Raw genomic sequence first — 55,670 nt, 5'->3', positions numbered from 1 at the left:
GGCAAGCCGCCGGGGTTGGAGATTTCGATCAGGGCGTCGTATCGGCCGGATTCACCCGCGGCGCCGACCGTGAAGGGCGCGGCAACGGTCACGCCAAAGCGCGTGGCCGGGTCCACATAGCGGCGCGGCGCCGGCGCGGGCGCGTCGTCTTCTTCCTGCTGGAAGCGCACGGGCACCACCAGCGACGTTTTGCCTTCCTGCATGTCGGTGGAGAAGGCCGGCAGCGGCCCGGCGCGCTGGACCATGGCGATGGTGGCGTTGTCGACGGCGTTATCGCCTGACGATTTTGCCACCGTGATGTTGTCGACGGTGCCGTCGCGCAGCACCGTGATCTTGAGCGATACCGCCACCGCGCCGCTGAGGTGGCGGGCCTCACGCGGGAAGCTCAGGCGGTTGGCGATGCGCCGATGCACGGCCTGCGTCCACTCCGCTTGCGTGGCGAGCGCGGCCGCCTGGGCAGGGGCGAGGTTGGCGAACGTCACGGCGATCACCGTGGCAAGGCTGGATGCGAGGAACCGCCAGCGCATGGCGCAATCTCCTGGTGGGGCCCCACTGCATGCAGGGCGTCGCTGCGAGCATACCTGAGCGGGCCGCGCGCAGCGTGCCGTTCGCCGGGCGGGCGTGTTGGCGACGCCGGTGAGGCGCCGCAGCAGGGCGCCGACGGGACGGCGGCACACCGCGCATCCAGGCCGCTAAGCGAACGCCGCTTGCACCGCCGCGAAGGCCGCGGCGACCAGCGGATCTTCCCGCCGCGACGCCAGCGTGATGAAGGCCAGTTCCGCCTGGATCGCCAGGCCCGGCGCCAGCACCAACCCGTGCGCCTGCGATTCGCGCAGCGCGATGGAATCGCGCGCCAGCGTCAGGCCGACGCCCGAGCGCACCAGGTCCAGCATCGAGGCTTCCTGGTCCACTTCAGCGACCGTGTTGGGCGTGATGCCCAGTTGGCCGAATTTGTCGGCCAGCAGACGATGGTGCACGGAATCCGGCGGGGTCCAGATCCAGGGCAGCGCCGCGATCTCCTGCCAGCCTCGCCCGGCCACTTGCGGCCCCCAGCCCTTGGGCGCGACGACGTAGTACGAGAAGGCCGCCAACGGCAGGGCGTGCAGCGCCGGCTGACCGCGCGTGTCGTCCTGCGGCCCCAGGAAGAAACCCACGTCCAGCTCGCCCGCGCGCACCTGGCGGCCGACCGATCCGGACATGCCGTGGCGCAGCATCGGGCGGATCTTGGGGTAGTGCTCGACCAGATACTGCAACGTGGCGCCCAGGCGCAGGAATTCGGGGTCCAGGATGGTGCCCAGGCGCAGTTCGCCCTGCACGGTGGTGCGCAGCGCGCCGATGGCGCGTTCGAAGTCGTCCAATGCGTCCAGCACCCGCTGCGCGGACGGCAGCAGCGCACGGCCGTCGGCGTTGGGTGCCAGCCCCTGGGCGGTGCGGGTGAACAGCGGCAGATCCAGCGCTTCCTGGAAGCTCTTGAGCTGCAGGCTGAGCGCCGGCTGCGTCAGGTGCAGGTGTTCCGCCGCGCGGGTCAGGTTGCCTTCGCGTGCCACGGCGGCGAAGGTGCGAATGTGCTTGAAATCCATGGGGCGGGTCCGGCGGCGATGCCCGGGGCGGGCGATACCATTATTAAAGAGGCTTATAAAGCGCTTTTCAACAATTCATTGGACAGCCGCCGCGGGCTGCGCGACAGTGGCGCAGCCACTTGACACCTAAAAGAAGAAGCGCAAATGGAGACATACGACTACATCATCGTGGGTGCGGGGTCGGCCGGCTGCGTGCTGGCCAACCGGCTGAGCCGCGACCCGGCCACGCGCGTGCTGCTGCTGGAGGCAGGCGGACGCGACAACTACCACTGGATCCACATTCCGGTGGGCTACCTGTATTGCATCGGCAACCCGCGCACGGACTGGATGTACCGCACCGGCGCCGAACCGGGCCTGGGCGGGCGTTCGCTGATCTATCCGCGCGGCCGCGTGCTGGGCGGCTGCTCGTCGATCAACGGCATGATCTACATGCGCGGCCAGCGGCAGGACTACGACGACTGGGCCGAGATCGCAGGCGATCCGGCCTGGCGCTGGGACGAGGTGCTGCCGGTGTTCAAGCGCAGCGAAGACCACTACCGCGGCGCGGACGATAGCCATGGCGCGGGCGGCGAATGGCGGGTCGAGGCGCAGCGCTTGCGCTGGGACATCCTGGATGCCTTTGCCGACGCCGCCGAACAAGAGGGCATTCCGCGGGTGCAGGACTTCAACCGCGGCGACAATTTCGGCGTGGGCTATTTCGACGTGAACCAGCGCCGCGGCTGGCGCTGGAATACCGCCAAGGCTTTTTTGCGGCCCGTGCGCCAGCGCGCCAATCTGCACGTGATGACGGGCGCGCACGCCGAGCAGTTGCTGTTCGAGGGCACGCGCTGCGCGGGCGTGAAGTTGCGGCGCGAGGGCCAGTCCGTCAGCGTGCGCGCCGCGCGCGAAGTGGTGTTGGCAGCGGGCGCCGTGAATACGCCGCAACTGCTGGAGCTGTCCGGGGTGGGCGAACCTGCGCGTCTGCGCGAAAGTGGCATCATGCTGCGCCACGCGCTGCCTGGCGTGGGCGAGAATCTGCAGGACCACCTGCAATTGCGCGTGATCCTGAAAGTGCGGGGCGTGAAGACGCTGAACCGCATCGCCTCGACCTGGTGGGGCAAGGCGGGCATCGGGCTGGAATACCTGCTGAACCGCAGCGGCCCGATGAGCATGGCGCCGTCGCAGCTTGGGGCGTTTGCGAAGTCGGACCCCGGCCAGGCGCGCGCGAATCTGGAATTCCACGTGCAGCCGCTGTCGCTGGGCGCGTTTGGCGAGCCCTTGCATGGCTTTGATGCCTTCACCGCCAGCGTGTGCAACTTGCGTCCGGTGTCGCGCGGCAGCGTGCATGCGCAGGGGCCGGACGGCGCCTTGCCGCCGGCGATCTCGCCGAACTATCTGCGCGAGGAGCAGGACCTGAAAGTGGCGGCGGATGCGATCCGTCTGGTGCGTCGGATCAGCGCGGCGCCCGCGTTGCAGCGCTATCAACCCGAGGAATGGCTGCCGGGACCGGCGTTTCAGACCGAGGCCGAGCTGCGCGAGGCGGCCGGCAAGATCGGCACGACCATCTTTCATCCGGTGGGTACTTGCGCCATGGGCCGCAAGGCGGACGAGGGTGCAGTGGTGGACGCGCGCTTGCGCGTGCATGGCCTGCAGGGGTTGCGCGTGGCGGATGCGTCCATCATGCCGACCATCACGTCGGGCAACACCAATACGCCGACGATCATGATTGCCGAGCGGGCGGCGCAGATGATCCTGGAAGACGCCGCCGCATAGCCGTCGGGCGACGTAACCGGCGGCGCTTGCGCGGTTCAGTCCGCGCAAGCGCCGCCGGGGCTACAGGCTCAACGCAGCGACCGGTACATGTCCTGGCGCTGCGGATGCGTCAGGATCACCTGCCACAGCTGACCCTCGCGCGACCGGAAAAAGCCCGCGCAACACATCAGGTAGTACTGCCACATGCGGTAGAACCGCGTGCCGTAGCGTTCCTGCAACTGTGGCCAGGCGCGCTGGAAGCGGTCCCACCAGGCCATCAGCGTGCGGTCGTAGTCGGCGCCGAAGTTGTGCCAGTCTTCGACGATGAAGCGGCCTTCGACCGCGGTGGTGATCTCGCGGGCGGATGGCAGCTTGCCGTTGGGGAAGACGTAGCGGTCGATCCAGGGGTCGGTGCTCTGGCTGGTCGAGGCGATGCCGATGGTGTGCAACAGGAAGATGCCGCCGGGCGCCATCAGGCGTTGCACATGGGTGAAGTAGGTGTCGTAGTTCTTGGGGCCGACGTGTTCGAACATACCCACCGACACGACCTTGTCGAAGCTGCCTTGCAGGTCGCGGTAGTCTTGCAGCAGCAGTTCCACCGGCAGGCCGCGCACGCGTTCCTGCGCCAGCGCCAGCTGTTCCTTGGATACCGTCACGCCCGTGACCTTGACGCCGTAGCGCTCGGCCGCGAACTTGGCCAGGCCGCCCCAGCCGCAACCGATGTCCAGCAAGGTTTCGCCCGGCTTGAGCTGCAGCTTGCGGCAGATCATGTCCAGCTTGGCTTCCTGCGCGTCTTCCAGCGTTTCGGCGTGTTCCCAGAAGGCGCAGGAATAGATCATGCGGCTGTCCAGCATGGCTTCGAATACGTCGTTGCCGGCGTCGTAGTGCTGTTCGCCGACCTCGAAGGCGCGGCTTTTCGATTGCAGGTTGAACAGCTTGTGGCGCAGGTGCTCGGCGATGAGCTTGACGCGGGCCAGGCCCAGGGCGGCCGATCCCATGTCGGCGCGCAGCAGGCGGGTGAAGAGCTCGTCGAGCTGTTCGCAGTCCCATTCGCCATCCATGTACGACTCGCCCAGGCCCAGCGACCAGCTGGCGAAGACGCGTTCGTACATGTGCTTGTCGTGAACCTGGATGTCCCAGGGACGCGACCCGTTGATCTGGACGTCCGCTCGCCCGAGCAGATCCTGCAGCACTTTGGGCGGCTCAGGCGGGGCGGTTTCGGTGTGTTGAGTGCTTAGCTGAGTAGACGGACTGCTTTGTTGCATAGTGACTCCAAATCAATTCGGGAATGACTGATGTGGCAATGCTCGAAGCGCATAACTCTCGCCCGGACCGGCGGAGGGAATCCAATTTAATGATTGAATCGTGCCGATAGGCAATTTAATTTCAGCGGGCTGTCAGCGCCGCGGATTCGCGGTCGCCGCACCGGGACCCGCCAATCTTAACCAACGTATGCTGCTGCGCAAGGCCCAGACGCATCCTGCCAGCAACAGTACGGCGGCAGCGATAAAAACCATGGAGGCGATGGTGTCGTTCAGCGATACGGCGGTGTCGTAGCGGTGGCGCGACAGATAGTCCAGCAGGCCGAACAGCGCCAGCGCCAGAAACACCAGCAGCCAGGGTTTGCGCGGCAGCGGCGCCAGCGCCGGCCGCTGATCCTTGAACGCGTGGATGCTGCGGCGCAACCACCACAGCGCGCCCAGCGCCGGGATGGCCAGGGCGTAGCGGGCGATCAACACGACGCCGAAGATGTCGCCGTCGGCGGTCAGCGCCAGGATCCAGGGCGGCAGCAGGATCAGCGCCAGCAGCCAGGCCAGCAGCAACTGCAGGCGGGTGCCGCGGCGAGCCAGTTTGCCGATGGCGATGCCCAGCGCCAGCACCCCGAACAGGACGGCGATGAAGATCAGGGCCGGAGCGACGTAGTCGCCATTGAGCATGTATCCGCCGGGCATGGCGCGATGGGTTCCTGGGGCAGGGATGGGGGCAACGGCGTCATTCTAGGGCACGGCGGCAAACCTGGCGCGGGCCGCTGCAAGGGCGAAGCCGCGTGGGCGGCCCCCGCTTGGGCGGCCCCTCGCTTCCGATAAGATACCGGGCATGCGCGGCGCGGCCCATCTGGGCAGGCGCCGGTCTTTTGGAGCGATTCGATGCTGGATGCAAGTCTGGAACCCCGTTTGGAATTCGTCACCTGCGCCAGCCCGGCCGGCCTGCATCGCATGGCGTACTGGGAGTGGGGCGATCCTGCCAATGACCAGGTGCTGGTCTGCGTGCATGGCCTGACGCGCAGCGGCCGCGATTTCGACACGCTGGCGCGCCGGCTGGCGGATCGCTATCGCGTGGTCTGCCCGGATGTGGTGGGGCGCGGCCGGTCCGACTGGCTGGTCAACCCCGCGTTCTACACCGTGCCGCAGTACGTATCCGACATGGTGACGCTGTTGGCGCGCCTGCGGCCCGCCAAGTTGTCGTGGGTGGGGACGTCGATGGGCGGGCTGATCGGCTTGGGTCTGGCCGGCGCCGCCGCGTTCGCCCGGGCAATGCTGCCGCTGCGTCCGCATGCGGGCATGCTGCCGCCGCAGCAAGGCATCCGCCTGGACAAGCTGGTGCTCAACGACGTCGGTCCGCGCCTGGAAACCGGCGCCCTGGCGCGCATCGGCCAGTACGTGGGGGAACCGGGCGCGTTTGGTTCGTTCGCCGAGGCCGTGGCCGCCATGCGGGCCAATTCCGATACCTTCGGCCCGCACACGGATGCGCAGTGGGAACACTTGGCGCGCTTCGTCTATCCCGAGCAGGGCGGGCAGTGGGTCAAGCACTACGATCTGGCGCTGGCCCAGCCGATGGCGATGACGCCCGAGGAACTGGCCGCCGGCGAGGAAGTGTTGTGGCGTTCGTATGACGCGGTGGATTGCCCGATCCTGATCGTGCGGGGCGAACAGTCCGACCTGCTGACGCGCGTGACCGCCGATGAGATGCGCCAGCGCAATCCGCGTGCGCAGGTGTTTGAGGTGCGCGGCGTGGGTCACGCGCCGACGTTGATGGCGCACGACCAGGTGACGCCGGTGGCGGATTTTCTGCTGCGCTAAGTTCCACCGCGCTTCGCCGACTACACCTGGCCGGCCGCAGCTCGCCGCCCGCACCTGACCGGCCGCACCTGAATCCGACCCCGGCTGCGGCGGGGTCTCCATATTGGGGACACCGCTTTGCGGCCGCGCTATCCAGGGGGACGGGGCTTCTCTACAATAGGCCTCATGAAACCCACTGTCCTGAACATCGATCTGCATTGCCATTCCACGGTCTCGGACGGCGCGCTGGCGCCGCGCGACGTGGCGCAGCGTGCGCACGCCAACGGCGTCGATGTCTGGGCCTTGACCGACCATGACGAAGTCGGCGGCCTGGCCGAAGCGGCGGCGATGGCGCAGGAATTGGGCATGCGTTACGCCACCGGGGTCGAGATCTCCGTGACCTGGGCCGGCCTGACGGTGCATATCGTCGGCCTGCGTTTCGATCCTGCCAATACTGCGCTGGTCGAAGGCCTGCGCAAGACCCGTTCCGGCCGCGCCGAACGCGCCAAGCGCATTGGTGACCGCCTGGCTGAAATGGGCATGCCGGGCGCCTACGAAGGTGCGCTGCCGTTCGCCGGCAACCCGGAACTGATCAGCCGCACGCACTTCGCGCGCTACCTGGTCGAGGCGGGTTACTGCCCCGATGTGCAAACCGTCTTCACCAAGCACCTGGGCGACGACCGCCCCGGCCACGTGCCCATGCAATGGGCTACCCTGGCCGAAGCCGTGGGCTGGATTCGCGGCGCGGGCGGCACTGCCGTCATCGCACACCCTGGCCGCTATAAGTACACGCCCTTGCAATTCGCCGCGCTGTTCGACGAATTCCTGCAACTGGGTGGCCTGGGCATCGAAGTCACCACGGGCAGCCACACGGTGGAAGAAGCCCGCCAGTACGCGGAAGTCGCGCGTCGCTATGGTTTCCTGGCCTCGCGCGGGTCGGATTTCCATAGTCCGAAAGAAAGCCGGATGGACCTGGGCCGCCTGCCGCCTTTGCCGTCCGATCTGAAACCGGTCTGGCACGACTGGTTCTAGGGGCTACTGGCCCTACTTGGGCGGCGCGATGCCGCCCGGCTCCTGGCACGGTGCGTCCGTGCCGCCCTTGAACTCAATGCACTGAATGCGCGCCGAGGCGCAGCCGCCATGAACAAAGCATTTGTCAAAGAATCGGACAACGAGGACGACGACGACCTGCCGCAGGCCCAGGCTTTGCCCGCGGGCACCAAGAACTACATGACGCCCGAAGGCTACGAGCGCCTGCGGGCCGAATTGACGCAGTTGATGAACGTCGAGCGTCCGTCGGTGGTGCAGGTGGTGTCGTGGGCGGCTTCCAACGGCGATCGTTCCGAAAACGGCGACTACCTTTATGGCAAGAAGCGGCTGCGCGAGATCGACCGGCGCATGCGCTTTCTGACCAAGCGGCTGGATATCGCCGAGGTCGTGGACCCGGCCATCCAGCCCAACCGCGACCAGGTCTTCTTCGGCGCGACGGTGCTGTATTCGGACAAGGCGGGCGAAGACCACACCGTCACCATCGTGGGCGTGGACGAGGCCGAGCCCCTGGCCGGCAAGATCAGCTGGATCTCGCCGGTGGCGCGGGCGCTGATCAAGGCCCGCGAAGGCGACACGGTGGTGCTGCGCACTCCGGGCGGGATCGAAGAGCTGGACATCCTGGAAGTGCGCTATCCCGGATAGCATGGCCGGAAGCGGCGTGGACGAGGTGAAGGCGGCCCAGCGGCGGCGACCCGAATCAGGCAGCGCCAATAAATCAACCCCAAAAAGGCGACGGGCGCCGGCTTGTGGCCGGCGCCCGTCTTTTGGTGGGCGGGATCTGGCGTCCCTGCCTCGGTTGGCGGCTTGCGCCGCCGTTCCCCTGGGGCTTGCTGCTTATTTCTTGCGGTTGGCGATCGACTTCTCGGCCAGGTTGACCAGGTCTTCGCCGATCTGCTTTTTCCACTTGTCGTAGACCGGCTGGGTGACCTTGGCGAACGCGTCGTGGTCGGCCTGGCTCAGCGTCGTGACGGTCACGCCGTGGCCTTCGATTTCCTTGAGCAGGGACGGGTCTTCCGGCGTTACGCCCTTGCGCGCGATCACGATCTGCTGCTTGCCGGCGTCCAGCGCGGCCTGGCGCACGATGTCGCGGTCCTTTTCGGACCAAGAGTTCCAGACCTCGCGGTTGACCACGAAGATCAGCGGGTCGGCCACGTAGTTCCACAGCGTCAAGTACTTCTGGCCCACGGTGTAGAGCTTGGAGCCGGTGTAGATGGACAGGGGATTCTCCTGGCCGTCGACCGCGCCGCTGGCCAGCGCGGGCTGGGCGTCGGCCCAGCTCATCTGCGTGGGATTGGCGCCCAGCGCGGTGAACGTATCGATGTACAGCGGCGAGCCCACCACGCGCAGCTTCATCCCCTTCATGTCTTCGGGACGCTTGATTTCGCGCTTGGAATTGCTGACCTGGCGGTAGCCGTTCTCGCCCCAGGCCAGCGGCACCACGCCGGCTTTTTCGATCAGCTTGAACATCTCCTTGCCCACGTCGCCTTGCACCAGCGCGTCGATGGCGGCGTAGTCCGGCATCAGGAAGGGCAGCGAGAACAAATTGAGCTGCTTGATCTGCGGCGACCAGTTGATGGTCGAGCCGACCGCCATGTCGATCACGCCCTGGCGGATGGCGGTGAATTCGCGGGTCTGGTCGCCCTGCACCAGCGAGGTGCCGGGATAGACCTTGATGTTGATGCGGCCCTGGGTGCGCTCGCGCACCAGGTTGGACCAGATTTCGGCGCCCTGGCCCCACGGGAAGGTGGTGCCGACGACGATGGAGAGCTTGTATTCAGGCTTGTAGTTCTGCGCGTGCGCGGCCGGCGCGCCGACCACGGCGGCGGCGCACAGGGCGGCGCCGATCAGGTTGCGGAAATTCATGTTGCGTCTCCTCTCTTTGCTGTGTTGTCTGTTGTTGTCATGAATGCCATGCCGATCCGGGCGTACCCGGGCTTGCGTGTTCAATATCCCAGCTTGTGCGGCAACCACAGCGCCAGTTGCGGAAACACCAGCACCGCCACCAGCACCAGGAACATCGCGCCCAGCAACCACACGACCCAACGCACCGTGGACTCCATCGGCACGCGGGCGATGCGGCACGACACCATCAGGTTCACGGCCAGCGGCGGGGTGAATTGGCCCAGCGCCACCTTCAGCGTCAGGATCACCCCGAACCACACCGGATCCCACCCATACACCTTGGCGATCGGCATCAGCAGCGGCACGAAAATCAGGAAGATCGAAATGCCGTCCAGGAACATGCCCACCGTCATCAGCAGCAGGATCAGCAGCGCCAGCACGCCCCATTCGCCCAGCCCGGAATTGACGATGGCGTGGGTGATCGGGTCGATCACGCTCAGGGTGGACAGGGCCCAGGCGAAGATGCCGGCCAGCGTCACCACCAGCATGATCACGGCGGACAGCTCGGCGGCTTCGCGCAGGATGGTGTACAGGTCGCGCAGCTTGATCGTACGGTGGATGCACATGCCCACGAACAGGCCGTAGAACACGGCCACGACCGCGGCCTCGGTGGGCGTGAACCAGCCCATGCGCATACCGCCCAGGATCAGCACCGGCGCGGCCAGGCCCCACGAGGCGTCGCGCAGGCTCTTCCAGAACGGCGGGCGGGGCAGGTGCGCTTCCAGCATGCCCATCTTGTGTTTGCGGGACAGCCAGACGGCCGGCACGATCAGCGCCAGGCCGGCCAGGATGCCGGGCACCATGCCGGCGGCGAACAGCGCCGGTACCGAGGCCTCGGGCACCAGCACCGAGTAGATGATGAAGGCGACCGACGGGGGGATCAGGATGTCGGTGGCGGCGCCGGCGGCCACCACGGAGGCCGAGAACGAGCCCGGGTAGCCGGCGCGCGACATGGCGGTGATCATCACCGCGCCCACGGCGGCGGCGCAGGCCGGGCCCGAGCCGGAAATGCCGCCCAGGAACATGGCCACGGCGATGGACACCAGCGGCAGCATGCCCGGGCCGCGCCCGACGATGGCGATGGCAAAGTCCACCAGCCGTTTGGCCACGCCGGAGCGGTCGAAAATGGAGCCGACCAGCACGAACATGGGAATGGCCAGCAGCGGGTACTTGGCCAGGCCGGCGTAGAAGTTCTGCGGCACGGTCAGCAGGCCATACCAGGGCGTGTCCAGGTTGGACAGCACGATGGCGACGGTGCCGCCGATGCCCAGCGCCACGCCCACCGGCACGCCGATCAGCATCAGCGCGATGAAGACCGCGAACAGGATGCCGGCGATCATGCCTGGCCTCCTTGGCCCGCGCTGTCCGTGCGCTTGAGCAGGCGGCGGATCGTGCCGAGCGTGCGCAGCGAGATCGCGGCGGCCATCACCGGCAGCCAGATCGAATACCACCAGGTCGGCACGCCGATGGCGGGGGAGGTCTCTTCGTAGAGGTATTCGTCGGCCACCAGCTTGACCGACAGCACGGTCAGCAGCACGAAGAACGCCAGCACGCAGCCGCTGGAGATCAGCGCCATGATGCGCTGGCGCCGGGGCGAGCCGTTGTCGGCCAGGATTTCGATGCGGATGTGGTGGTTGCGCACGAAGGCCACGCTGCCGCCGGCCATGGTCAGCACGATCAGCAGGAACACCGAGATTTCCTCGGTCCAGGCGAACGACTGATCGGTGAAGTACCGCACCAGCACGTTCAGGAAGGTGATGATCGCCAGGGTCGCCAGCAAGATCGCGGCCAGCCAGTCTTCGATGGCCAGCGGCACTTTCACGGCGGGATCTGCTTCGGCGGGGATGATCGGTTCGACGGGCTCGGCGGGGGCTTCGGAGCGTGACATGTGAGGCAACGGCCAGCGCGGCGGCGCGCTTTCTAGTTATAGGGTCGGTGCATCCTACCGTCGGGGCGCGGGGGCCGGAGTTCGTGTTTTCCCGCGCTGCGGTATGGCTGCAACATGCTGCGTTGCAATAGCGGGATCGCGAGGGCGGGGCCATATGGGCCGATAAACCCCATGGGTAGCAGGGGATTGTCCGGTTTATTGCTTTGCAGCAGACCGGACCGTTCCGTCGCGGAATTCTTTTGTAACACCGGCGCGGGCGGGCCTATTGCGGGCGGGATCCGGCCTGCGGTAATCCCGGCTCCGGGAAAACCCCTTAAACGGGTAAAATCGTTTTTCTTTGCTTCCCTCCTTATACGGCGCCCGCATCGTGTCCCTAGTTCAGCATCTGCCTGGTTCCTCTGTCCTGTCCTCCTTTCGTCGTGATCGCCTGCTGGCGCAATTGAAGGAAGCCGGCCTGCCCGTGGCCGACATTTCCGCCCGCTACGAGCACTTCGTCAGCACCGACGCCGCCCTGACGGCCGAACAGCAGCAGCACCTGACCCAATTGCTGGACTACGGCACCCCCGCCACGGGCGAGGCGCCGGCCAAGAGCCTGGCCCTGCTGGTCATTCCGCGCCTGGGCACGATTTCGCCGTGGGCCAGCAAGGCCACCGACATCGCCCACAACTGTGGCCTCTCGGCCGTGCACCGCATCGAACGCGGCGTGCGCTACACCATCACCCCCGAACGCGGCCTGCTGGGCACCAAGTCGTTCGACGACGCCATGCTGGCCCGCGCCGCCGACTGCCTGCACGACCGCATGACCGAAACCGTGGTTGACGCCAGCTTCGACGGCCAGGCGCTGTTCCAGGCGCTGGCCGGCAAGCCGATGCGCCAGGTCGGCGTGCTGGCGCGCGGCGTCCAGGCCCTGGAAGAGGCCAACGTCACCCTGGGCCTGGCCCTGTCCGAAGACGAAATCGAATACCTGGCCAAGTCATTTACCGACCTGGGGCGCGATCCCACCGACGTCGAACTGATGATGTTCGCGCAGGCCAACAGCGAACACTGCCGCCACAAGATCTTCAACGCCCAGTGGGTCATCGACGGCCAGGAACAGCCCAACACGCTGTTCGGCATGATCCGCGCCACCCACAAGGCGCAGCCCGAAGGCACCGTGGTGGCCTATTCCGACAACGCCGCCATCATGGCCGGCGGCCCCGCGCAGCGTTTCCAGGCCGGCGTGCCCGGCGTCACGGGCGAGGGCGTCGACGGCGCCAAGTACATCCGCCGCGACACCACCGTGCACACCCTCATGAAGGTCGAGACGCACAACCACCCCACCGCGATCGCGCCGTTCCCTGGCGCCTCGACCGGCGCGGGCGGTGAAATCCGCGACGAAGGCGCCACCGGCCGCGGCTCCAAGCCCAAGGCCGGCCTGACCGGCTTCACCGTGTCGCACCTGCGTTTCGACGACGCCGTGCAACCCTGGGAAGCCGACCACCACGGCCTGCCGGACCGCATCGCCTCGCCCCTGTCCATCATGATCGACGGCCCCATCGGCGGCGCGGCGTTCAACAACGAATTCGGCCGTCCCAACCTGCTGGGCTACTTCCGCTCGTTCGAGCAAAGCGCCGGCGGCACGCGCTGGGGCTACCACAAGCCCATCATGATCGCGGGCGGCCTGGGCAGCATCGACGCCGGCCTGACCCACAAAGACGTCATTCCGCCCGGCGCGCTGCTGATCCAGCTGGGCGGCCCGGGTTTCCGCATCGGCATGGGCGGCGGCGCCGCCTCCAGCATCAGCATGGGCAGCAACTCGGCTGAACTCGACTTCGACTCCGTCCAGCGCGGCAATCCCGAACTCGAACGCCGCGCCCAGGAAGTCATCGACCGCTGCTGGCAGCAGGCCGAAAACAACCCCATCATCGCGATCCACGACGTGGGCGCGGGCGGCCTGTCCAACGCGTTCCCCGAACTGGTGAACGACGCCGGCCGCGGCGCCATCTTTGATCTCAAGCGCGTGCCGCTGGAAGAATCGGGCCTGTCGCCTGCCGAAATCTGGAGCAACGAATCCCAGGAACGCTACGTCCTGTCAATCCTGCCGCGCGACCTGGAGCGTTTCGACGCCATTGCCCGCCGCGAACGCTGCCCGTACGCGGTGGTGGGCGTGGCCACCGAAGAGCGCCAGCTGCGCGTGGTCGATGGCGAGGGCCTGCCGGGCCTGGACGCCATTCGCCCGCAAGGCGACGCCGAAGTGCGTCCGGTCGACGTGCCGATCGACGTCATCCTGGGCAAGCCGCCCCGCATGACGCGCGACGTGCGCCGCCTGCCCGGCGTGTCCGAACCCCTGGACCTGGCCGGCATCGACCTGACCGAAGCCGCCTACCGCGTGCTGCGCCATCCCACCGTGGCCAATAAGTCGTTCCTGATCACCATTGGCGACCGCACCGTGGGCGGGCTGTCCAGCCGCGACCAGATGGTCGGCCCGTGGCAAGTGCCGGTGGCTGATTGCGCCGTCACCCTGGCCGACTACGAAGGTTTCCGCGGCGAAGCCATGGCCATGGGCGAACGCACCCCCATCGCCATGCTGAACGCGCCGGCCTCGGGCCGCATGGCCGTGGCCGAAGCCCTGACCAACCTGGCTGCCGCCGACGTGGCGCGCCTCGAAGACATCAAGCTGTCCGCCAACTGGATGGCCGCTTGCGGCGTCGACGGCCAGGACGCCGCGCTGTACGACACCGTGTCCGCCGTCAGCGAGCTCTGCCAAGCCGCTGGCCTGTCGATTCCGGTCGGCAAGGACTCCCTGTCCATGAAGACCTCCTGGGAACAGGACGGCGAACAGCGCCAGGTGGTGGCGCCGGTGTCGCTGATCGTCACGGCCTTCGCGCCGGTGGGCGACGTGCGCGCCAGCCTCACGCCGCAGCTGCGCACCGACGCCGGCGACAGCGTGCTGATCCTGATCGACCTGGGCCGCGGCCTGCACCGCATGGGCGGCTCGATCCTGGCCCAGACCTACAACCAGGTCGGCGAAACCGTGCCGGACATCGATTCGCCCGAGGCCCTGCGCGCATTCTTCGTCACCATCCGCACGCTGGCTGAAGCCGGTACGCTGCTGGCCTACCACGACCGTTCCGACGGCGGCCTGTTCGCCACGCTGGCCGAAATGGCCTTTGCCGGCCGCACCGGCATCTCGGTCAACCTGGACATGCTGACCTTCGACCCGCAATCTGCCGATTGGGGCGACTACAAGATCCGCCCCGAACAAGTGGCGGTGCAGCGCGAAGAACTGACGCTCAAGGCGCTGTTCTCGGAAGAGGCCGGCGCGGTCATCCAGGTGCCGGCCGCCCAGCGCGACGCCGTCATGCAAGTGCTGCGCGGCGCGGGCCTGTCGGCGCACTCGCACGTCATCGGCGGCCTGAACGGCGGCGACGAAATCGAGTTCTACCGCGACGGCAAGAAAGTCTGGGGCCAGCCGCGCGCCGACCTCGGCCGTGCCTGGAGCGAAGTGTCCTACCGCATCATGTCGCGCCGCGACAACCCCGCTTGCGCGCAAGCCGAACTGGACGTCTGGAACGACACCAAGGATCCGGGCATGAGCCCCAACGTGGCGTTCGACCCGCAAGAAGACGTGGCCGCGCCGTTCATCAATACCGGCAAGCGTCCGCGCGTGGCGATCCTGCGCGAGCAGGGCTGCAACAGCCAGGTGGAAATGGGCTGGGCCTTCGATACCTCGGGTTTCGAGGCCATCGACGTCCACATGACCGACCTGCTGTCGGGGCGTGTCGACCTGGCCCAGGTGCAAGGCCTGGTGGCGGTGGGCGGCTTTAGCTACGGCGACGTGCTGGGCGCCGGCGAAGGCTGGGCCCGCACCATCCGCTTCAACAGCAAGCTGTCGGACCAGTTCGCCGCGTACTTTGCGCGTCCCGACACCTTTGCGCTGGGCGTGTGCAACGGCTGCCAGATGATGGCCGCGCTGGCTCCGATGATTCCCGGCGCCGAGCACTGGCCGCGCTTCACGCGCAACCAGTCCGAAAAGTACGAAGCCCGCCTGTCGATGGTCGAACTGGCCAAGTCGCCGTCGATCTTCTTCGCCGGCATGGAAGGCGCGCGCATTCCGGTCGCGGTGGCGCACGGCGAAGGCTACGCCGACTTCTCGCAGCAGGGCGACGCCAGCCGTGTGCTGGCCGCCGCGCGCTACATCGACAACTACGGCAACGCCACCGAAGCCTACCCGTTCAACCCGAACGGCAGCCCGGCGGGCCTGACGTCCGTCACCACCGCCGATGGCCGTTTCACGGTCATGATGCCGCACCCGGAACGCGTGACCCGCAACGTCATGATGTCGTGGGCGCCTGAAAAATGGGGCAATGCGGACACCGGTGGCGCGTACAGCCCGTGGATGCGCATTTTCCGCAACGCCCGCGCCTGGTTGAAATAAGGGGTGAGCCCCCACGTCGCACGCGCTGTGCGCGCTTGCAGCCCCCCAGGGGGGCTGCCCGGCCTTCGGGCGGCAATTCTAGCCACTAGCGCCATGCACGATCGCCTTAGTGGGTACTGAGCGCAAGACCCCGCCGAATTCGTTCGGCGGGGTTTTTTTTTGGCCGTGATGTAACCCAATGAGATATTTAACTTTTCATTGCATTGGGCCGTAAAGAAGGGGGACAGCCCGTGGCGGCTGTGTCATGCAAACCCGGAAAGGCCCCCCATGTTCAAGAATCTGAGTATCCGAGCGGTCCTGACGACCGCGCTCGGTGTTTTTTTCGCGCTTTTTCTGGTGACCGGCATCGCGGTCTACCAGCAACTGACTTCCAACCGCAGCTCTATCGAAGTGCTGCTGGACACCAATCTGGTGCGTTCCAACGCCATGGATGACGCCGGCGCCGAGCTGCTGCGCGCCCGCCTGGTGTTGCTGGCTGCACAGAGCGCCCTGCTGGAAGGCAAGCGCATCGACAGCCTGGCCAGCATGCAGCGACTGGATGGCTATACCAAGCGCGCGGGCGATCTGGTGCAAAGCGCCCGCCAGACGCCCGAGACGTCCGCCGTGGGCAAACCCTTGTTCGAGGCCGCGCTGGCCGCTTACGACGTATATGTGCGCGACGCGATTCTGCCGATGATTGCCGCCATCCGCGCGGGCAATGCGCAGGACGCCAGCCGGATGAACCTGGAAAAGGTGACGCCACTGGGCATCGCCTTCACGCAGGCCAACCAGAAGTATTCGGATTTCGCGGATGAGGTCGGCCGGCGCGTGGCCAATGAGTCGTCCGCCCGCATCAATGGCGCCATCGCCTTCCTGATCGGCCTGCTGGTCGTGGTGGTTGTGCTGGTGGTGGGCCTGTATGCCGTGTTTGCCCGTTCGGTATTCCGCCCGCTGCATGATGCCGGCCGGCTGTTTGACCGGATCGCCGGCGGCGATCTGACCAACCGCATCGAACAGCGTGGCAACAACGAAATCGGCGTGCTGTACGCCGCCGTCAAGCGCATGCAGGACAGCCTGGCCCGCACCGTGGCCGCCGTGCGCCTGGGGGTCGAGGAAATCCACACCGGGTCGCGCGAGATCGCGGCCGGCAACATCGATCTGTCGTCGCGTACCGAGCAGCAGGCCGCATCGCTGGAAGAAACCGCCGCCAGCATGGACGAACTGTCGTCCACGGTGAAGAACAACGCCGACAGCTCGCGTAGCGCGTCCCAACTCGCCGTTGCCGCGTCCGAGGTCGCCACACGCGGCGGTCAGGCCGTGGGCGACGTGGTCGGCACCATGCGCGCCATCGCCGACAGTTCCAATCGCATTGCCGACATCGTCGGCGTGATTGACGGCATCGCCTTCCAGACCAATATCCTGGCGCTGAACGCGGCGGTGGAAGCAGCCCGCGCGGGTGAGCAAGGCAAGGGTTTTGCGGTGGTGGCCAGCGAAGTGCGCGCCCTGGCACAGCGCAGCGGCCAGGCCGCCAAGGAAATCAAGGGCTTGATCGACGATTCGGTGCAGAAGGTGTCCATCGGGTCCGACCAGGTGGAAGCCGCCGGCGCCACCATGCAGGAAATCGTGACCTCGGTGCGCCGCGTGACCGACATCATCAACGAGATATCCAGCGCATCCGAAGAACAGTCGCAAGGCATCCAGCAGGTCAACCAGGCGGTGTCGCAGATGGACAGCGTGACGCAGCAGAATGCGGCGCTGGTCGAGCAGGCGGCCGCTTCCGCGGCGTCGCTGGAAACCCAGGCGCAACGCTTGCGCGAGGCGGTGGCGGTGTTCAAGTTGCAAACGGGCCGGGTCATCGACGTGGACGCGTCCGCGCTGGGCCGGGAGGGTGAACCGGCATTGCTGGGCGCCTGAGCCGGAACGCGTTCGCGTCTGCTCCGGGGGCATTCAGGCTGGCGCCCGCGCCTGCCGGTCGAACTGGGCGCTCAGGCCAGCGCCCGTGCCAACCAGTCGATCAGGGCGCGGGCGCGCGCCGGCAGGCCCCGCGGGCCGCTCAGCGCATATAGCGTGACCGGTTCCATTTCCCATCCCGGCAGCACCGGCACCAGCCCGGCGTTCTGCGGGACCGCCGCGCCCACGGCGTGCAACGCGGCGATGCCGACGCCGCGTGCGGCCAGTTGCATCGCCATGGCCGGCGTATCGACGCCATAGCGTTCTCGGACCATGACTACCACGCGTTCCGATCCGCACCATAGCCGCCAGCCCGCGGGCCGACTGTCGTGCCCGTGCTGCGGGCCGACATGCAGGCCGACGCAGTCGTGCATTGCCAGTTCGATGGGGTGTTCGGGGGCCGGCCGCCGCGCCAGGTAAGAGGGCGCGGCATACAGACGGGCGCGCAGGGCGCCCAGGCGATGCGCCACGCGGGCGGAGTCTGCCGGCGGCTCCAGTCCGATTGAAAGATCGCAGCGCTTACGCGCCGCGCCAGCCTCGACGCCCCCCTGGCCCAGTTGTACTCGCACGCCGGGATGCTGCTCGGCGAAGGCCGCAAGCGCTGGCGCCAGCGCATCGTGCACGCGGGCGTCGGGTAGGTTCAGGCGCAGCGCGCCAGCTTGGGGCAAATCCATCGTTGCGCTTTTCGGTAGACGGCTCAGAAGGTGTAGACCACGCCGACGTTGCCGAACATATTGGTGCGGCGTTCAGTCAGCGGGCTGTCGCGCGCGTCGCCGAGCAGCGTGCTCACGCCCACCGTGGTGAGGGTGCTCCAGCTGGGGTTGATGCGATAGGCCCAGGTCACGTACAGGTTGGTGGACTGCAGGCCGGACGACGGTGAATAGGTCGACAGCCCCTCGCGGCTGCGGGCGGCCTGGCTGGCGGTGACGCCGTACCAGGTTTGCATGGCGTCGCGATTGGCCCATTGGGTGCTGGCGCCCACGTTCACCCGGTGCGAACCTTGCTGCCAGGCGGCATAGGCGGCGCGCAATTCGAGCGTGCCGCCGTAGCCGCTGTGGGCGGCCTGACGGTAGGCGGCTGCCAGCGACCAGCGGCCGGGTGTCCATTCGACGAAGGCGCCGTAGGCGCCGTGGAAGTCGATGTCGTCCAGTCCCTTGGTGCGGTCGGCGTCGTTGGCGTCGCGGCCCAGCGACATGCCGACGAAGACGCCGGCTTTCAAGTCTTGCGCCAGATTGGTCTGCAGGCCCATGGCGGGCAGGCCCGCGCGCGGCGTAATGAAGAAACTGCCGGAACGGTAGTTGATCAGCGGCACGGGCAGGGCGCGGTACTCGTTGGATCCTTCGTAGACCGGAATGTAACCGACCCCCAGGCCGATGAAATTGGTGCCAGGTTGATCGGCGTGCGCCGGAGAGGCGGCGCACGCCAGGGCAATGGCGGCGGCGCCTCTTGCTAACATTGTCAGCTTCATTACAGGGGTCTTCCTTGCTCTGATGGACTTGCGCGCGGCATCGGCCGCGGCGCGGTGAGGCGCCCATTGTGGAAACGCGCTTTTAAAAATTCTTTAAATCCAGGACGGCACAATGCCGTTCATGAAAAATCAGGGAGCGTTCGTGCAAGTCTTGCTGGTGGAAGACGACGCCATGCTGGGAGATGCCTTGCGCACTCGTCTGACGGGGGCGGGCATGCGGGTCGATTGGGTCCGCGACGTACCGGCCGCGCGCCTGGCACTGGTCGAGCATGGCTACGGCGCGGTGCTGCTGGACCTGGGCTTGCCCGGGGGCAGCGGCCTGGCGGTGCTGAAACATCTGCGGTCGCGCTACGACGCCACGCCGGTGCTGATCATCACCGCGCGCGACCGCCTCAGTGAACGGGTGCAGGGGCTGGATGCCGGCGCCGACGACTACATCGTCAAGCCATTCCAACTGGACGAACTGCTGGCACGGCTGCGCGCGGTGGTCCGGCGCAGCCGCAATTCCGTCGTGTCGGTGCTGCGTTGCCGGGACGTGCAATTGGATCCGGCCAGGCGCGTGGTCACCAGGGCCGGTGCCGAGGTCGTGCTGAGCGCCAGTGAATATCGCACGCTGTTGGCGTTGATGGAGCGAGCCGGCCAGACCGTCAGTCGCGAACAGCTTGAAGCCGCCGTGTATGGCGGCAGCGGCACGATCGAAAGCAATACCGTGGCGGTCTACATTCATCAGTTGCGGCGCAAGCTGGGCGACGACTTGGTGGCGACCGTGCACGGCCTGGGCTATCGCATCGCCGCAGCGGACGCCCGATGAAAACGCTGCGCAGGCGCCTGACCGTCATGCTGTTGCTGCCGCTGCTCTTGACGTGGGCCGGGGTGTTCGTGTTTCAGTACCTCGCCATTACCGAGGCGCGCACGGGCATCCGCGACCAGTCGCTGATGGACGCCGCCAACCAGACCATTCTGTCGTTGCGGCGCAATTTGCTGGCCGGCGTATCGGACGAGCACTTCGAATTGCCGCCGTCCAGCCAGTATCGCGGCGATCGCAGTTCCATCCAGATCTGGTCATTGCAGGATCGCCGCCTGGTGCTGTGGTCTCCGGATGCGCCGGCGCAACCCCTGAATCCCGCTTTCGAGGATGGTTTCAGCGATGGCAACGTGGGCGGCGAGGCCTGGCGTGTGTATACGCTCAGCGACGCCTTCGGCCAGGTGCAGGTGCAACTGGCTCGAGCCGAGAGCGACCTGCGGGCCGAGACGGTGGCCGCTTTCAAGCGCGGTCTGGTGATCGTGTCGATGCTGTTCCTGTCGCTGGCCGCGGCGGTCTGGATCGTGGTGCGGCAGTCGTTCCGGCCGTTGAACCTGGCTGGCAACGCCATCCAGCGCCGCGCGCCGTTCGACCTGGCTCCTTTGCCGCTGGGCGGTTTGCCGGGTGAATTGCGCCCTTATGTGCAGTCCATCAACGCGCTGCTGCTGCGGCTGCAGGCCGCCATGGACCACGAACGGCGTTTCCTGGCCGATGCCGCGCATGAACTGCGCACGCCGCTGGCGGCGCTCAGCGCGCAGACCGAACTGCTGCTGCAGGGGATCGCCGGCACACCTGCGGCCGAGGCAGGCACCAAGCTGCGCGCGGTGGCGCAACGCACGGCGCGCCTGGCCGAGCAACTGCTGGACCAGGCCCGCATGGACGCCGTCAGTGAAAAAGGATCCGACCTGGAAACCGTGGCGCTGGATCAATTGGTAGTGCTGCTGGTGCGCGATGGCGAGGCGGCTGCTGCGCGCAAGCGCCAGCGCATCCAGCTGGACGTGCAGGCCTGCGAGGTGCGCGGGCGCATGGACACCCTGGGCGTGCTGGTGCGCAACCTGGTGGATAACGCCTTGCGCTATACGCCGCAAGACGGGCAGATCGCGGTGGCTTGCGGCCCGGCGCAAGGGGGTGGGGCCTGGTTGCGCGTCGCCGACGACGGCCCTGGCATCGCGCCGCGGGAGCAGGCGCGGGTGTTCGATCGCTTCTATCGCGGCCCGGGTGTGGGTGCTGGAGACGGCGGCAGCGGCATCGGCTTGTCGCTGGTGGCGCAGATCGCGGCGCGCCATGGCGCCACCGTGACGTTTACGCCGGGCTTGAACGGCCGCGGCGTAGGGCTGGTGGTGAGCTTTCCCGGCAATGCGGCGGCAGCCGGCGCATGAAAAACACCCCAAGAAAGGACCGGCATGCCGCTCTTGAGGCGCGCCATTACTGATCCAGCTGGATCTTGGCGTCGGCCGCCACGTTCTTCCACTTCTTCACGTCGTTGGCGATCACGTCGATGCCCTGCACGCGATGGCCCGCCAGGGCTTCGGCCTGGCCTGGCTGCCGCACACACTGGTCGAGGCCGACCTGCGCGCAGGCAGTCTGGTGCGTGCCGACAGCGCGCGCAACGACATCCATATGGAAATCCGGCTGTACCAGTCGGTGGACAACACCAAGCCGCTGGCGCGGCAGGTATGGAGCCGCATCGAGGCTTACGCGGCGCGATAGGGGCGGCGGCTCCGCATCGGACGGCCCTGTTTTCCGGTGTCTTCGCGAGAAACAGGGACAAAAGATGCCGGCCCCGGATGCCAGCCGTGCCCGGCAGGCATAAAATGTCGGATTCTTCCCGCCATTCCAACCTCAGGATCCCGCGCCATGAACGCACGCATCCCCGACGACGCCCTTCCTCCGACCCTCGATCCGAAGGCGCTGCAGGCTTTTGTCGACGACAAGTGGGACAACGAAATCATCCCCGCGCTGACCGACTACATCGCCATCCCGGCCAAGAGCCCGGCGTTCGACGCCGACTGGGAAAAGAACGCGTTCATCGAACGCGTGGTGCGCGACGCGGCGCAGTGGGTGCAAGCGCAGAAGGTCTCGGGCCTGACGCTGGAAGTGGTGCGTCTGCCGGGCCGCACGCCGGTCATCTTCTTTGACGCGCCGGCCACCCGCAGCGACAACGGCGACACGGTGCTGCTCTACGGCCACCTGGACAAGCAGCCGGAGTTCTCGGGCTGGCGCGCCGGCCTGGGTCCCTGGACCCCCAAATACGAAGACGGCAAGCTCTATGGCCGTGGCGGCGCCGACGACGGCTACGCCGTGTACGCCTCGCTGACCGCCATCATGGCGCTGGACAAGCAGGGCATCCCGCGCCCGCGCTGCGTCGGCATCGTTGAAACCTGTGAGGAATCCGGCAGCTACGACCTGCTGCCCTATGTGGACGCGCTGCGCGACCGCCTGGGCAATGTGGCGCTGGTGGTGTGCCTGGACTCGGGCGCCGGCAACTACGACCAATTGTGGATGACCACGTCGCTGCGCGGCATGGTGTCCGGCACCCTGGAAGTGCAGGTGCTGGACGAAGGCGTGCACTCGGGCGACTCCAGCGGCGTGGTGCCCTCGTCGTTCCGCATCCTGCGCCACCTGCTGGACCGCCTGGAAGACAGCGGCACCGGCCGCCTGCTGCCGCAAAGCCTGCACTGCGAAATCCCGGCCGAACGCATCGAGCAGGTCGCCGCCACCGCCCGCATCCTGGGCGACGAAGTCTGGCGCCGTTTCCCCTGGAGCTGCGGCGCTGAAGGCGGCTTCGTGCTGCCCATGACCACCGAGCCCGAACAGGCCCTGCTGAACCGTACCTGGCGCCCGACGCTGTCGGTGACCGGCGCCGAAGGCCTGCCGCCGCTGTCCAGCGCCGGCAACGTGCTGCGTCCGCGCACCGCCTTCAAACTGTCGCTGCGCCTGCCGCCGTTGGTGGACGCCGTGGCGGCTTCGCAGGAAATCAAGGAACTGCTCGAAGCCGACGCGCCGTACAACGCCAAGGTCATCTTCAAGGCCAACGAAGGCGCGGCCACCGGCTGGAACGCGCCCGCCTCCGTGCCGTGGCTGACCAGCGCGCTGGACGCCGCTTCGCAGCAGTACTACGGCTCGCCTTGCGGCTACATCGGGCAGGGCGGCACGATTCCGCTGATGAGCATCCTGCAAAAGGGCTTCCCGAAGGCGCAGTTCATGGTGTGCGGGGTGCTGGGCCCGAAGTCCAACGCTCACGGCCCGAACGAATTCCTGCACGTGCCCTACGGCAAGAAGCTCACGGCCGCGGTCGCCCAGACCATGGCCGCTATGCCGGCCGCCTGACGGGCAAGGCGGCAACATCGACGCGGACCCGCTGGGCGGGGCCGCGTTTTGTTTTTGTGAATGGGCGTTGTGAATGCGCGCTGTAATGACGCTGCCGTAGGCCCTAAGCCGCGGGCTGCCGTGTCGACGGGGAAAACGCCACGGTGATCGAGGTATTCGAGGTGGCGCGCAGGGTGACATCGCCGCGTGGCTGGACAAGCCGGGAGGCGCCGCACACCATGGCCCAAAGCCAGCCGATGATAGGCACCATGGGGAACCCGATGTCGGCGAACGTGGCCGGTCCGTTCAGCGGAGTGATCTCTACCCGGCTGGAAAGACCCGCTTGCGCCAGCAGCGACTGGATGCGTTGAGTCACGTCGTTCAGGTTGTCGACGTTTTCCAGGAAGAAATCCTCGCGCTTGCCGAGCAGCGCGGCCAGTTCACCGTCGCGCATGTCGTTGAAATAGTAGGTGCGCGCTATGGGCATCGAGACCTCTGCGGATGTGGCTCCGCTACTCTATCTCAATGGCACGGAACCTGTCGACGGGTCGCCTATACTCCCTTTTTTCTAGGACTTACCGCCATGATTTCCACCTCCGACGCCTACGCCAACGTGGTCGCAGAAACCCGCCACTGGCTGACCCAGGCCGTGATCGGCCTGAACCTCTGTCCGTTCGCCAAGGCGGTTCAGGTCAAGGACCAGATCCGTTTTGCCGTCAGCGACGCCACCGACGCCGAAGGCGTGTTGACCGATCTGCAGGATGAACTGGCCCTGCTGGCCGAAGCCGATCCGGAAAAGATCGACACGACCCTGCTGATCATTCCGGACGCGCTGGATGACTTCCTGGATTTCAACGATTTCGAGGAACTGTCCGACCGCCTGCTCAAGCGCATGCGCCTGGTGGGCGAGTTGCAGGTCGCGACCTTTCATCCGCAGTTCCAGTTCGCCGACACGAAGCCGGACGATATCGAGAACTACACCAACCGTTCGCCGTATCCGATCCTGCATTTGTTGCGCGAAGACAGCATCGACCGCGCGGTCGAGTCCTTTCCCGACGCCGCCGAAATCTATGAAAAGAACATCGATACGATGCAGCGGCTGGGCCTGGAAGGCTGGAAGCGCCTGATGACCCGGGCGTGACGCCGTTCTGCCTGGCGTTCCCCCAACCAGGCGGGTTGGGCGTGGTCCGTGGGCCCGGCAATCGGGTCCGCACCGGGATATCCCTAGATAGCCCCGGTGCCATATTGCATACAAGATACCGTCATTGAGACCCCCCGCCGTTCGGCGGGCGGCCTGTGCCTCCTTCCCCCTTGTCGTTGATCGCATGGCGCCCGCGGCCCACCGGCAGGCGTGCGCCGTGCACGCCTGCCCGGAGAGCCTTATGCCGTTCACCCGCCGTCACGTCCTGGGCGCGCTTGCCGCGCTGCCGCTGCTGCCCCGTCCCGCCTGGGCGCAGGCCAACTATCCCAACCGCCCTGTGCGTCTTCTGGTGGGCTTTGCGCCCGGCGGCCTGACCGACATCGCCGCGCGGGCGCTGGCCGAGCGCATGGCCAAAATCCTGAAAGGCAATGTGGTGGTCGAGAACCGGCCGGGCGGCCAGGCCATCATCGCCACCGTGGCGGTGGCGCGCGCCGAGCCCGACGGCTACACGCTGGGATTCGCCGGCACCAACGGCATGATCCTGAACCCCTTGCTCTACAACAACCTGCCGTACCAGATATCGGACTTCAAGCAACTGGGGTCGATGGGCAAGTCGCCCATGCTGCTGATCGTGCATCCGTCGCTGGGCGTGAAGAACGTGCAGGAATTCATCGCGCTGGCCAAGAAAAAGCCCGGTGATCTGACCTGCGCGCATGCCGGGCGCGGCGTCATCAACCACCTGGCGCTGCTGCACTTCCAGTCCAAGACGGGCACCCAGTTCCAGGACGTGCCCTACAAGGGCAGCGGCCCCGCGCTGTTGGACCTGATGGCCGGCACGGTGCAGAGCACCTTCGATTTTCCGACGTCGGCGCTGGCCAATATCAAGTCCGGCAAACTGCAAGTGCTGGCGGTGACGGCGGACCAGCGGTTGTCCAGCCTGCCCGACGTGCCCACCATGAAAGAGGCGGGCGTGGACGGCATGGAGCTGTACACCCGCATGATGATCTCGGGGCCGGCGGCGATGCCGGCCAGCGTGGTCAAGACGCTGGAGAACGCCGTGCGCGAAGGCACGCGCGACCCCAGCCTGGTGCAGCAGTTCGCCGAGCAGGGCGTGACGGTCGAGTTTACCTCGTCGGCCGACCTGGACCGTGTCATCGCCGAGGAATCCGCACTGTGGGCCGGGGTGATCCGCGCCAACAACGTCCCCAAGACCGACCTGAAAGGCTAAGGACCCGCCATGACCGAGCAGCCCCGCATCACCGTCAGCCCGGAATTCGCGCTGATCGACGTCGCCCGCGAGATCCGCATCGACGGTTTCGCGCCCTATGCCTTCATTACCGTCACCGCCCGCATGCGCATGTGCGGCGCGCCGTGGCAATCGCAGGCCGTGTTCATGGCGGGCCACGACGGCGGGCTGGACCTGGGCCGCGACTGCCCCGTGTCCGGCAGCTACGCCGAGCCATCCGCCATGGGCATCGTCTGGTCGATGGTGTGCACCGAGATGGAAAGGGTGGTGTTTCCGCCCGATCGCACCGAGCCGCTGGTGATTGAATTGCAGGCCACCGACGGCCAGCGCAGCGCCAGCGCGCGGCTGGTGCAGGACTTCCTGGCCGACGACGTCACGCATCGCGCCGTGCGCGAAACCGTGGACGGCATGACGCTATCGGGCGAGCTCTACACGCCCGCCGGCCCTGGCCCGCATCCGCTGGTGATCTACATGAACGGCTCGTCCGGCGGGGTCAACGCGCCGCGCGCCGCGCTGTTCGCCGCCCGCGGCTACCAATGCCTGGCGCTGGCCATTTTCAATTACGACGGCCGGCCCAAGTATTTGAACGACATGCCGCTGGAATACTTCGAGCGGGCGTTGCGCTGGGCCCGCGCGGAACTGCAACCGCGCGACGGGTTTGTGGCGTTGTCGGGCATCAGCCGTGGCGGCGAGACCTCGCTGCTGGTGGCCTCGCATTATCCCGAACTGGTGAGCGCGGTGGTGGCCTATGTGCCATCGCCGGTGACGCACGGCGTGGTCAGCGCCGGCGAACCCGGCACCGGACGCAACGCGCAGGTCTGGCACAAGGACGGCGCGCCGTTGCCGCACTTGTGGCAGGACAATGCCAGCGCCGATTGGGAAGCGGCCTATGCGTCCGATCCGCCGTACCGTCAGACCCATGCGTTTCTCAGCGCCAGCCGCGATGCCGTCGCGTTCGAGCGGGCGCGCATTCCGGTGGAAAACTATCCCGGGCCGGTCATGCTGGTCAGCGCGTCCGACGACGGATTCTGGCCCAGCACCGCGTATTCCGAGATCGTGATGCGCCAGCGCCAGGCGCACGGCTTGCCTACGTTCCACCACGTTTGCATGGGGGCGGGGCACCACGTGCACTATCCCTATCTGCCCGCCACGCTGATCAGCAAGCCGCACGCCATGTCCGGCCTGCTACTGGACGCGGGCGGCACGCCGGCTGCCAATGCGGCGGGCAATGAAGGGTCTTATCTGGCCGTGCTGGACTTTCTGGGGCGCACGTCGGGCGGGTAGCGCTGCGCGCGAGCGTCTTTGAATGTCGACATGCGCCAAGGGCGTTTGCGGGCGCAAGGGCGGTGGCGCGGTATAAAAGGCTTTGGTCGGAAGAAGCTGCCGACCGCCACCGCCAAGGAGCCTTCCGCCATGAATACATCATCGCCCGCAGGCGCGATCCTGCTGCGCAACACCATGGCTTACGACCGTGTCCACACGGACGCATTCAAGCAGGCAATCGACGCGGCCGTGCAATTCGCGCAGCGCCATGCGCCGCAATTGATGGTGCAGGTGTTCCTGGATGCCGACGCCGGACTTTGCTACAGCTTCCAGCTATACGAGGATTCCGAGGCCATCTTGCGCCATTGGAAAGTGTCCGACCCGCATATCGCGGCGGTCATGCAGCACTGCGTGGTCCAGCGCATGGAGGTCTACGGCAGTCCCAATGATGCCGTGCGCAATGGCATCCTGGAGGCGGTCGGCAGCGACAAGGTCACTTTCACGCCTGGGCTGGTGGGGTATCACCATCTGCGTGCGCCGCAGGTTTAAGCGCGGGAGGTGCCGGCCGACACGCGTCGCCAGGGCCGTCAGTGGCCGTCCTGAAACAGCCGCTCGGTGATGAAATCCACGAATACCCGGACCTTGGGCGACAAATTCCGGTTCGACGGCCATAGCGCCTGGAAGCGGCCTTCGCCCTGCACATGATTGGCCAGCACCACTTGCAACGACCCATTGGCCACTGCGCCGCGCACCAGGAAGTCCGGCATGCAGCCAATGCCGAAGCCGCTGACGGTGGCGCCCAGCAGGGCTTCCATGTTGTTGCAGGTGAACGCGGTCGGAATGTGCGGTGGCGCTTCGCCGGCAGGCAACGCCAGCGGCCATTCCTGCAAGGTGCCGGCGTTGGGATAGCGAAAGCGCACCGCGCGATGCCGGACCAGGTCGCGCGGCCGGGCGGGCATGCCGTGGCGCGCCAGGTAGGTCGGCGCCGCGCACAGCTGCAAGCGGTATTTGCCCAGCGACCGGGCGGCCAATCGTGAATCCGGCAAATCGCCGCTGCGGATCGCCACGTCCACGCGTTCGCCGATCAGGTCGACGATCCGGTCGTTGAAGTCCATGTCCAGTTCGATGTCCGGATAGCGCGCCGCGAATTCCGGCAGCACCGGCAGCAGGAAGTGATAGCTGACCAGCGGCGCGCTCACGTGCAGCCGCCCGCGCGGCACTTCCAGCGTCTGCGACAGCATGGCGTGGGCGTCGTCCAGGTCTTCCAGGATGCGCTTGCAGCGTTCGTAGAACAGCTGGCCTTCTTCGGTGAGCTGCATGCGGCGCGTGCTGCGCTGGAACAGACGCACGTGCAGGTCTTTTTCCAGCTTGGCCACGGCCTTGCCGACAGCCGATGCGGACAGGTCCAGGTCGCGCGCGGCAGCGGCAAAGCCGCCCAGCTCGGCGCTGCGGACAAACGGCATCAATCCGCTCAGACGGTCCATGGGGCCTCCATTGAGGAAATTAATTCTCTTATGTGTGGATTTTTACCTCATTTATCCGAACAGGAGGCGCAGGTATCTTCAATACCGTTCCTTCTTCTCCGGTTTTTCCATGACGCCCATCGCTTCAGCGCCGCTAACCGCGGCCCGCAAGACCCTGATCCTGATTGCCGTGTGCCTGGCCTGCGCGGCCATGCCGCTGAGTTTCACCGGCCCGGCCATCGCGCTGCCGTCGATCGCCCAGGCGCTGGGCGGCAGCCCGGTCGCCTTGAACTGGGTGACCAACGCCTTCATGCTGGCCTTCGGCAGCGCGCTGCTGGCGGCCGGCGCCCTGGCTGACCGCTATGGCCGCCGCCGCGTGTTCCTGGCAGGGACGGCCGTATTCCTGGCCGCGTCCATCGGCTTGATCTATGCGCCCGGTATCGTCGCGTTCGACCTGCTGCGCGCCGCGCAGGGCCTGGGTGGCGCGGCCATCTTTTCCGGCGGCGCGGCGGCGCTGGCGCAGGAGTTCGACGGCCTATCGCGCATGCGCGCCTTCAGCCTGCTGGGGGCCAGCTTCGGCGCCGGCCTGTCGTTCGGCCCGATCTCGTCGGCCTGGCTGATCGAGCATTACGGCTGGCGCAGCATTTTCCTGCTGGTGATCGTGCTGGCCGCCATCGCCTTTGGGCTGGGCGCGAGGACCTTGCGCGAATCGCGCGACCCGTCGGCGGGACGGCTGGACTGGCCGGGCGCGGTCACGTTCACCGCGGCCCTGGCGCTCTTGACCTGGGGTATCCTGCGCGCGCCGCAAGATGGCTGGGGCGATCCGGTGACGGTCGCGATGCTGGCCGGCGCGGTATTGCTGTTCGCCGTGTTTGCCGCGATTGAACTGCGCACGGCGCGGCCCATGCTGGACCTGACCTTGTTCCGCTATGGGCGCTTTCTGGGCGTGCAGCTGCTGGCTGCCGCGCCGGCGTACGCCTTCGTGGTCTTGCTGATCCTGCTGCCCGTGCGCTTCATCGCCGTGGACGGCCTGAGCGAAATCGAGGCCGGCCGCATGATGATCGCGTTGTCGGCGCCATTGCTGCTGTTGCCGCTGGCGGCCGGCTTGTTGACGCGCTGGCTGGCGCCGGCCGTGATCTGCGGCGCGGGCTTGCTGGCGTCCGCGGCCGGGTTGGCGTGGCTGGGCCTGGCGATGGGACGCGGCGACGTGCAGGCGTTGATCGGCCCGATGCTGATGATCGGCGTGGGTATCAGCCTGCCGTGGGGCTTGATGGACGGCCTGGCCGTCAGCGTCGTGCCCAAGGAGCGCGCCGGCATGGCTACCGGCATCTTCAGCACCACGCGGGTTGCGGGCGAGGGCGTGGCGCTGGCGATCGTCAGCGCGGTGCAGGTGGCGTTGACCTCGCGTCATCTGGCGGCGGCGGTGCCGGGTGCGCAGACGGCCGATGCCGCCCAGCGCCTGGCGGCGGGCGATTTCCCGGCGGCGGCCCGGCTGTTGCCGGATGTGGGCCGCGCGGTGCTGGCGCACGCATCGGGCAATGCGTTCGCCACCTTGCTGTGGATACTGGCGGCCATTACCGTGCTGACCGCGCTGGTCGTGTTCCTGTTCCTGGGCCGGCCAGAGCCGCAAGCCGCGGCGCGGCCGGCGCAGGCGCGGGTTTGAGCGCTGGCGCGTGCCGATCAACCCAGCCGCATCGACACTTCGACGTCGCCGCTGAACGGCGTGGACAGGTAGCCCGATTCCGGTGAACGCACGCGAGCCAGGTATTCGGGGCAGTAGTCGGCGTTGTCCGCCACGATCATGGCGCCCGGCCGCAAGCGACTTTCCAGCAGCGTCAGGATGTCGGAGTACAGCGCCTTGGCGCCGTCCAGCAGAACCAGGTCGATGTGGTCCGGCAGGTCGGTGGCCAGCGTTTGCAGCGCGTCGCCTTGGCGGAATTCAACCAGGTCGACCAGGCCGCCCGCGGTCAGGTTGTCGCGCGCCCGTGCCACTTTGGACGGTTCGAATTCGCTGGTGATCAGGCGGCCGCCGCCGTTGTCACGCAGTGCCGCCGCCAGATGCAGCGTCGAGATGCCGAACGAGGTGCCGAATTCCACGATCGTGCGGGCTTTTCCGCTGCGCGCCAGCATGTAGAGCAGGGTGCCGGTTTCGGGCGACACCGCCAGCGGCAGATCCTTCATGCGGCCATAGAAGTCCCGGTAGTCGGTCTTGCTGCGCATCAGGCGCGTCTGTTCGTCTTCGGACAGATTGGTCAGGGCGGGGTCGGCAGTGGACCAAGAGGCATCGGCTTGCGTGAACAGCAGGTCGAGCAAGGGCGCGAGGGGGGAAGAAGTGAGGGTGTTGGTCATGCGATATGTCCGGTGTCAGAAGGTGATTTAGAATACGACGAATTCGTCGCATTTCTCTATTCGCATTTCCGGACACCCATGGCCACCCACCGCAGCGCCAAGCTCTCAGAGCGAAAACAGCCCCAGCAGACCCGCTCGGCGGAGCTGGTCGCCGCCATTTTGCAGGCCGGGGCTCAGGTTTTGGCCAAAGAGGGCGCGCAGCGCTTCACCACCGCGCGTGTCGCCGAGAAGGCCGGCGTCAGCATCGGCTCGCTCTATCAATACTTTCCCAACAAGGCCGCCATTCTGTACCGGCTGCAGATGGATGAATGGGCGCAGACGTCTGGCCTGTTGCGCCGCATTCTCGAAGACGCCAGCCAGCCTCCGCGCGAGCGCCTGCGCACGCTGGTGGTTGCGTTCGTCCGGTCGGAATGCGAGGAGGCCGTGATGCGCGTGGCGCTCAACGACACCGCGCCGCTGTACCGGGATGCGCCCGAAGCGCGAGCCACCAAGGAAGAGGGCGCCCGCATCGTCCTGGTCTTTCTGCGCGAAGCCTTGCCGCAAGCTTCCGATGCCGCGCGAACCCTGGCCGGCGACCTGATCACCACCACGCTCAGCGCGGTCGGCAAGCAGTTCTCGGAAACCCCGCACACCGCCGAAGACATCGACGCTTATGCCGGCGCGCTGGCCGACATGCTGTGTGCCTATCTGGACAGCCTGGCGTCGTCCGCCCGGGAGTAAGATTGCCGCTCTTTCCGGCGCTTGCAAGGACACGCCATGCATTCCCGTTTTGAGATCGCCTGCGGCCGTGCCGTGTTGGCTGCCGACGCCGTGGGCAGCGGCGACCCCGTCGTCTTCCTGCATGCTTCCATCTGCGATCGCCGCATGTGGCGGCCGCAGCTTGAGAGCCTCGGCGCTGCTGGCTGCCAAGCCATTGCCTACGACCGGCGCGGTTTTGGCGACACGCGCGGGCAAGCCGAGGACCACTCGGCCGTGGCCGACCTGATGGCGGTCATCGACACCGTCGCGGACGGCAAGCCGGCGATTCTGGTTGGCTGTTCCCAAGGCGCGCGCATCGCGATGGACGCAGCGCTGATGCATCCCGCGGCCGTGCGGGGGCTGGTGCTGATTTCGCCCACCGTGGCCGGCTCGCCGGAAGTGGCGTTGCCGCCCACCATGCAGGCGCTGATGGCGCCCTTGAAGGCCGTCGAGGCAGCGGGCGATCTCGACGGCGTGAACCGCCTGAAAGCGCGCCTGTTCCTGGACGGCCCCCTGGCCGCCGAAGGCCGGGTCGCCGGCGCGGTGCGCGAGCAGTTCCTGGACATGCACGGGCGAGCGCTGCGCGCCGCGCCCATGGGAGCCAGCCGTGACGACGTGGCGGCCTACTCGCGCTTGCGCGAGTTCACGGCCCCGGCGCTGGTGATCTGGGGCGATCTGGACTTTCCCCATATCCAGGAACGCGCGCGCCGGGTAGCCGGCATCCTGCCGCAGGGCGAGGCCTGTGCGTCCGCCGGCGCCGCGCATCTGCCCAGCCTGGACCACCCGGCGGACATCACCGCACGGATCGCCGCTTTCATCGGCCGCTGCCCCGGCGGGGCGGGCGCATCCTCTTCCGCGTAGCACCCAACCATGTCGCATCCATCTCCCGTCGCGCTGGTCACCGGATCCACGTCCGGCATCGGCGCGGCCATCGCCCGGCGCTTGGCGCGCGACGGCTATTCCGTGGTCCTGCATTCACGCCGTTCGGCGGATACGGGGCAGGCCCTGGCCGCCGAGCTGGGCTCGGCCGTGTACATACAGGCCGACCTGGCTGTCGACGCGGACCGGGTCCGGCTGGTGCGCGAGGCCGTGGCCGCGTGGGGCCGGCTGGACGTGCTGGTCAACAATGCCGGCATCAGCCGCGTTATTGCGCATGGCGACCTGGCGGCCGCCACGCCGGACGTGTGGCACGAGATGCATGAAGTCAATGTCGTCGCACCGTTTCGCCTGGTCGCCGAGGCGCAAGCCGCGCTGCTCGCGTCGGCCGCAACCGGCAAACCGGCCTGTGTCGTCAATGTGAGTTCGCACGCAGGGGTGCGGCCCAAGGGCGCGTCCATTCCCTATGCGGCGGCCAAGGCCGCGCTGAACCACGTGACCCGGCTGCTGGCTGTGTCGCTGGCCCCGGGCATCCGCGTCAACGCGGTGGCGCCCGGCCTGGTGGATACGCCGCTGACGCAAGACTGGAGGCAGGCGCAGCAGTTATGGAAGGAGCGCTCGCCGATGCGGCGCGCGGCCAGTCCCGACGACATCGCCCAGGCGGTGGCGCTGCTGGTGCAGTCCGACTATCTGACAGGGGAAATCCTGCTGTCGGATGGGGGCTTGAATCTGACGTGACGGACCCAGGGCCTGTCAACAGGCCCTAGGCCGGGGTATCCAGCCCGCGTGGGCCGGCGGCGTCGGCGCTATCGCCGTCTTGGGATATGCCGGGCACGCCCAGCCGGATGTTGCGCGAGTACTGCGTGGCGTCCGTCGTGGCGCGGGCGCGGTCGGTATAGCGGCCGGCCCGCCGGTAGGCCGCCGCGCTGTCCGCGCCTTGCAGCGTGCCCAGCCGGTACAGGTATTCGGGCAGATACCCGGACAGCAGCAGCCGGTAATCGAGCGGCAGGCCGGGCACGATCTTGTCGGCCAGCTGGTAGATGATGGTGATGCAGTTGGCCGTCAGCGTGTTGTAGAAGCGGGGCTGGCGCGCCAGCTGGCTGGCGGTGTCCACATACGACAACAGCAGCTTGCGGGCTGCGCCATCCGGCATGTGCACGCGGTACAGATAGCCATCCTCGCCGCGGACATTGGTGCGCACCCGCAGGCTGTCCTCTTCGGTCGAGGCCAGCACCGACAGCTCGTATTGACGGAAGAATCCGCCGATCTCCGAAAACTTGTCGCGCAGTTTGCGGCGGATCTCCACCGAGAACACCACATATTGGCCGTCGGTAAAGCCGAACGACACCAGCGCATGCGCGATTGCCGGGCGGCCCCAATACGACAGCGCCAGGTCCACCGACGCCAGGCGCGACAGATCGTAGGTGCGCGTGTCCCAGCGCACGTCGTAGTCGGCGGCCGTGCGCCAGTCGAAATTGCGAACGTTGCGCAGGGTCAGCGTGTCGCCCCGCACCGAGCCCTGCGTGACGCGGGCGACCTCGGGGATCCATTCGCGATCGTTGGACGGGCGTACGCCCCAATGCCACCAGGCCAGCAGCGCCAGCAGCAATACCCCGAAGCCCCAGGCGGGCAGGGTGTGGCCGAACGCCAGGCCGATCAACGCGGCGGCTGCCAGCGCCAGCCAGGCCGCGGGCAGCAGCGCGCGCTTCTTGCCATCGCCTGCCGGCTGGAACCAGAGCGCCAAGGCGCCCCACGCCGCGCCGGCCACGATGGCCACGCCCACGGCCAGCAGCCCCATCATGGCTGGGTCTGCGCGTTGCGGGCGCCGGCCTCGCGGTCCTGGCGGCGCCAGCCGGCGCGCAGCGCCGCGATCTGGCGAATCGCGGCCTGCGACATCTTCCACCAGCCGAACGGCCGCGGATCGGCCAGCATGCTCAGCGCGCGGGCATAGTCCAGCGTCAGTCCCGGGGTCCAGGCCATGGTCAGGGCGCGCTTGCGGATCTGCGCCGCTACCCACAGTTCAGGCGTCAGCATCAGGCGCAGCAGCACGCCCCAACCGGCGCGCGGGCCATGCAACCGGCCCACCACGCCGTCCAGCGCCGCCTCCAGCGCGGCCGAAACCGAACTGGAGCAGTTGCGGTGCGTCAGGTTGTAGATCTCGGTCTGGCGGTAGCTGTCCCAGAATGCCTGCAGCTTGCCGGCGTCGTAATTGCGGATGCGCACCTGCATGGTCGACGGGCACCAGGCCTGGGACTCGGTGGCATAGTCGGGCTGGTAGACCCCCGGCACGTCGTTGTCGGCGGTGGCGCGCAGCAAGGTGCCGAATTGTTCGGGCGAATGGTCGATCTCTTGCGCGGGATACAGGCTGATGTAGACGCCTTCGGGCGATTCCAGTGCGGCATGGCCGGTGGACACCACGCCGTTGATGTCCACGGCGGCGATGTAGCGATCCAGCACCGGATAGTTGCGCGTGGCCGTCTTGGCCGAGCCGGACGGCGTCCAGACATGGACCGTCAACGCCCGCTCGCTCGCCTGGGGCGGTCCATCGAATACGGTCTGGGCCGGCCCGTCGATGCGGGTCGGCATGAAGTCGGGGTGCGGATTGGCCGCCAGGGCCGGGTTGGAATCGAGGCTGTGCACGCGCCGGGCCAGCCACAGCAGCTTCATGCCCGAAAACGCCAGGAACAGGCCCAGGCAGTACGGCACGGTGCCGACATAATGGGTGGGATAGGGCTGGAAGAAGAAGATGGCCAGCAGCACCTCGGCCACGCCGGATGCGAATACGTAGCGCCAGCGCGGGTAGCGCACCACGTAGGCCGCGATGCACTGCATCAGGCCGTCCACGAGGAACAGCAAGCCGAAGATCATCGACAGCAGGAAATGGCCGTGGTGGTGGCCCGCCAGGATCAGAATGCCGGCGGTCAGCACGAATACGCCCTTGGCGTAGCGCAGCACCCGCTGGCCGCCGACGCCCGAAGTGGCGATGGCCAGCGTGGCCAGCCCTTCGATGACGAACAGCACGGCAAACAGGTATAGCGGGAAATACAGCGCGCCATCCAGCGCGTCGACAAAGATCGTGACGCCGGCGGCCAGCACGATCCAGCCGCCGATGGCCAGCGCGCGGGCGCGCTTGTGCAGGTAATCGATGCCGAGCAGCAGCAAAACCAGATGGCTCATGTTCCTGACACTCCGTAGGGTGGGACGGACTTGCGGCTGGGGACTGCGAAAGCGCGTCGCGCGTGGCGTTACGACAGGGGGCCGGGCGCGGCGTTGGCGTGCCGCTGCGTGGATGCGGCGGTATATAAGGTATCACGCCGGTACGCGCGGTTCCGAGGGGAACGCGCGTACCGGCGGCAGGCGACGGCCTACGGCACGGCGACGGCCTTGAGCCATTGGCCGGCCAGGTCCAGCACGATGCGTTCCTGTTCGCGATGCGGCACGTGGCCGCAGTTCTCCAGCAGCGCCTGCTTGCCGCCGGTCAGTCCGGCGATGCGCTCAGGGTGCACCGCCGAACCGTATTCGTCCAGCTCGCCGTGCAGCGCCAGCACGGGGCAGCGCACCTGGCGCAGGGGCTCATTCAAGTTCCAATCGGCAAACGCGGGCGACAGCCAGGTGTCGACCCAGGCGCTCAGGACCCAGGCGGCCTTGTCGCCGTGGTACTTCTTCAGTCGGTCCAGCTGGCCGGGTTCGGTGAAGTTGCGCTGGGCCGCGCGGATGCCATCCAGCGTGCGGTCTTCGGCGAAGGCCTGGGCCGATTCGGTGATGAGCGCAACGCAGTCGCCGGGGTAGGCGGCCGCGGCGCAGATGGCCATGCCGCCGCCCACGCTGTGACCCAGGCCGATGTAACGGCCGATGGCCAGTGCCAGGCGCAGGTCATGGAAGCCCTCGCGGGCCTCGGCTTCGACGAAGCCGGTGGCAAGCGTGGCGGGGTTCGGGGCCGACTGGCCGAAGCCCAGCCGGTCGTAGGCGATGACGCTGCGGCCGGTGGCCGTGGCCAGATTCTCGGGAAAGTCGCGCCATAGCTCCACACAGCCCAGCGAGTCGTGGAACAGCACGATGGGCGCCAGATCCGCCGCCGCACTGCCATTCCCCGCCGGGTTCGCATCCTTGCCCGCGGGGTCCCAGCGCCGCGCGAAAAGGCGGCCTTGCCGGGTGGGCACGTGGATATCCTGGCGGGTAATCGAAAGCATGTAGGGGTCCTGGTGGGGGTAGGGCGCCACGCGGCGCCGTCCTTGGCTGACTCCCGATTATAGGAAACCCGGCTTATTCCTCGCTGGTCCATTCGACCTGCACGCCCAGGCTGCGCAGGTTTTCGACGAAGCGCGGGTGGGCGCGGCGGATCGGCGTGGCGTTGCGGATTTCAGAGCGCCCGTCGATGCTGCTGGCGATCATGAACAGCGCGATGGCGACGCGGATGATGTAGGGGCTTTCCACCACGGCCGGCGTCAACGGATTGCCGCCGAAGGTGATGACGCGGTGCGGGTCCGACGAAAACACGTGCGCGCCGAACTTGGACAATTCGCCGGTCCAACCCAGCGCGCCGTCGTAGACCTTGTTCCAGAACATCGCGTTGCCCTCGGCGCATACGCCCAGTGCGATGAAGATGGGCAGGAGGTCCACCGGGAAGTACGGCCACGGCGCCGCTTCGACCTTGGTCAGCACATTGCTGGTGAAGGGCGTCTGCACCTTCAGCGGCCCGCTGCGCAGCGCGCGCGACCAGCCATTTTCGTGCACGATCTGCACGCCGAACTTGGCGAACGTGCGGTCGATCAGCGGGAAATTGCCCGGGGTGCTGTTGCGCACCACGACGTCGCCGCCGGTGATCGCGCCCAGCGCCAGGAAGGTCGTGATTTCATGGAAGTCTTCCTCGAACGTGAACTCGCCGCCGCGCAGGTCTGCGCCCCCCCGCACTGTCAGCCGCGAGGTGCCGATGCCGTCGATGTCGGCGCCCATCATCGCCATGAAGCGGCAGAATTCTTGCACGTGCGGTTCCGACGCGGCATTGGTCAGGGTCGACTCGCCGGCCGCGGCCGCGGCGCACAGCACGAAGTTTTCGGTGGTGGTCACCGAGGCGTAATCCAGCCAATGGTGGGTGGGCTTGAGCGGCCCGGCGCTGCGCACCAGCAGCGAGCCGCTGGCGCGTTCGACCTCGCCGCCGAACGAGCGGAAGATGTCCACGTGCGGGTCGATTTCGCGCACGCCCAGCGTGCAGCCCTTGACGTTGTCTTCCAGCCGCGCCACGCCAAAGCGCGCCAGCAGCGGCGGCACCAGCATGATGGACGAGCGCATCTCTTCGGGCAGCCGGTGCCGCGCGGCGTCGAACGCCGTGTCGCGATGGTGCAGGTCCAGTGTACGGGTGCTTTCGTCCAGCCGCACCTCGCTGCCCAGCGTGCGGAAGATGTCCAGGATCTTGCGCACGTCGGTGATGTCGGGCACGCCATGCAGCCGCAGCGGCTGATCGGTCAGCAGCGTGGCGCACAGCACGGGCAGCACGGCGTTCTTGTTGGCCGACGGGATGACGCGGCCGCGCAGGGGCGTGCCGCCGTGGACGATGAGATTGGACATGGGCGAGGAGCTTGGACGACAGGAGAGGCGGATTAGGGAAACAGCGCCGGAAATTGTACCGGGCGGGCCTGCCGGGCGTTCCGCGGGGCCGGTAAAAAAGGTGTCAGACTGCAATTTCAGCGCATACGGGGCCGGCGCCCCGCCGCCAGGCGCTGGCGGTGCTGATCCGCGCCACCGTGGCCTTGAATGCGTCGGCCGCCAAACAGACCAAAACGGCCAACGACGCCTGACTTTTGCCACATTTTTTCAGGCCGAATTAAGCGCCACCCCGTAATATTCTCCCGTTGCCGCGGCAGTTCGCCGCCGCACCGTAAGCGTTCACGTCATCCAACGCGCCTTCGGACCGCCTTCGCCGCGGCCGGGCGCGCCTGTGCGGACGAACGCTGGGCCAAGCCGGGTTTGGCGCAGGCGCTCCCCGCATCGGGACCGCATTCATCATGACTCAACCCGCACTTCAAACTGCCCCCGTCGCCGCGCCGCCAGACGCGCGCCGCCTGTTTTTCACCGCCTTGCTGGTCGCCGCCGCGTTCTTCATGGAGAACCTGGACGGCACGGTGATCACCACCGCCTTGCCCGCCATGGCGCAGGACTTCGGCGTCCTGCCCGTGGACCTGAACCTGGGCGTCAGCGCCTATCTGCTGACACTGGGCATCTTTATCCCCATCAGCGGCTGGATGGCCGACCGCCACGGCGCGCGCCGCGTGTTCTGCGCGGCCCTGGTGATCTTCACACTGGCCTCGCTGGCTTGCGGGCTGGCCGACAGCCTGTGGTCGTTCATCGCCCTGCGCGTGCTGCAGGGCGTGGGTGGCGCCATGATGGTGCCGGTGGGCCGGCTGGTGGTGCTGCGTCACACGCCCAAGCACGAACTGATCCGCGCCATGTCCATCCTGACCTGGCCGGCGCTGACCGCGCCGGTGCTGGGCCCGCCCGTGGGCGGCTTCATCACCACGTATGCGTCGTGGCGCTGGATTTTCTACCTGAACCTGCCGCTGGGCCTGGCGGCGCTCGTTGCCGCCTGGGTGCTGATTCCCGACGACCGCGCCACGGAGCGCCGCCCCTTCGACTGGGCCGGATTCCTGTGGATCGGCGGCGGCCTGTCGAGCTTGTTGTGGACGCTGGAACAGTTCGGCGGCGCGGCGCCGTCATGGGCCCGCATTGGCCTGTGGATGGCGGCCAGCGCCGCGCTGCTGGCCCTGGGCGTGCGCCACCTGGGCCGCCACGCGCATCCCATGCTGACGCTGTCGCCCCTGAAAATTCGCGCCTACGCCGTCAATTTCTGGGGCGGTTCGCTGTTTCGCATGTCGGTGGGCGCGGTGCCGTTCCTGCTGCCCCTGATGTTCCAGGTGGGGTATGGCATGGATGCCTTCCATGCCGGGCTGCTGGTGATCGCCGTGTTCGCCGGCAACTTGTCGATGAAGCTGTTCACGACCCAGGTGCTGCGGCGTTTCGGCTTCCGTCCGACGCTGCTGGGCAACGGCACGATCAACACCGTGGCGTTGGCCGCGTGCGCCCTGATCGGGCCGCAGATGCCCGTGGCGCTGACCGCGCTGATCCTGTTCATCGGCGGCATGTCGCGGTCGATGCAGTTCACGGCGCTCAATACCCTGGCCTTCGCCGATATGCCGCAACCGCAGATGAGCGCGGCCAACACGCTGTTTTCCACCATGTCGCAATTGGCGCTGGGGATGGGGGTTGCGCTGGGCGCCATCGCTATCCGCATCGGTGAATGGGCCGTGCCGGTGCTGGGCCTGGAAGGCGCGCCCGGGGCGGCCTACCGGCTGGCGTTCTTGGTGGTGGGGCTGGTGTCGCTGGCCGGCATGCTGGACTTGTTCGCCTTGCCGCGCGGCGTGGCCGACGACGTGTCGCGCGGCCGGCGGGCGTAAAAAGGCACGCTGATCCCGCAAAACCTTGCGGCTGTTACGCCGCCGCGGGGTGCTTGCGGATCAGCATGGTGCCGCCGATCGTCAGCAGCAATCCGCCGCCCAGATAGGGCAGGCCGAAGATCAGCGCCCAGAAGAACAGAGCGGTGTTGGCGTCGTTGGCCGCCCGCGCGCCGGCCGTGGCCGGATCATGCGCGGCCGGGTCCATCATCAGCATGCTGGCCGGCAGCGCCAGCAGCAGCGAGGCGCCGAGCAGCACGCAGCCCCAGCCCGCCAGGCGGCGATTGTTGGGGATGCGCAGCAGCGCCGCGGCCACCACGACGGTGATCACCACCGAAATGATCGTGCCTGTGAGCAGCATGCGGTCCACGACGGCGGGGTCGTCCGGGACGTAGGGCTGCGCTGCCGGGTGGTTCAAACCGAACGCTATGATCAGCAGCGGGTTGACCACGCTGAAGGCCGCCCGGCCCACCAGCAAGCCGAACACGATGCTGGCGATCCACTTGATCGAGGTAGCGTTCATTCAAGAGCCCCGGTCCGGCGCGATCAATAGTAGATGTCGACGTAGTCGGTCAGGCCGCCGCACGCTTCCATCTGTTGCAGGCGCCAGTATTTGCGCTTGCCGGTGGCGCGGAACTCATAGTCGCCCGTGCGCTCGCAGCGGCGGCCCGGGTCGGGCGCGTTCAGGATCAGGATGGTGCCGCGGAAAGTGAAGCGGTCGGCCGAGATCGAGACCACTTCACCGCGCAGTTCCACGGAGCCGTCGCCGTTGATCTGGCCGCCTTCCAGGCTCACCACGTCGCGGTCGTCACGGGCCGTCAGGTGGCCACGATTGTCGCTCCAGAGCCACTGCAGGGTGATGCCGCTGTTGTTGAGCAGGCGCTCATAGGCGGCCTGGTTCAGGATTTCCGTTTTCTGCACCCGTTGCAGTGATTGGCCCGAGGCCGCGGCCTGGCCGGCCGGCGGCTGGGCTTGTTGTGGCTGCGCCTGGGGCTGGGTCTGCGGTTGCCGGGGAGGCAGCGCCGGCGATTGCGATTGCGGCTGTGATTGCGGCTGGGCCTGGGACTGGGGACGGGGCGGAAGCTGGCCCGGTGCCAATGCCGGAGCATCCCCCGGCGCCGCCATGACCGGCGCCGCCGCCACAAAAGCCAGGCCCAGGGCCACAGCGTAAATGCCGGACATCAGCCGCTTCTTGGCGGGCGCGAATGCCGGGGCGCGATCGGGGTTCATGTGCATAGGGGGTGTCGTTTGGAAAGTAGGAAGTGCGTTGTCGGTAGGGCAGAGCACGTTTTACTGGGTACGTTTTACCTGGTACGTATTACCGGGCCGTAAATTAGCACGCGCCATGGCATTCGCTAATTGCCGATTTTCTGTCTTATGTATCTATTCGTTAACAAGAAAATGACGGCCCGATTCTCGCACGAACGCCAGGGTTTCAGGGCTTGGGCTTGCGGTTCATTTCGTATTTGGGCCGGCTGCGGAAATTCTTCATCGCGTAGTCCAGAAACTCGGCCTTGCTGATGCGCCCGTCGCCGTCGGTATCCATCGCGGCCACCTGTTCGGAGGTCGCTTCATTCAAGAGCGGACCACGGGTGAGATAACCGTCGGCGTTGATATCCTGCTTGTCGAACGCCGCTTCCATCCGGGCGTAGTATTCCGGCTCGGTCATGGGGCGGTTGACGGCGTCGGGCGTCGGGATGGCGCCCGCCTTGCCCGCTTCGGCCGTGCCAGTCGGCGCGGGGGCAGGGGCCGCGGGCGTGGATTGCGCCATGGCGCCGCCCGTCCACAAGGCAAGCAGCAGTGCCGCGGTCAGGCTACCCGTCCGGGTGACATTTTTCATGGTTATCCTTTTAGGCATTCAGGCGGCGCAAATGATATCGCCGACTCGGATCAGCAGTGTTGCCATATGTTTTCGAATAATAAATAACCCAGGGATCCAAAATGACGACGTTGGTAATCGGCGCCAGCGGGGCGACGGGGCGGCTGCTGGTCAGGCAATTGCTGGACCGCGGGGAGCCGGTGCGTGCCATTGTGCGTACGCCGCAGGCATTGGAGCAGCTTGCCGGCGACAAAGGACTGTCGCTGATTCAGGCTGGCGTGTCGGACCTGGCCGATGCCGATCTGGCCCGGTATGTCAGCGGTTGCACTGCCATTGCGTCCTGCCTGGGTCACACCATGAGCCTGAAGGGCATCTACGGTCCGCCGCGGCGACTGGTTGCGGATGCGGTGCGCCGGTTGTGCCAGGCGGTCAAGGCCAGCCCGCCTGCCGCGCCGGTCCGCTTTGTCTTGATGAACACGGCGGGGAACCGCAATCGCGATCTGGCCGAGCCCGTGCCGTTCGCGCAGCGTTGCGTGGTGGGCCTGGTGCGTGCGCTGGTGCCGCCGCATGCCGACAACGAGCAGGCCGCCGCTTATCTGCGCACCGCCATTGGCCAGAACCACGGCGCGGTCCAATGGGTCGTCGTGCGTCCGGACAGCCTGGTCGATCAGGACGCGGTCACCGCCTACGAGGCGCATCCCTCGCCCATCCGCAGCGCCATTTTCGATGCCGGCAAGACCAGCCGCATCAACGTCGCGCATTTCATGGCCGAGCTGGTGATGGGGGGCGAAACTTGGCAGCGCTGGCAAGGGCGGATGCCGGTGCTGTACAACGCGGCTGCGTGCCGGCATCCCGAGTAGCCGTAGGCTTTAACTCAGGTCGTCGAAGATGTACGGGGCGTATTGATAGACGCTGGCAGGCGCGGCGGGCGGGGGGAGCAGAGGTTTATGCCAGTAATTGCCCGGTTCGTTGAGCCACCAGAACTTCTTTTCACGGGCCAACGGGCATAAGGCAGACAGATCCGCGCCATAGCGCACCAGCAACGCGAGCAATTCACGCAGCATGGCGGTACTGAGCCTGCGGCGGTCGATCTTCAGGGTGAAATCCGGCCCTTTGCCCGTATGGTTCTTGATGGCGGGGATGGCCGTCAACGCGTCGAAGAAACGCTGTTCGTCACCTGGGGAAAGGAAACGGACGAGCGGAATTTTCACATCCATGGCACCGGCCTCTGGCGCGGATCCTGGCCGGACCCGGCGACGAACAAGCGGCGTTGCCGAGGCTTGCAGGATTGCGCAAAAAGCTAGCAGCCTACGTAGGCTTGCCTCATGCGGCCATTGGAAAATTCTGATTCTCAGGGCAGCAGCCGCATCCCCGTGCGCTTGACGAATTCGTCGTAGCTGATCGGCGGGCCCGCCTTGGTGTTGGCGCTGTTGGCCTGCCAGTGCACCCACGATCGCCCGCTGGTGGCGTCATACACCACCTTGTAGAGGTACGTGGGCACGGCCACGCCCGACCCGATAGTCTTGGGGCGGGAGTCATAGACCGGTCCGGTGAACACATACACGTCGCCCGCCGCCCGCATCACATACTGGCGCGTGTCCTGCTCGATGCGGCTCCAGGGACCGGCATTGTGGGTCTGATCCTGCGGCACCATGTTCGCCAGCGAAAAGCTCTGCGCCATGGCGTCGGACGTGGCCATGTCGCCCGCCGGCGCCATGTGGCCGCGGGAATAGCCCGAGCCCCGGTAGTCGTCCAGTTCGGCGCGCTCGGCGCGCGGCAGCCGCGCGTCGGCGTAGAACTTGTCGGTGCGGTGCAGCCCCTTGGCCTGGGCCAGGTTCTGCCGGTTCAGCCGTTCCGCCACGAACACGGGCGTCTTGGTCTGGCCGTTGTGCAGGATTGCGAATGATGAAAAACAGACCTCGCGCAGCCGCTGGCTGGCGGGCACGGCGGGCGGACGTGCGTTCGGGAAGAACTGCGGGCATTCCGTGAAAGTGGTCTGGACCAGCGCCGAGTTGGGCGTGGGCAAGGCCACCGGCGCCGTGCGCTCTTGCGACGGCCACCCCAGCCGCGACAGCAGGTCGCTGGCCGAGGCCGGCATCCGCCACTGCGGATTCAGCATGTAGGTGGCGGCGCCGAAGCTGGCCAGCGAGGTGACGACCAGCGCCCGCAGGAAGCGGGGAATGCGTCCGGCGGACCGGGAATTCGTTCGGGAGGGAGTGCTTCTCTTTCTGGGAGCGGGTTTCTTCGCGCGCGTCATGCTACCTGGGGCTACGGACCGGCCGCCAGTGGCAGCCAATGTGACCCCGGATTGTAGATGAGTGATGAATTCGTCACTTACGGGCGAAAAGCCGTCTGTGCGTAGACTACTTGGTCATGCGTCGGTCCCGCATTATTGCGCCAGCTCGGCCCGCGTGATCTCGATGATCCAGTCCACGAAGGTCTTGACCGCCGCCGTGGCCCGGGCTTGCGGATAGACGATGGCAATCGGCACCGGCTCGCAGCGGGTGTGCGGCAGCACTTCGCGCAGGCGGCCGCTGCGCAGGTAGATGGCGGCGGCCACTTCGGACAGCTGGATCAGGCCCAGGCCCTCCAGGCCGCAGTGCAGGTAGGCCTCGGTCTCGTTGACGGCATAACGGCTGGGCAGCGCCACCGCGGTTTCCTCGCCGTCCACCTGGAAGCGCCAGTCCAGCGGCCGGCCGGTGGCGTTGGACACGTAATTGACAATGCGGTGCGAAGCCAGCGCTTGCACGGAATCCGGCTCGCCGAAGCGGGCCAGGTATTTGGGCGACGCGCAGGTCAGCCACGTCAACCGGCCCAGCCGGCGCGCCACCAGCGTCGAATCGGCCAGCGTGCCGCTGCGGATCGCGCAGTCGATACCTTCGTGGATCAGGTCGGCCGGCCGGTCGCTCAGCCCCAGCACCACTTCGATATCCGGATAACGGGCCTCGAATTCAATCAGGCGCGGCACCACGAGCGCCCGGCCGATGGTGCCCGGCATGTCCACGCGGACCCGGCCGCGCGGCGCATGGGTGGTGGCGGACACGTCGCTTTCCGCCGCGGCGATATCGGCCAGGATGCCCTGACAGGCCGCCAGGTAACGCGCGCCCGCGTCGGTCAGGCTGAGGCTGCGGGTGCTGCGCCGCAGCAGCGGCGTGCCCAGGTGGGCCTCCAGGTGCTTGATGACGGTGGTGACCGACGAACGCGGCATCGCCAGCGACTGGGCCGCGCGGCTGAAGCTGCGCGCCTGGACGACCCGTACGAACGTCGCCATCGCTTGAAGTTTGTCCATGAGCCAGGCCTGCTGAAAGTGCGTGTGCCGCTCGCGGCGGCGTGCGCGCGCCGAATGCGGCGGGGATGGGGCGATGTTAACAATGCCGCGGTGCTGGCAGGCCCGTTGTCCGCGCGTTGTGTATTCAGGCAGCGCGAACAATGGCCGCCCGGCCCGCTCCTACACTGGCTATCACCTGACGACCGCGTTGTGCCGCATCGGCCTTTCGATCGGCTGCGGCCTGTTTTCCAGATATCCCTTCATCCCGCGAGGACCCCCATGTTGAATCAGAACGCCATTCTCGTCCTGGGCGCCGGCCAGCTTGGCATGGCCGTGCTGCGCCATCTGGCGCCGCGCGCCGGCTCGCTTTCGGTGCTATTGCGCCCGTCGTCCATCGCGTCCCGCGAGCCGGCGAAGCAGCAAGAGCTGGCCGAGCTGCGCGCCTTGGGCATCGAGATCGTCCAGGGCGATCTGGCCACGCAGTCGGCCGCCGACCTGGCCGCCACCTTCAGCCGCTACCAGACCGTGATCTCGTGCACCGGATTCGTCGGCGGCCCCGGCGTGCAGCGCAAAATCGCGCGCGCCGCGCTGGACGGGGGCGTCAAGCGCTTCGTGCCCTGGCAGTTCGGTGTCGACTACGACGTCATCGGCCGGGGTAGCCCGCAGGACCTGTTCGACGAACAGCTGGACGTGCGCGATATGCTGCGGGCGCAGCAGGCCACCGAGTGGGTCATCGTTTCGACCGGCATGTTCACCAGCTTCCTGTTCGAGCCGTCCTTCGGCGTGGTCGACCTGGCGGCCAACACGGTCAACGCGTTGGGCAGTCTGGACACCGCCGTGACCCTGACGACTGCCGACGACATCGGCAAGCTGACGGCCGAAATCCTGTTCGCCGAGCCGCGCATCGCCAACCAGGCGGTGTTCGTTGCCGGGGACACCGTGACCTACCGCCAAGTCGCCGACGCCCTGGAGCGCACGCGCGGCGGCCAGATCGCGCGCCACGAATGGACGGTGCCTGAACTGAAGCGCCAACTGGCCGCCGAGCCGGATGATTCCATGCGCAAGTATCGTGCCGTGTTCGCCGAAGGGCGCGGCGTGGCCTGGGATCCGGCCGAGACATTCAACGCCCGCCATGGTATTGCGGTGACCGGCATGGAAGACTGGCTGCGCGCCAATCTGTAGCGCGGCGGCCGTCGACATTTGCCAACGCTTGGTAACGCCCGCCGGGTGGCCGCGCGCAGTATTCTCGACTGCGCAGTATCCCTCACGCGGCCCCTGCCCGCCATACAGCGGCACCGGCCCGCCGGCTTGTCATTGACAGGAGAACCAGGATGGTCAGCAAGAACACGATTTGCCTTTGGTATGACGGCGGCGCGCTGGAAGCCGCCCAGTTCTACGCCAAGACGTTTCCCGACAGCGCGGTGGGCAGGATCATGCATGCGCCCAGCGATTTTCCGTCCGGCAAACAAGGCGATGTCTTGACGGTGGAATTCACGGTGATGGGCATTCCGTGCCTGGGCCTGAACGGCGGCGCGGGCGTCAAGCACAACGAGGCCTTTTCGTTTCAGGTCGCCACCGACGATCAGGAAGAGACCGACCGTTTGTGGAACGCCATTGTTGGCAACGGCGGCAAAGAGAACGTCTGTGGCTGGTGCCAGGACAAATGGGGCCTGTCGTGGCAGATCACCCCGCGCGTGCTGACCGACGCCATCACCGACCCCGATCCGGGCGTGGCCAAGCGCACCTTCGAAGCCATGATGCAGATGGGCAAGATCGATGTCGCGGCCATCGAGGCGGCGCGTCGGGGATGAGCCCCGGGGGGAACGCGCCGCAAGCGCCGCGATGCGCGGCCGCGCCTAGCGTTGTTGCGCTTCGTATTCGCTGCGGTTGAACAGTTCAAAATACAGCACGTCGGTCCAGTACAGGCCCAGCGGATATTCCGTGGCGTTGTCGCGGGTGCTGTCGAAGTCGTTGTCCAGCCGCAAGCCGAACAGCACGTCCAGCGGCTCTTCGGCCTGTTGCACCGTGGCCAGTTTCAGCTGGCGCGCCGCTTCGGTGATGTCGGCCGGCAGCGCGTCCAGCGCCGCGCCTGCATGTTTGCACCGCGCCAGCTCCTGTTCCACGCTGGCTTTCAGCGCCGCTTCGCCGGACTCGCTCATGATGTCCAGCTCGATCGTTTCCAGCAGCAGATAGCTGTCGCGGTGGGCCTGCAGAAAGGCGATGGTTTCGTCCAGTTCGACCAGCAGGTGGGACGGGGGCGCGTACGACTGGGTCGCCGCCTGCACGGGAATCGACGAAATGGTCTTTTTGCCGGGTGAAAACAGCTGCTTCAGGCGATCCAGGAACGACGCGGGCCGGGCTTGCGCGGCGGGGGCGGACATGGCCGGCGGCAGCACGGCCACCGCCACGCGCAGGATTTCGGCAAAGCGCTTGACGCGTGCAAAACCCGGATCGAACGGGCTGCTGATCGCGTAGAGCTGGGTGCGCTTGCCGGGTTCGTCATCGTCCAGTCCGTCCGAGATCAGCGACGCGCACAGTTGCGGATCGCCCGACATCAGCAGCCGGTACATGAACGGCACGTCGTACGGCCATTCGGACAGCCCGGAAATCGTCTCGGGCCGGTCGGCATAGGACGTGGGGCGGTTGCTCAAGCTGTACAGATACGAGCGATTGGCCATGGGAGGGTGCCTCGAAAGCGGTCTGGAGGGGCGGCGGGAAGGCGAAGGATGCCGCATCACCGCGTGCGCAGCATCATGTTTCCCGCGCTATTGGGGCGTAAGTTGACTGCAAATCGCAGCAACGGGGGGAATTAATTGCAGTCTGACACCGTTTTCGCTGTCTTTCCGCTCGTCCGGCCCCTTTTTTTCATCGGCAGCGAGGCCCGGCGTAACCGCCGCGCCGTCACATCCGCGCGGTGGATTTCCCCCTAGAATTGCGATTGTCGCCACAATCTCCCGGCGCCAACCCTCTCGATTCGAGATGTCCGTCGATCTCCTCACCCTGTACTTCATCATTATTGGAACGCTTCTGGTCAGCGCCGGATTGACGTTCTGGGAGCATCGGACTCATCCCTCGCGCAGCCGGTCGCTGCGCGTCCTTGCCGCGGGGTTCGCCACGTTGGCGGCCGGCTGTACCTTGGTGCTGTTCCGGGCGGACGTGCCCAGCGCGTTGGGCTCGCCCTTGAGCAACCTTGTCATCCTGAGCGGCTACCTGCTGGTGCTCAATGGTGTCGCGTCCTTGAGCGGCCGGCGTTACCGCACGGGGTCGCTGGCCTTGCTGGCCGTCATGGCGCTGATCTGGCTCGTGGCCGGCGCGGGCGGGCAGGCGCTGGTCTGGAAATACGTCAGCGCCTTTCCCATCGCGCTTGTCAGCGCTGCGACGGCCTGGGAGTTGTGGCGCTGCGAATCCCTGAAAGCGTTCAAGACCCGCTACATCGCCGTGGCGGTCTCCAGCATCCACGCGCTGGTCTACGTCGGCCGGGCCATGCTGCTGCCCGGGTGGGTGGCTGCGCACGGCCCGTCCGTGCAGGTGCTGGCCAGCAACGTCACGATGTACGAAGGGGTGCTGTATTCGGTGATCCTGCCGATGGCGCTGATCAAGCTGATCCGTGAAGAAACGCTGAACCGGCTGGTGCTGGAATCCCAGACCGACTACCTGACCCGCCTGGGCAACCGCCGCTGGTTCTTCGAGCAGGGCGCCCGCGCCATCGACGGCGCGGCGGGGCACGGCCAGGTCGCCGTGCTGGCGTTCGATCTGGACCAGTTCAAGGCCATCAACGATCGCCACGGCCATCAGGCCGGTGATCAGGTGTTGAAGGCGTTCGCGCGGATCGTGCGCGACGCGATGGGCCCCAAGGCCATCCTGGCCCGCATCGGCGGCGAGGAGTTCGCGGCGCTGCTGGTGGGGGAGGACGCTGCCCACGCCCAGGCGCTGGGCGACTCCGCGGCCAGGCGTTTCGCGGAAACGATCGCCCACCCAGTGGAAGGCATCGGCATACGCGCCACCGTCAGCATCGGGCTGGCGCACTTTGCCGGCGACGCGCCGCCGCTGGCCGACGCGCTGGCGCGCGCCGACCAGGCCCTGTACCGAGCCAAGGCGCTGGGCGGCAACCGGCTCGAGCCGGCGATCATGCTGGAAGCCGCGGCGGCGGACTGAGGCGCGCCGCACCCGCGCCTTACCGCGCCGGCCAGGGCTTGTCGGCCATGCCCAGCTTGGGTTCGCCCAGCAGCGGCGTCGACAAGGCGTAGGCGCCGTTTTCCGTGAAGGCCCAGATAATGTTGCGATCGTATTCGGTGTAGATCGAGAACACCCCCTTGCCCAGCGTATAGACGGGCAGTTCGGACTCGTCGGCCAAGGCAGGGACGAAGTAGCCCGCGATGCTGGGCTTGGCGGGATCTTCCACGTTGAAGATCTGCACGCCCGCGTTGTAGAACGAGTAGGGCACGATGCCCTGGCGCCACTGGCCGGGCTGGCCGATGGCGTTGGCGCGCTTCGGTCCGAAGTTGCCGCCGCGCTGGCAGAAGCTCGTGAACGGCGCACCGGCCGGCACTTCCGGCTGTGGCATCTTGGCCGCGACCTTCAGGTGCGACGGATCGCGGGCGTCGATGACGAAGATGTCCTTGTAGGGCTCGTAGCAATCGCGGTTCATCGGATAGCCGTTGGCGAACACGTAGCCGGTGCGCGCGTACTGGCTGACGTCGGCATTGTCGAACTCGGTGCCGGCAAAGCTGGGCGCCGTGTTGACGCCGCTGAGCAGCTTGGGCTTGGCCGGGTCCGACAGGTCGAAGGCATACACGCCCAGGCCGCCCATGGCGCCGAAACCGACCTTGCCGCCGTTTTCCAGCGGCTGCGACAGGAAAATGGGATTGCGCGACCCCATCCACGACGTGCGGTTGCCGGCCCGCGGATTCATCAGGTAGGCCTCTTCATGGTCCTTGTCGCCCAGGATCTGGCCCGGCACCGCGATCTGCGAAACGAACTTCGGGTTAGCGGGGTCGGACATGTCCCAGACCTGGTAGCCAGGGGAATACAGGTAGTTCGGATACTCGGTCAGGCCGTAGCTGTCATCCGGGGCGGCGGACAGGATCATGTATTTGCCGCCGTAGTACTCGGGCGCATCCAACGAGCCGGACCCGCGTTGCTGGCCGACGGGCGCGTCCGGATGCTGGTAGTCCGTCGTGCGAGTGGCGATCAGGCGCCACTGGCTGGGCAGGGGGCCATCCATGACGAAGACCTTGAAGCCCTTGAGCGAGTTGTACTGGCGCTGGGCGGCCACCTTGTCGGGCTGTTCCAGCTTTTCGTTCATCAAGCCGTAGCGGCCGATCTCGAACGAGGCGACCAGCACCGGCTTGCCCAGCTTCTTGCTCCAGGCGATGGTGGCGCCGCCCAGGTAGTCCTGGACCGTATTGGGGTCGTATTTTTCGCTGGAACCCTTCGGGCCCCAGACGCCGCCCTTCGAGTAGACGACCTTGCCATGGGCGGGGTCGGTCACGTCGAGGATGCGCAGGTAGTCGCGGTCGTGCACGTACAGGTAGCGGCGGCCCTCGAAGTCGGCGATGTTGTTCCAGGCATGGAAAGGCGAGCCCACGCCGGGGTAGAAGGCCAGCACCTTGACGTTCTTGGCGTAGCTTTGCTTGTCCCACGTGGCCATCTCACCGGGGAATTTCTGGCCGGTGTGGACTTCAGGCGTGGCCTTGGGCCAGATGAACTGGCCGGTCGCCGGGTCCATGCCATAGTCCACGCCGGGTTTGAGCGGCACGGGCCGGCGGTCGGGCGTCAGGCGCAGCCATTGGGCCAGGTAGGGGTCCTGCACGCTGGGGGTGCCGGGTGTCTGGGCCGCGGCGGCCGGCTTGGCGGGCGCGGTCTGGGCGAACGCCGGCAGCGCGGCGCCGGCCAGCAACAGGGATGCGAAGGCGGGGCCGGCGATGCGGGCGGACCAGAGGTGGGGGTGACGGGACATGCAATCTCCTTGGGTACAGGGGGCTTGCCGGATGCGGCAATGGCGGCGGGCTGTCAGAAGGCGTGGCGGATGCCGACCTGGTATCCGGTCGGGTTCTGGCCGGCGTTGGGATAGTTCTGGAACGTCACCGGATACGGTACGGGCGCCGCCTGGCGGTGCTGGACGTGGGCGACGCTGGCGTACAGATCGGTGCGCTTGGACAAACCGTGGATCAAGCCCAGCACGAAGCCGTTGGCGCTGGACAGGCTCTTGCTTTCGTTGTCGTGGCGGTGGACCACGCTGGCATAGAGGCGGTTGCGGCCATCGATGTTCCAGCGCACGCCAAGCTGCGCGTCCCAGCCCTGGGCATTGAACGCCGTGTAGGGCGGGTACGCGTAGTAGCCGTTGTAGGTGTGGAAGATGAACGTCGGTTCTACCGAGCCGATGCGGTAGACAGCCGAGAAATAGTTGTCGCGCGAGGAATGCACCTCGGACGAGCGGAATATGTCGCGCGTGTATTGCTGTTCGCTGGCCAGACCCAGGAACAGCGGGCCTTCCCGGTATTCGAGCGCGGTGCTGATGAAGCGGCCCGCCTTCGAACTGCCGCCTTCGCCGTTGGTCATCATGAAGCGGCCCGTGACGCCGTGGAACGTCGGCGTCTTGTATTGGACCGCGCCGTCCACGCGATAGGACGCGTAGAAGAACTCCATGTTGTTGACCATGCTGAATTCGGCGGCCCAGCTCGGGTCGGCATAACCGGCGATCCAGTACGACGGGGTGAACTGCCGGCCCAGCGTCAGCTCGCCCCAGTTGCCCTTGAGCCCCACGAACGACTGGCGATACTGCGCGGCCTGCTGGCCGTTGTTGGCCGAGAACATGGGCTCGATCGTGAAAATCGCCTTGTTGCCGTCGCCCAGTTCCTCGACGCCGCTCAGGTTGAAGCGGGAGTTGTTCAGGCCGCCGCTGGACATGCGCGTGGTGGAGCCGGGGCCCGACTGCTGCAGGTGCTTGATGTTCATGTCGATGTAGCCGGACAGCCAGACGCGGGTCTGGGCGTGCGCCCCGGAACACGCGAACAGCGCCGCCACGGCCGCCACTGCCGAAAGTCTCTTCATTGGGCTTGCCCTCCTCGGTGAGCGTCCTGCCCGCCAGGCGGGTCAGGTTCTCGGTCAACGTTGCTTTTTTGTGTATACATTAATGATTAAAAGTATACGAACGAGAAGGGTGGGTTTATTCGACAGTCTGCTTATAGCGACCGGCGATTTGGTTATAGCGGGCAGGGTCGCGCGTCGCGGCAAACGGCAGCGGCTTGCCCGTCGTATTCAGCGGATTTAAAGCTGTATACATAAGGGCCTTCCTGAATATGCAGAAGCTGGCGCATGCACCAGAATCGCGGCAGGTGGCGCCCGGCCAGCCAGGCCGGACGTCCTTCATCGCATCCGGACAGAGGAACCAGACATGCATGCCGCGCAAGCGCTTCCCTTGAGCGATCTGTCGCTGATCCGCCGCTTGAAGCTGAACCAGCTGATGATCTTCGGGCGGGTGCTCGAGGCCGGCTCCGTGATCGGCGCGGCCCATGAATTGCGGCTGTCGCAGCCGGCGGTGACCAAGGTCATCCAGGAACTCGAGGCCTGTTTCGACGGCCCGTTGTTCGAACGTTCCAACCGGGGCGTGGCGCCGACTGAACTGGGGGCGTTGCTGGGCCGCCGGGTCAAGCTGCTGATGGCCGAGTTGCGGGGCATGACCGACGAACTGAACGATTTCCGCCTGGGGGCGAGCGGGCACGTGACCATCGGCACGCTGATCTCGGCGTCGGCGCGTCTGCTGCCCAATGCGATCGCGCGGTTGAAAGCGCGCATGCCCGGGGTGCTGGTCACCGTGCGCGAAGGCGCCACTGCGCACCTGTTTCCCGCGCTGGCCGCAGGCGAGCTGGATATCGTCGTCGGCCGCCTGCCCGAACCGGAGCTGCCGCTGGCCAACGCGCACGCGCTGCGCCACCACGCCCTGTTCGACGAAGCGCTGTGCGTGGTGGTGGGCAAGGGCTACGGGTCGGCGGCGGACCGGGTCACCCATCTGGCGCAGCTGACCCGGTCGCCATGGATCCTGCCCACGCCGGACTCGCCGGCGCGGCTGGCGGCCGAGCACCTGTTCCGCGCTGCCGGCCTGCCGCTGCCGACGGACATCATCGAATCGTTGTCGATCCTGACCAACATCGGCCTGCTGCTGCATACCCCGCACGTGGCGTTGATGCCGCGCGCCGCGGCGCGGCAGTTCTCGGACGCGGGTTTGCTGCGGATCCTGAATCTGCCGGAAACGGGCGCGTTCGGCACCGTCGGTTTTTCGGTGCGCTTGCACCGCGAGCCCAGCGCCGCGTGCCAGACCTTCATCGACTGCCTGCGCGAAGTCGCCGGGCCGCACGAGGGCGGCCCGGCGGATGCGCGCGTCACTGCGGCTCGATGCCCGCCGCTTCGATCACCGGTTGCCACAGGCCCTGTTCCGTCTTGATGCGGGCGGCGAAGGCGTCGCGCAGTTCGCCGTAGGGTGTGATGCCGGCTTCTTCCAGGCGGGCGCGGAACGCCGGGTCGGCGACGATGCGGCGGCCTTCGTCGGCCAGCCGGGTCAGCACCGGCTCGGGCATGCCCGCGGGGCCAACCAGGCCGTTCCAGGTTTCCACCGTGTGGCCCGGATACGTTTCGGCGATGGCGGGCAGGTCCGGCAATTGCGGCAGCCGCTTGGCGCTGGACACCGCCAGCAGCGACAGCTTGCCGGTATTGGCGTGCGGCAGCACTTCGGACACGCTGGCGCTGTACAGGTCGATCTGTCCGGCCAGTACGTCCGCCAGCGCTTGCGCGCCGCCGCGGTACGGCACCATCGTCGCCTGCACGCCGGCGCGGCTCAGGAACAGCAGCGCCGACAGATGCGTCAACCCGCCGGTCCCGGCGTGGCCCACGTTCAGGGCGCCGGGGTTGGCGCGGCCGTAGCTCACCAGATCCGCCAGCGTCTTGAAGCCGTGGCGGGCGCTGGCCGCCAGCACGAACGGATTGCCGCCCACGTTGATGATGGGCGTGAAATCGCGGATGGGGTCGTAGCGGATCTTGTTGGTCATGGGCGCTGTCACGATCTGCGTCATGGTCGACATGAACAGGGTCTGCCCATCGGCCTTGGCGCGGGCCACATATTCGGCCGCGATCAGGCCGCCCGCGCCGCCGCGGTTGTCGACGATGAACGGCTTGCCCACGCGCTGGCCCAGCCTCTCGGCCATCATGCGCGCGATCAGATCGGTATTGCCGCCCGGCGAGAACGGCACCACGATCGTGACGGGGCGGTTCGGCCAGGGTTCCTCGGCCCGCGCGGCGAACGGGGCGCCGGCCAGCAGGGTGATCGCGCCCAGGCTGAAGCGCCGCCTGCCAGGGTTGATGATGCTTGTCATGATGTCTCCTCTGTCTTTTTTATGTATCCGCCCGGCGTTGCCGGGTCGGTTATGCGATACGGCAGGCCTGCGCGAAGTCCAGGCGCGGCAGGCGCGGGAAGAGCCGGTCCGGATCCCCCTTGCCCAGGTTGCACAGGAAGTTCACTCGCCAGGTGCTGTCGGCGAAGAACTCCCGGTTCACCGCGCCGGCGTCAAAGCCGGACAGCGGCCCGCAGTCCATTCCCAAGGCGCGCGCGGCCAGGATCAGGTAGCCGCCCTGCAGGGAGCTGTTGCGCAGCGCGGTTTCCTGCGCCAGCGCCGGGTCCGCGGCAAACGCGTCGTACTGCGACGGCCGGTGCGGAAACAGCGTCGTGCCCAACTGGTGAAAGGCGCTGTCGTACGCCACGATGGCCGTCACCGGCGCGCCTTGCACCTTGGTCACGTTGGCGGGCGCCAGCGCCGGCAGCAGGCGCGCTTTGGCCTGCGGCGTCTTGACGAATACGAGCCGCATGGGACTGGTGTTGGCGCTGGTGGGGCCGTGGCGCACCAGCTCGTACAGCGCTTCGAGTTCGGCGTCGTCGATCTCGCCGGGCAGCCAGCCGTTGTGGCTGCGGGCTTGCAGGAACAGCTGGTCCAGCGTGCAGGAAGGGTTCATGCGGCGTCTCCTGGGCGGGTGGTTGGCGTCATGGCCGCGGCGCCGACAGCGCCGGCAGCGCGGCGCGCATGCGGCCCTCGACCAGCGCCGCCGTGTCCGCATCCAGCGGTACCAGCGGCGGACGCAGGTGGCGCCAGCCGTCGTCGCCCGTCAGCAGCGACAGGGTGTGCTTGACGGCGGCCACCATGGGGAACTGCTCGGCGGTCTTGCGCGCCGCCGTGATGCTGTCACCCAGACGCGCGGCTTGTGCGGGCGAGCCATAGGCCAGCGCGATGTCGCGCGCATTGATATTGTTGGTGGCCGAAATGCAGCCCGCCGCGCCCAGTTCCAGGCTGCGCAGCATCAGCACTTCAGAGGCGGGAAAGATCGACAGCTGCGGGAACCGCGCCAGCATGGCGGTCAGGTTGTCCCAATCGCCCGAACTGTCTTTCACGCCGACGATGTGCTGCGGGTACGCCGCCGCCAGCCGCTCGATCAGCGACAGCGTGATGGGCACGCCGGACACCGCGGGGATGTGATACAGCACGATACGCAAGGCAGGGTTGTCGACCCGTTCGATCAGTTGACGGTAGTAGGCGAACACGCCGTCTTCGTGGGCGTTCTTGAAGAAGTAGGGCGGCAGCACCAGCGTGCCGGCGCAGCCTTGTTCCAGCGCGTGACGGGTCAGGGCGACGGCGTCGTCTACGGCGCAGCAGCCCGTGCCCACCAGGATGCGTTCGGGCGGAATGCCGGCGTCGATCACGGCCTCGACCAGCGTCATGCGCTCGTCGAAGGTTTCCGAGCAAGCCTCGCTATTGGTGCCGGAAATCGCCAGGCCGGCGCCGTCGGAAACGAGCCGTTGGCAGTGCGCGACGAACGCCGGCACGTTCAGGGAGGAATCCGCGCGAAACGGACTGACCACGGGCGCGAACACGCCGCGCAGCGA

General features: G+C 67.1%; 52 protein-coding genes (2 of these 52 cut by a window edge). 24 read left to right on the top strand and 28 right to left on the bottom strand.

The features are described from left to right. Positions 1 to 527 carry the 5' portion of an energy transducer TonB gene (locus A9974_RS14940; RefSeq protein WP_183004952.1) on the bottom strand. It extends 376 nt beyond the left edge of the window, so 527 of the gene's 903 nt are visible here — the first part of the coding sequence; it begins with the start codon at positions 525 to 527; its stop codon lies beyond the left edge, outside the window. Positions 528 to 692: 165 nt separating this feature from the next. Continuing rightward, the gene (locus tag A9974_RS14935; RefSeq protein WP_183004951.1) at positions 693 to 1,580 is read right to left on the bottom strand and encodes a LysR family transcriptional regulator; all 888 of its coding nucleotides are present in this window, start codon (positions 1,578 to 1,580) and stop codon (positions 693 to 695) included. A gap of 144 nt (positions 1,581 to 1,724) precedes the next feature. Between A9974_RS14935 and A9974_RS14930 the strand changes: the two genes are divergently transcribed. Continuing rightward, on the top strand, positions 1,725 to 3,332 hold the full coding sequence (locus A9974_RS14930; protein ID WP_183004950.1) for a GMC family oxidoreductase: 1,608 nt from the start codon (positions 1,725 to 1,727) through the stop codon (positions 3,330 to 3,332). Between the two features lie 68 nt (positions 3,333 to 3,400). Here A9974_RS14930 and cfa read toward each other — a convergent pair whose 3' ends face one another. Together cfa and A9974_RS14920 are read right to left on the bottom strand one after the other, a co-directional pair. After that, on the bottom strand, positions 3,401 to 4,576 hold the full coding sequence (gene cfa, locus A9974_RS14925) for a cyclopropane fatty acyl phospholipid synthase (protein ID WP_183004949.1): 1,176 nt from the start codon (positions 4,574 to 4,576) through the stop codon (positions 3,401 to 3,403). Positions 4,577 to 4,708: 132 nt separating this feature from the next. Continuing rightward, positions 4,709 to 5,263 (bottom strand): hypothetical protein, encoded by a 555-nt coding sequence (locus A9974_RS14920; protein ID WP_183004948.1) that lies wholly within the window; start codon positions 5,261 to 5,263, stop codon positions 4,709 to 4,711. Positions 5,264 to 5,458: 195 nt separating this feature from the next. Here A9974_RS14920 and A9974_RS14915 point away from each other — a divergent pair, with 195 nt between their 5' ends. The 3 genes from A9974_RS14915 to greB all read left to right on the top strand — a co-directional run bounded on the left by A9974_RS14915 (position 5,459) and on the right by greB (position 8,062). Beyond that, a complete protein-coding gene (locus A9974_RS14915; RefSeq protein ID WP_183004947.1) occupies positions 5,459 to 6,391 on the top strand; it encodes an alpha/beta fold hydrolase in 933 nt (310 codons plus the stop codon). A 165-nt stretch (positions 6,392 to 6,556) separates the two neighbouring features. After that, positions 6,557 to 7,402 carry a 3',5'-nucleoside bisphosphate phosphatase gene (locus A9974_RS14910; protein ID WP_183004946.1) on the top strand — a complete coding sequence of 282 codons (846 nt, stop codon included), beginning with the start codon at positions 6,557 to 6,559 and terminating at the stop codon, positions 7,400 to 7,402. A gap of 108 nt (positions 7,403 to 7,510) precedes the next feature. Next, on the top strand, positions 7,511 to 8,062 hold the full coding sequence (greB, locus tag A9974_RS14905; protein ID WP_183004945.1) for a transcription elongation factor GreB: 552 nt from the start codon (positions 7,511 to 7,513) through the stop codon (positions 8,060 to 8,062). 192 nt (positions 8,063 to 8,254) lie between these two features. Here greB and A9974_RS14900 read toward each other — a convergent pair whose 3' ends face one another. The 3 genes from A9974_RS14900 to A9974_RS14890 all read right to left on the bottom strand — a co-directional run bounded on the left by A9974_RS14900 (position 8,255) and on the right by A9974_RS14890 (position 11,210). Next, a complete protein-coding gene (locus A9974_RS14900) occupies positions 8,255 to 9,283 on the bottom strand; it encodes a DctP family TRAP transporter solute-binding subunit (protein WP_183004944.1) in 1,029 nt (342 codons plus the stop codon). Between the two features lie 80 nt (positions 9,284 to 9,363). Beyond that, positions 9,364 to 10,662: a TRAP transporter large permease gene (locus A9974_RS14895; protein ID WP_183004943.1), complete on the bottom strand. Its 1,299-nt coding sequence runs from the start codon at positions 10,660 to 10,662 to the stop codon at positions 9,364 to 9,366. Then, a complete protein-coding gene (locus A9974_RS14890) occupies positions 10,659 to 11,210 on the bottom strand; it encodes a TRAP transporter small permease (protein ID WP_183004942.1) in 552 nt (183 codons plus the stop codon). The genes A9974_RS14895 and A9974_RS14890 overlap by 4 nt, the downstream gene beginning before the upstream one ends. 367 nt (positions 11,211 to 11,577) lie before the next feature. Between A9974_RS14890 and purL the strand changes: the two genes are divergently transcribed. Together purL and A9974_RS14880 are read left to right on the top strand one after the other, a co-directional pair. Next, a complete protein-coding gene (purL, locus tag A9974_RS14885; protein ID WP_183004941.1) occupies positions 11,578 to 15,627 on the top strand; it encodes a phosphoribosylformylglycinamidine synthase in 4,050 nt (1,349 codons plus the stop codon). Between the two features lie 267 nt (positions 15,628 to 15,894). After that, positions 15,895 to 17,520: a methyl-accepting chemotaxis protein gene (locus A9974_RS14880; protein ID WP_183004940.1), complete on the top strand. Its 1,626-nt coding sequence runs from the start codon at positions 15,895 to 15,897 to the stop codon at positions 17,518 to 17,520. A 71-nt stretch (positions 17,521 to 17,591) separates the two neighbouring features. Here the strand turns inward: A9974_RS14880 and A9974_RS14875 are convergent, their stop codons facing one another. Both A9974_RS14875 and A9974_RS14870 read right to left on the bottom strand, forming a co-directional pair. Next, positions 17,592 to 18,230 carry a LysR substrate-binding domain-containing protein gene (locus A9974_RS14875; protein ID WP_183004939.1) on the bottom strand — a complete coding sequence of 213 codons (639 nt, stop codon included), beginning with the start codon at positions 18,228 to 18,230 and terminating at the stop codon, positions 17,592 to 17,594. Between the two features lie 23 nt (positions 18,231 to 18,253). Beyond that, positions 18,254 to 19,024, bottom strand: a complete 771-nt coding sequence (locus tag A9974_RS14870) for a MipA/OmpV family protein (protein ID WP_183004938.1) — start codon at positions 19,022 to 19,024, stop codon at positions 18,254 to 18,256. A 142-nt stretch (positions 19,025 to 19,166) separates the two neighbouring features. On the opposite strand from A9974_RS14870, the gene A9974_RS14865 reads away from it, so the two are divergent. The 4 genes from A9974_RS14865 (at position 19,167) to A9974_RS14850 (ending at position 23,156) form a co-directional block, all read left to right on the top strand. After that, positions 19,167 to 19,835: a response regulator transcription factor gene (locus tag A9974_RS14865; protein ID WP_183005204.1), complete on the top strand. Its 669-nt coding sequence runs from the start codon at positions 19,167 to 19,169 to the stop codon at positions 19,833 to 19,835. Beyond that, on the top strand, positions 19,832 to 21,205 hold the full coding sequence (locus A9974_RS14860) for an ATP-binding protein (protein ID WP_183004937.1): 1,374 nt from the start codon (positions 19,832 to 19,834) through the stop codon (positions 21,203 to 21,205). Before A9974_RS14865 ends, A9974_RS14860 begins: the two co-directional genes overlap by 4 nt. 133 nt (positions 21,206 to 21,338) lie before the next feature. Then, positions 21,339 to 21,536, top strand: a complete 198-nt coding sequence (locus tag A9974_RS14855; protein WP_370539636.1) for a hypothetical protein — start codon at positions 21,339 to 21,341, stop codon at positions 21,534 to 21,536. A 147-nt stretch (positions 21,537 to 21,683) separates the two neighbouring features. After that, positions 21,684 to 23,156, top strand: coding sequence for a M20 family metallopeptidase (locus A9974_RS14850; RefSeq protein ID WP_183004936.1), 1,473 nt, complete (start codon positions 21,684 to 21,686; stop codon positions 23,154 to 23,156). 103 nt (positions 23,157 to 23,259) lie between these two features. Here the strand turns inward: A9974_RS14850 and A9974_RS14845 are convergent, their stop codons facing one another. Next, positions 23,260 to 23,622 (bottom strand): hypothetical protein, encoded by a 363-nt coding sequence (locus A9974_RS14845; protein ID WP_183004935.1) that lies wholly within the window; start codon positions 23,620 to 23,622, stop codon positions 23,260 to 23,262. A 96-nt stretch (positions 23,623 to 23,718) separates the two neighbouring features. Between A9974_RS14845 and A9974_RS14840 the strand changes: the two genes are divergently transcribed. From A9974_RS14840 to A9974_RS14825, 4 genes are all read left to right on the top strand, one after another. Then, on the top strand, positions 23,719 to 24,276 hold the full coding sequence (locus tag A9974_RS14840; RefSeq protein WP_183004934.1) for a DUF1415 domain-containing protein: 558 nt from the start codon (positions 23,719 to 23,721) through the stop codon (positions 24,274 to 24,276). Positions 24,277 to 24,517: 241 nt separating this feature from the next. Further along, on the top strand, positions 24,518 to 25,504 hold the full coding sequence (locus tag A9974_RS14835; RefSeq protein ID WP_183004933.1) for a tripartite tricarboxylate transporter substrate binding protein: 987 nt from the start codon (positions 24,518 to 24,520) through the stop codon (positions 25,502 to 25,504). 9 nt (positions 25,505 to 25,513) lie between these two features. Next, a complete protein-coding gene (locus A9974_RS14830; protein ID WP_183004932.1) occupies positions 25,514 to 26,806 on the top strand; it encodes an acyl-CoA thioester hydrolase/BAAT C-terminal domain-containing protein in 1,293 nt (430 codons plus the stop codon). Positions 26,807 to 26,935: 129 nt separating this feature from the next. Next, on the top strand, positions 26,936 to 27,334 hold the full coding sequence (locus A9974_RS14825; protein WP_183004931.1) for a hypothetical protein: 399 nt from the start codon (positions 26,936 to 26,938) through the stop codon (positions 27,332 to 27,334). Positions 27,335 to 27,372: 38 nt separating this feature from the next. On the opposite strand, the gene A9974_RS14820 is transcribed toward A9974_RS14825, so the two are convergent. Then, positions 27,373 to 28,269: a LysR family transcriptional regulator gene (locus A9974_RS14820; protein WP_183004930.1), complete on the bottom strand. Its 897-nt coding sequence runs from the start codon at positions 28,267 to 28,269 to the stop codon at positions 27,373 to 27,375. Positions 28,270 to 28,378: 109 nt separating this feature from the next. Between A9974_RS14820 and A9974_RS14815 the strand changes: the two genes are divergently transcribed. Next, on the top strand, positions 28,379 to 29,911 hold the full coding sequence (locus A9974_RS14815) for an MFS transporter (RefSeq protein WP_183004929.1): 1,533 nt from the start codon (positions 28,379 to 28,381) through the stop codon (positions 29,909 to 29,911). Between the two features lie 17 nt (positions 29,912 to 29,928). On the opposite strand, the gene A9974_RS14810 is transcribed toward A9974_RS14815, so the two are convergent. Continuing rightward, a complete protein-coding gene (locus tag A9974_RS14810) occupies positions 29,929 to 30,597 on the bottom strand; it encodes an O-methyltransferase (protein ID WP_183004928.1) in 669 nt (222 codons plus the stop codon). A 78-nt stretch (positions 30,598 to 30,675) separates the two neighbouring features. Between A9974_RS14810 and A9974_RS14805 the strand changes: the two genes are divergently transcribed. The 3 genes from A9974_RS14805 to A9974_RS14795 are packed head-to-tail and all read left to right on the top strand — an operon-like array spanning position 30,676 to position 32,949. After that, positions 30,676 to 31,317 (top strand): TetR family transcriptional regulator, encoded by a 642-nt coding sequence (locus tag A9974_RS14805; protein ID WP_183004927.1) that lies wholly within the window; start codon positions 30,676 to 30,678, stop codon positions 31,315 to 31,317. 36 nt (positions 31,318 to 31,353) lie between these two features. Then, a complete protein-coding gene (locus A9974_RS14800) occupies positions 31,354 to 32,196 on the top strand; it encodes an alpha/beta fold hydrolase (RefSeq protein ID WP_183004926.1) in 843 nt (280 codons plus the stop codon). 9 nt (positions 32,197 to 32,205) lie between these two features. Next, on the top strand, positions 32,206 to 32,949 hold the full coding sequence (locus A9974_RS14795; RefSeq protein WP_183004925.1) for an SDR family NAD(P)-dependent oxidoreductase: 744 nt from the start codon (positions 32,206 to 32,208) through the stop codon (positions 32,947 to 32,949). Positions 32,950 to 32,974: 25 nt separating this feature from the next. Here the strand turns inward: A9974_RS14795 and A9974_RS14790 are convergent, their stop codons facing one another. The 4 genes from A9974_RS14790 to A9974_RS14775 form a co-directional block, all read right to left on the bottom strand. Next, entirely contained in the window at positions 32,975 to 34,012 is a 1,038-nt protein-coding gene (locus A9974_RS14790; protein WP_183004924.1) for a DUF4105 domain-containing protein, read from the bottom strand. Continuing rightward, positions 34,009 to 35,388, bottom strand: coding sequence for an HdeD family acid-resistance protein (locus tag A9974_RS14785; protein ID WP_183004923.1), 1,380 nt, complete (start codon positions 35,386 to 35,388; stop codon positions 34,009 to 34,011). Before A9974_RS14785 ends, A9974_RS14790 begins: the two co-directional genes overlap by 4 nt. Before the next feature lie 188 nt (positions 35,389 to 35,576). Further along, entirely contained in the window at positions 35,577 to 36,401 is an 825-nt protein-coding gene (locus A9974_RS14780; RefSeq protein ID WP_183004922.1) for an alpha/beta fold hydrolase, read from the bottom strand. Between the two features lie 73 nt (positions 36,402 to 36,474). Further along, on the bottom strand, positions 36,475 to 37,776 hold the full coding sequence (locus tag A9974_RS14775) for a UDP-N-acetylglucosamine 1-carboxyvinyltransferase (protein ID WP_183004921.1): 1,302 nt from the start codon (positions 37,774 to 37,776) through the stop codon (positions 36,475 to 36,477). A gap of 437 nt (positions 37,777 to 38,213) precedes the next feature. On the opposite strand from A9974_RS14775, the gene A9974_RS14770 reads away from it, so the two are divergent. Then, positions 38,214 to 39,659 (top strand): MFS transporter, encoded by a 1,446-nt coding sequence (locus tag A9974_RS14770; RefSeq protein ID WP_183004920.1) that lies wholly within the window; start codon positions 38,214 to 38,216, stop codon positions 39,657 to 39,659. 34 nt (positions 39,660 to 39,693) lie between these two features. Here the strand turns inward: A9974_RS14770 and A9974_RS14765 are convergent, their stop codons facing one another. From A9974_RS14765 to A9974_RS14755, 3 genes are all read right to left on the bottom strand, one after another. Beyond that, a complete protein-coding gene (locus A9974_RS14765; RefSeq protein ID WP_183004919.1) occupies positions 39,694 to 40,179 on the bottom strand; it encodes a hypothetical protein in 486 nt (161 codons plus the stop codon). A 23-nt stretch (positions 40,180 to 40,202) separates the two neighbouring features. Then, positions 40,203 to 40,892, bottom strand: coding sequence for a hypothetical protein (locus tag A9974_RS14760; protein WP_183004918.1), 690 nt, complete (start codon positions 40,890 to 40,892; stop codon positions 40,203 to 40,205). Between the two features lie 199 nt (positions 40,893 to 41,091). Further along, positions 41,092 to 41,496: an EF-hand domain-containing protein gene (locus A9974_RS14755; RefSeq protein ID WP_183004917.1), complete on the bottom strand. Its 405-nt coding sequence runs from the start codon at positions 41,494 to 41,496 to the stop codon at positions 41,092 to 41,094. Between the two features lie 101 nt (positions 41,497 to 41,597). Here A9974_RS14755 and A9974_RS14750 point away from each other — a divergent pair, with 101 nt between their 5' ends. Further along, complete coding sequence (locus A9974_RS14750) at positions 41,598 to 42,335, top strand: NAD(P)-dependent oxidoreductase (protein ID WP_183004916.1); 738 nt, start codon at positions 41,598 to 41,600, stop codon at positions 42,333 to 42,335. A gap of 9 nt (positions 42,336 to 42,344) precedes the next feature. Here A9974_RS14750 and A9974_RS14745 read toward each other — a convergent pair whose 3' ends face one another. From A9974_RS14745 to A9974_RS14735, 3 genes are all read right to left on the bottom strand, one after another. Beyond that, positions 42,345 to 42,692 (bottom strand): hypothetical protein, encoded by a 348-nt coding sequence (locus A9974_RS14745; RefSeq protein ID WP_183004915.1) that lies wholly within the window; start codon positions 42,690 to 42,692, stop codon positions 42,345 to 42,347. A gap of 134 nt (positions 42,693 to 42,826) precedes the next feature. Further along, entirely contained in the window at positions 42,827 to 43,732 is a 906-nt protein-coding gene (locus A9974_RS14740) for a DNA/RNA non-specific endonuclease (RefSeq protein ID WP_183004914.1), read from the bottom strand. Between the two features lie 132 nt (positions 43,733 to 43,864). Then, complete coding sequence (locus A9974_RS14735; protein ID WP_183004913.1) at positions 43,865 to 44,764, bottom strand: LysR family transcriptional regulator; 900 nt, start codon at positions 44,762 to 44,764, stop codon at positions 43,865 to 43,867. A 258-nt stretch (positions 44,765 to 45,022) separates the two neighbouring features. On the opposite strand from A9974_RS14735, the gene A9974_RS14730 reads away from it, so the two are divergent. Together A9974_RS14730 and A9974_RS14725 are read left to right on the top strand one after the other, a co-directional pair. Then, positions 45,023 to 45,925 (top strand): aromatic alcohol reductase, encoded by a 903-nt coding sequence (locus A9974_RS14730; protein ID WP_183004912.1) that lies wholly within the window; start codon positions 45,023 to 45,025, stop codon positions 45,923 to 45,925. A 149-nt stretch (positions 45,926 to 46,074) separates the two neighbouring features. Beyond that, on the top strand, positions 46,075 to 46,554 hold the full coding sequence (locus A9974_RS14725; RefSeq protein ID WP_183004911.1) for a VOC family protein: 480 nt from the start codon (positions 46,075 to 46,077) through the stop codon (positions 46,552 to 46,554). Positions 46,555 to 46,599: 45 nt separating this feature from the next. Here the strand turns inward: A9974_RS14725 and A9974_RS14720 are convergent, their stop codons facing one another. Beyond that, the gene (locus A9974_RS14720; protein WP_183004910.1) at positions 46,600 to 47,421 is read right to left on the bottom strand and encodes a hypothetical protein; all 822 of its coding nucleotides are present in this window, start codon (positions 47,419 to 47,421) and stop codon (positions 46,600 to 46,602) included. Between the two features lie 301 nt (positions 47,422 to 47,722). Here A9974_RS14720 and A9974_RS14715 point away from each other — a divergent pair, with 301 nt between their 5' ends. Next, positions 47,723 to 48,898 carry a diguanylate cyclase gene (locus tag A9974_RS14715; RefSeq protein ID WP_183004909.1) on the top strand — a complete coding sequence of 392 codons (1,176 nt, stop codon included), beginning with the start codon at positions 47,723 to 47,725 and terminating at the stop codon, positions 48,896 to 48,898. 19 nt (positions 48,899 to 48,917) lie between these two features. On the opposite strand, the gene A9974_RS14710 is transcribed toward A9974_RS14715, so the two are convergent. Both A9974_RS14710 and A9974_RS14705 read right to left on the bottom strand, forming a co-directional pair. Next, positions 48,918 to 50,702: a hypothetical protein gene (locus tag A9974_RS14710; protein WP_183004908.1), complete on the bottom strand. Its 1,785-nt coding sequence runs from the start codon at positions 50,700 to 50,702 to the stop codon at positions 48,918 to 48,920. 53 nt (positions 50,703 to 50,755) lie between these two features. After that, positions 50,756 to 51,796, bottom strand: a complete 1,041-nt coding sequence (locus A9974_RS14705) for a porin (RefSeq protein WP_183004907.1) — start codon at positions 51,794 to 51,796, stop codon at positions 50,756 to 50,758. A 343-nt stretch (positions 51,797 to 52,139) separates the two neighbouring features. Between A9974_RS14705 and A9974_RS14700 the strand changes: the two genes are divergently transcribed. Continuing rightward, on the top strand, positions 52,140 to 53,186 hold the full coding sequence (locus A9974_RS14700) for a LysR substrate-binding domain-containing protein (protein ID WP_183004906.1): 1,047 nt from the start codon (positions 52,140 to 52,142) through the stop codon (positions 53,184 to 53,186). Here the strand turns inward: A9974_RS14700 and A9974_RS14695 are convergent. The 3 genes in view from A9974_RS14695 to A9974_RS14685 are tightly spaced (at most 49 nt apart) and all read right to left on the bottom strand, a layout consistent with a single transcriptional unit that may run on beyond the window. After that, positions 53,125 to 54,111, bottom strand: coding sequence for a tripartite tricarboxylate transporter substrate binding protein (locus A9974_RS14695; protein ID WP_183004905.1), 987 nt, complete (start codon positions 54,109 to 54,111; stop codon positions 53,125 to 53,127). The genes A9974_RS14700 and A9974_RS14695 overlap by 62 nt on opposite strands. A gap of 49 nt (positions 54,112 to 54,160) precedes the next feature. After that, positions 54,161 to 54,745, bottom strand: coding sequence for a malonic semialdehyde reductase (locus A9974_RS14690; protein WP_183004904.1), 585 nt, complete (start codon positions 54,743 to 54,745; stop codon positions 54,161 to 54,163). Positions 54,746 to 54,773: 28 nt separating this feature from the next. Further along, on the bottom strand, positions 54,774 to 55,670 hold the 3' portion of the coding sequence (locus A9974_RS14685; protein WP_183004903.1) for a dihydrodipicolinate synthase family protein. 12 nt of this gene lie beyond the right edge of the window; only the last 897 of its 909 coding nucleotides appear in the window; its start codon lies off the right edge, out of view — the gene reads right to left on this strand; the stop codon is at positions 54,774 to 54,776.

The organism is Achromobacter sp. UMC71 (assembly GCF_014170305.1).
Lineage (GTDB): Bacteria > Pseudomonadota > Gammaproteobacteria > Burkholderiales > Burkholderiaceae_B > Achromobacter.
Note: the sequence above shows the minus strand (reverse complement) of the source record. Positions and strands in the feature narration are given on the sequence as shown.

Bases quoted from the DNA above. Each gene is read 5' to 3' on its own strand.
- A9974_RS14935 (WP_183004951.1), bottom strand. From the start codon at position 1,580: ATGGATTTCAAGCACATTCGCACCTTCGCCGCCGTGGCACGCGAAGGC.
- A9974_RS14930 (WP_183004950.1), top strand. From the start codon at position 1,725: ATGGAGACATACGACTACATCATCGTGGGTGCGGGGTCGGCCGGCTGC.
- cfa (WP_183004949.1), bottom strand. From the start codon at position 4,576: ATGCAACAAAGCAGTCCGTCTACTCAGCTAAGCACTCAACACACCGAA.
- A9974_RS14920 (WP_183004948.1), bottom strand. From the start codon at position 5,263: ATGCCCGGCGGATACATGCTCAATGGCGACTACGTCGCTCCGGCCCTG.
- A9974_RS14915 (WP_183004947.1), top strand. From the start codon at position 5,459: ATGCTGGATGCAAGTCTGGAACCCCGTTTGGAATTCGTCACCTGCGCC.
- A9974_RS14910 (WP_183004946.1), top strand. From the start codon at position 6,557: ATGAAACCCACTGTCCTGAACATCGATCTGCATTGCCATTCCACGGTC.
- greB (WP_183004945.1), top strand. From the start codon at position 7,511: ATGAACAAAGCATTTGTCAAAGAATCGGACAACGAGGACGACGACGAC.
- A9974_RS14900 (WP_183004944.1), bottom strand. From the start codon at position 9,283: ATGAATTTCCGCAACCTGATCGGCGCCGCCCTGTGCGCCGCCGCCGTG.
- A9974_RS14895 (WP_183004943.1), bottom strand. From the start codon at position 10,662: ATGATCGCCGGCATCCTGTTCGCGGTCTTCATCGCGCTGATGCTGATC.
- A9974_RS14890 (WP_183004942.1), bottom strand. From the start codon at position 11,210: ATGTCACGCTCCGAAGCCCCCGCCGAGCCCGTCGAACCGATCATCCCC.
- A9974_RS14880 (WP_183004940.1), top strand. From the start codon at position 15,895: ATGTTCAAGAATCTGAGTATCCGAGCGGTCCTGACGACCGCGCTCGGT.
- A9974_RS14875 (WP_183004939.1), bottom strand. From the start codon at position 18,230: ATGGATTTGCCCCAAGCTGGCGCGCTGCGCCTGAACCTACCCGACGCC.
- A9974_RS14870 (WP_183004938.1), bottom strand. From the start codon at position 19,024: ATGAAGCTGACAATGTTAGCAAGAGGCGCCGCCGCCATTGCCCTGGCG.
- A9974_RS14860 (WP_183004937.1), top strand. From the start codon at position 19,832: ATGAAAACGCTGCGCAGGCGCCTGACCGTCATGCTGTTGCTGCCGCTG.
- A9974_RS14855 (WP_370539636.1), top strand. From the start codon at position 21,339: ATGGCCCGCCAGGGCTTCGGCCTGGCCTGGCTGCCGCACACACTGGTC.
- A9974_RS14850 (WP_183004936.1), top strand. From the start codon at position 21,684: ATGAACGCACGCATCCCCGACGACGCCCTTCCTCCGACCCTCGATCCG.
- A9974_RS14845 (WP_183004935.1), bottom strand. From the start codon at position 23,622: ATGCCCATAGCGCGCACCTACTATTTCAACGACATGCGCGACGGTGAA.
- A9974_RS14840 (WP_183004934.1), top strand. From the start codon at position 23,719: ATGATTTCCACCTCCGACGCCTACGCCAACGTGGTCGCAGAAACCCGC.
- A9974_RS14835 (WP_183004933.1), top strand. From the start codon at position 24,518: ATGCCGTTCACCCGCCGTCACGTCCTGGGCGCGCTTGCCGCGCTGCCG.
- A9974_RS14830 (WP_183004932.1), top strand. From the start codon at position 25,514: ATGACCGAGCAGCCCCGCATCACCGTCAGCCCGGAATTCGCGCTGATC.
- A9974_RS14825 (WP_183004931.1), top strand. From the start codon at position 26,936: ATGAATACATCATCGCCCGCAGGCGCGATCCTGCTGCGCAACACCATG.
- A9974_RS14820 (WP_183004930.1), bottom strand. From the start codon at position 28,269: ATGGACCGTCTGAGCGGATTGATGCCGTTTGTCCGCAGCGCCGAGCTG.
- A9974_RS14815 (WP_183004929.1), top strand. From the start codon at position 28,379: ATGACGCCCATCGCTTCAGCGCCGCTAACCGCGGCCCGCAAGACCCTG.
- A9974_RS14810 (WP_183004928.1), bottom strand. From the start codon at position 30,597: ATGACCAACACCCTCACTTCTTCCCCCCTCGCGCCCTTGCTCGACCTG.
- A9974_RS14805 (WP_183004927.1), top strand. From the start codon at position 30,676: ATGGCCACCCACCGCAGCGCCAAGCTCTCAGAGCGAAAACAGCCCCAG.
- A9974_RS14800 (WP_183004926.1), top strand. From the start codon at position 31,354: ATGCATTCCCGTTTTGAGATCGCCTGCGGCCGTGCCGTGTTGGCTGCC.
- A9974_RS14795 (WP_183004925.1), top strand. From the start codon at position 32,206: ATGTCGCATCCATCTCCCGTCGCGCTGGTCACCGGATCCACGTCCGGC.
- A9974_RS14790 (WP_183004924.1), bottom strand. From the start codon at position 34,012: ATGATGGGGCTGCTGGCCGTGGGCGTGGCCATCGTGGCCGGCGCGGCG.
- A9974_RS14785 (WP_183004923.1), bottom strand. From the start codon at position 35,388: ATGAGCCATCTGGTTTTGCTGCTGCTCGGCATCGATTACCTGCACAAG.
- A9974_RS14780 (WP_183004922.1), bottom strand. From the start codon at position 36,401: ATGCTTTCGATTACCCGCCAGGATATCCACGTGCCCACCCGGCAAGGC.
- A9974_RS14775 (WP_183004921.1), bottom strand. From the start codon at position 37,776: ATGTCCAATCTCATCGTCCACGGCGGCACGCCCCTGCGCGGCCGCGTC.
- A9974_RS14770 (WP_183004920.1), top strand. From the start codon at position 38,214: ATGACTCAACCCGCACTTCAAACTGCCCCCGTCGCCGCGCCGCCAGAC.
- A9974_RS14765 (WP_183004919.1), bottom strand. From the start codon at position 40,179: ATGAACGCTACCTCGATCAAGTGGATCGCCAGCATCGTGTTCGGCTTG.
- A9974_RS14760 (WP_183004918.1), bottom strand. From the start codon at position 40,892: ATGCACATGAACCCCGATCGCGCCCCGGCATTCGCGCCCGCCAAGAAG.
- A9974_RS14755 (WP_183004917.1), bottom strand. From the start codon at position 41,496: ATGAAAAATGTCACCCGGACGGGTAGCCTGACCGCGGCACTGCTGCTT.
- A9974_RS14750 (WP_183004916.1), top strand. From the start codon at position 41,598: ATGACGACGTTGGTAATCGGCGCCAGCGGGGCGACGGGGCGGCTGCTG.
- A9974_RS14745 (WP_183004915.1), bottom strand. From the start codon at position 42,692: ATGGATGTGAAAATTCCGCTCGTCCGTTTCCTTTCCCCAGGTGACGAA.
- A9974_RS14740 (WP_183004914.1), bottom strand. From the start codon at position 43,732: ATGACGCGCGCGAAGAAACCCGCTCCCAGAAAGAGAAGCACTCCCTCC.
- A9974_RS14735 (WP_183004913.1), bottom strand. From the start codon at position 44,764: ATGGACAAACTTCAAGCGATGGCGACGTTCGTACGGGTCGTCCAGGCG.
- A9974_RS14730 (WP_183004912.1), top strand. From the start codon at position 45,023: ATGTTGAATCAGAACGCCATTCTCGTCCTGGGCGCCGGCCAGCTTGGC.
- A9974_RS14725 (WP_183004911.1), top strand. From the start codon at position 46,075: ATGGTCAGCAAGAACACGATTTGCCTTTGGTATGACGGCGGCGCGCTG.
- A9974_RS14720 (WP_183004910.1), bottom strand. From the start codon at position 47,421: ATGGCCAATCGCTCGTATCTGTACAGCTTGAGCAACCGCCCCACGTCC.
- A9974_RS14715 (WP_183004909.1), top strand. From the start codon at position 47,723: ATGTCCGTCGATCTCCTCACCCTGTACTTCATCATTATTGGAACGCTT.
- A9974_RS14710 (WP_183004908.1), bottom strand. From the start codon at position 50,702: ATGTCCCGTCACCCCCACCTCTGGTCCGCCCGCATCGCCGGCCCCGCC.
- A9974_RS14705 (WP_183004907.1), bottom strand. From the start codon at position 51,796: ATGAAGAGACTTTCGGCAGTGGCGGCCGTGGCGGCGCTGTTCGCGTGT.
- A9974_RS14700 (WP_183004906.1), top strand. From the start codon at position 52,140: ATGCATGCCGCGCAAGCGCTTCCCTTGAGCGATCTGTCGCTGATCCGC.
- A9974_RS14695 (WP_183004905.1), bottom strand. From the start codon at position 54,111: ATGACAAGCATCATCAACCCTGGCAGGCGGCGCTTCAGCCTGGGCGCG.
- A9974_RS14690 (WP_183004904.1), bottom strand. From the start codon at position 54,745: ATGAACCCTTCCTGCACGCTGGACCAGCTGTTCCTGCAAGCCCGCAGC.